We start from the raw sequence: 41,975 nt of genomic DNA on the forward strand, positions 1-41,975 counted from the left end.
CGGCATCGGCATCGGCATCGGCATCGGCATCGGCATCGGCATCGGCGTCGGCATCAGCGTCGGCATCCGCATCAGCATCAGCGTCCGCATCGGCATCGGCATCAGCATCAGCATCAGCATCAGCATCAGCATCAGCGTCCGCATCGGCATCAGCATCAGCGTCCGCATCGGCATCGGCGTCGGCATCCGCATCCGCATCCGCATCAGCGTCGGCATCCGCATCCGCATCCGCATCCGCATCCGCATCCGCATCAGCATCAGCATCGGCGTCGGCGTCGGCATCGGCATCGGAATCAGAGTCGGCATCCGCATCAGCATCTGAGTCAGCATCAGCATCTGAATCAGGAATAAAGAATCGATCCCCATTGTCATCATCATTATCACTAACCGCGATAGCGATAACGATAACGCCGAGGGCAATTAGTGCGGGAACCCACCAGGAATAGCCAGGATTGGCTGCTGCAGGTGCTGGATAAGCTGCTCCACCAGCAGCAAAGGCAGAGACTAAATCTCCATTGGCGGCCAACATCATGGGCTCTTCAGCCCCGGTAAGCGCCAACTCACTATGGTCACCATCATCATCTAACAGGTAAAAACCCGAGATAACGATAATTTGACCAGATTTTAAAACAATAACTAGGTCTACTCCGTCCTTGGAAAAAGACGCAATATCCTCCGGATCAGCGGGAATTTCGACTAGACCCGGAGCGGTCAATGCAAGACCCTCCAATGATCGTTCATCGATCGATCCCGTGAATTTGTCAAAGATTTTCGCAATCATGCTCTCACCAACTTCAAACGGTGCAAATTCTTAAATACACAGTTCATGGCCTGAGCTTAAAGACGGAAAATACCCCACTTTGAGCCCATCCGTGACTAGATTCACTAATACATTGCCTTACTAATTTTCCTCCATAAAAAAAACAATTACGCCAGTACGTTTTTACGCGCACTACTTTTGTATGGACGTAATTCAACAAGTTTTCAAGGGATTGTTAGGTTGCTGCAGGAAAAGAGTGGATTTAGCGTTAACTTCATTGAGATTAGGAAGTTATAAATGACTACAGACCCAGGAATTGGCCGGCACTTAAACATAAAACCCACACCGGTAATCGACTCGCCTGCGGGGCCAATTATTGGAACCACTGATGAAGAAACAGGTGTACAAAAATTCCTAGGAATTCCTTACGCTCACCCCCCAATTGGCAAATTACGGTGGCTTCCACCTCAAGCATTAGCTACCTGGAAAGTGCCTCTTCACGCAGATTGCTTTGGTTCTCCAGCCGCACAAAATTCATCAACTTTGATGGAAGTTCGCGATCAAGATGGGAATTTACCTGACACGGAGGAGTGCCTTTATCTAAATATATTTTCTCCTCCAATCTCACAAGAGAAAAAACTGCCCGTGATGTTTTGGATACATGGCGGATCATTCTATATGGGATCTGGCTGCCAAAATATATATAACGGTAGCCATCTAGCTGCTAGCGGACGCGTCATCGTAATTACCATCAATTATCGTTTGGGTGTCCTAGGTTTTCTTCGCCTAAAAGATATCAGTGATGTTCCATCAACAGGTAATGAAGGTCTTCTCGATCAAATAGCAGCTCTAAAGTGGGTCCAACAAAATATTTCAGCCTTTGGCGGAGACCCTAGTAATATCACTCTATTTGGGGAGTCGGCTGGTGCAATGAGTATTGCTTCCCTGCTAGAAGTACCACAATGCAGAGGTATAATTCGTCGAGCTATTGTCCAAAGTGGACATCCGAAGGCGATTCATTCCCAGCAACAAGCCAATCATGTTGCAAAAACTTTCCTCAAGCACTTTGCTGAAATCAGCAATGGATGCTCACTTAGAAACTGCTCACCCAAGCTCCTGCTTAAGGTTCAGCAAAAAATACTTTCCGATACTCTGATGGTGCCAAAGTGGGGACAGCTACCTTTCAAACCCGTAGCAGACGAAAACTTATCCCTTTCTGATGTGAAAATTAATGCCCCTTCAAATACACCCCTGCTTTTAGGTAACAATCTAGAAGAATGGAATCTGTTCAGCGCAATTAATCCAGAAAGCTTCTCTCTTGATTATCGACAAATATGCACCCATCTTGAGTGGCTTATCCCTGAATCTGATTTAAAGCCACTGCTGAGTCACTACTACCAACTGGCAAAAACAATGACCGGAAACCCTTGGCCTGAGTGGAGTCGAGCTTGGAACCTACTACTAACTGATATGGTGTTCACCTTACCCGGTCTACGTCACCTAAAGGATCATCGCGGAAATAACTTTCATTATCATTTCGCGCAACCCCTTGCAGCTCAACCATTGCTAGGGGCTTGCCATGCCGTTGAACTTGGCTATGTCTTTGGCACCCATGGTGATCAGTCTCTACAAGTTTTGTATGGAGGTGAAGAAAACCCTCACCTTTTGAGTGCCTCTATGCAGGAGGCGTGGTTGAGCTTTGCCGAATCGGGGAAGCCAAGTGGAGACTGGCCAGAGTTTTCAGGAAAGTACAGTAAGCGCTTTGGTGGTCATCCCTCCGCCCGTAAATTCAATACCCCAGAATTACTTAGCTTGTGGCAACATATACCCGACAATGCATTGAACGGTTATCTTTAGGTCAGAACACACATGGCAAAAATTTTTCTAGTTAGACACGGGGAGGCGGATAAAGGTGTGAACGTTCCCGATCCAGCGCTTACCGAACTGAGGCACAAACAATCGGAGAGTCTCGCCAACAAATTATCGACTCAGGAAAAAATACACCTAATCAGCAGCCCCAAACTACGCGCTCAGCAAACCGCAAAACCTTTGGCTGACCTGTGGGATGTCAAGGTGGTTATTGAAGATGCTGTCACAGAGATACCAGCCCCCCAAGGACTACCCTTGGGGCAGCGTTTAACTTGGATTCGTACTTTTCTAGATAGTGACTGGGATCAGATAGACCAACAACAATCTGCTTGGCGCAGACGTATCAACGACTTTCTAGCCACTATCTCTAAAGACACCATTGTTTTTTGTCACTTCATGGTGATAAATTCAGTAGTAGCTCACCTTCGAGGGCATCAAAAAGTTAAACAATTCCGACCTGACTACACCTCAATTACGGAACTTCATAACAATAGAATTGGCTTACATCTGGTGAGTTTGGGAGAAGAAAAAGGCAGTCAAATTTTATAGCTCTCGCAAAGGCATGCTTCGCATGCCCCGCACCAATCTATAGAGCCATTATCTAACCTAAGCTTTTACTGACCACTTCGAATAAGTCTTTAGAAAGCACATGACTATCGGCAACTTTTTGCAAAGCCATTTGCATTTCTTCAGCATGTGCTCCCGTATATTTCCTCCAGCGAGTAATCGGAATCACCATGCGTGCAGCAATCTGTGGATTCAGCTTATCCAGCGCTATAACTTGATCTGCAACAAACTCAAACCCACTACCATCATTTTTATGGAACTGTTTAAAGTTCCGATTTGCAAAACCACCAATGACAGATCTCACCTTATTTGGATTTGTCATCTCAAAGGCTGGATGCTCGATTAATGCTCGTATATTTTTTAATGTACCACGCTTGGGGCTACAACTCTGCTGACTTAGCCATAGTTCTATTACTTGTGCATCCTCTTGCCAGCGCGTGTAAAATTGAGCTATTGAATTTTCAGCTTGACTATCCCCAGCATAATTGATCAGCGCAGTCAGCGCAGCTGCACTATCCGTCATATTACTGGCAGAATCGAATTGATTTTGTGCCATGTCCAATGCTTCTTGTGTTTCTGTAGCGCAAAGGTAGGACAAGCAGATATTCTTTAACCGGCGCTCAGCAATATCTTTCGCATCAGGGCTATAGGATTTTTGTGAATTTAATTCACAATAACACCGGATGAATTCATCCGCCAGCTCTTCAGCAATGGCTTTTCGCGCAAATTCTAGAGCAACAACAGTAGCTTCAGAATCAATAAATACAGACTCTTCGGCAACAAATTGCTCACTGGGCAGCTGCAAAATTTCTGCACTTAATGCGGGGTCGAGTCCCCTATCTTTCAGCACGCCTCGATAGGCATCTATCAACTCTGACCGAAGCTGTAAAGGTTCACCCTTTCGATATGCTTCTTGTAACTCAGCTAAAGAATTCAGAGCCAATCTTTGACTGGCCTCCCACCGATTAAAGGTATCGGTGTCATTCCGTATAAGAAATAACAGTTGTTCATTACTATAACTGTAATGTACCTTCACAGGTGCAGAGAACCCACGCAAAAGAGAAGGTAAAGGCTTTTCTTTTAATCCGAAGAATTCAAATATCTGCTCGGTGCCATTTACATGCAATATAGTTTCGGTTAATCCCTGCTCATTTAAACTAATCTCTTTCCCAGTGGAATCCAGCATCCCCACTCTGAACGGGATATGAAGTGGAAGATTTTCTTCTTGTTTTTCTGACAAAGGGCAGGATTGGCGAACCGTCAACTGATAGACACCCTGAGTCTCATCAAAGTGATCCTTCACATCCAAAACAGGTGTACCTACTTGACTGTACCAGCGTCGGAATTGTGTCAGGCTAACTTGATTCGCATCTTCCATTGCCTTTACAAAATCCTCACAAGTTACTGCGCATCCATCATGGCGCTTGAAGTAAAGATCACTTCCTTTACGAAAGCCCTTTTCTCCTAAAAGGGTATGTATCATCCTCACAACTTCAGCACCCTTTTCATAGATTGTAAGCGTGTAGAAATTTGAGATCTCCATATAAGAATCCGGTCGAATAGAGTGTGCCATTGGCCCCGCATCTTCCGAAAACTGATTGGTACGTAAAAGTGACACATCTTCAATACGCTTTACGGCACGAGAGTTAAGATCTGCGGAGAATTCAGCATCGCGAAATACGGTAAATCCTTCCTTCAAACTAAGCTGAAACCAGTCACGACAGGTAACCCGATTACCGGACCAGTTATGAAAATATTCATGTCCAACAATAGATTCTATTCTTTGAAAAGCAGAATCCGTAGCTGTTTCCGGACTGGCCAAAACGCAGGCTGAGTTAAAGATATTCAGCCCCTTATTTTCCATGGCACCCATGTTGAAGTGATCTACTGCAACCACCATAAAAATGTCGAGGTCATATTCTCTACCATAAACCTCTTCATCCCAACGCATGGCACTCTTAAGAGAACGCATTGCGTGGTCACATTTTCCGACATTTTTTGTCTCGGTAAATATCTGGAGTTTTACCGTACGACCACTGACAGTCATAAAGCTGTCTTCGACTTGCTCAAGATCTCCCGCCACCAGCGCGAATAAATAAGCAGGCTTTGCAAAAGGGTCTTCCCAAGTGACAAACTGACGGTCAGCGCCATAGTTACCACGCTCTATTTCATTACCATTAGAGAGCAATACGGGGTGATCAGTTGGTGCCACTATGGTCGTAGTAAACTTAGACATAACATCAGGCCGGTCTGGATAGAAAGTGATCTTTCTGAACCCTTCAGCCTCACATTGGGTACAGTACATACCGTTGGAGAGGTATAACCCCTCTAGGGACGTATTGTCCTCCGGGTTAATACGATTTTGAATCTCCAACAGAAACTCAGCCCTATCGACAGGTATTGATAGGCCCTCAGGAAACTCCCTATAGCCTGCGGGAGAAAGCAAGATTCCATCTAAAGTAACCGACAAAAGCTCCAGCTCAACTCCGTCGAGTAACAGCGGCGGCAAACCCACGCCAGCCGCTTGATTTCTACGGACTTTGAGCCGGGACTTCACCAAGGTAGCTTTGGGATCCAGCTCAAACCATAAATCTGTGGTATCCACCAAATAGTCCGGTACTCGATAGTCCTTGAGGTAGATTGTCTTAGGCTGGGTATCTTGCATTATTGAAATGTCCTCGGTCACTATATGCCCACCAAAGTAGTAAGAATTAAGTAAATTGGGGTAAAAAACACCATTCCAAGCTAAGCACGGAAACAATACGCCGCGCAAACCCTTACGCCCCCCAACAGGACCAAGCCATTCTAGGCCACTTTCCTTGGCCGCTAGAAGCGCTCGACACTACCGCCCTACTGAGATCAAAGCGGCCGAAGCAAAAAGCTACCAACAACCCCCAAGACTACTGATTGTGAGGGAGTTGCCTTTTCATAGGGCATAAACTTATTCCACTAGTGTTTATCTTTGGTCTTCTACTGATCATTGGCTCACCCGTTCTGCAAATGAGCTGAATAGAGAGCTGCAGTCACGTATAGATGCACTCAAAATCGCCTTTATGAAGCGCGATGGAGATGCTATTGTAAGCATCATAACGAAGGACGACTTAATAGTTACACCCTATAACAAGAAACCTCTAAATACCCGCATACTAGCTGATAGCTTTAATACCTTGATAATCAAAAGTGCCCATCATTCAAAACAGTAGTGGCTCTGCTAGATCCCAATGCAGCCCTGATGACCATGCTCACCTCTTTTGAGGGCAGTATTGAAAGCACGCCAACTTTAACTTGGTTATTCACGTCAAACATCTGGGCTACAGGGAAAGGTGTATGGCGTTTGCAACTTCTGCAAGAGCCCAAATTGGATGCACCATAAGTAGCTGCCCTGCTACATACAGCTCAATTGCTGCCTGAACGTTATTATCGGTTAGCAATCCAACTAAAATATGCAGTAACTACCACTTGTTCTGATAAAATATTTCCCTTACGGGCGTTGAGAAATGCTGATTTCGATTCTGTCAACACTTCTTACCGCCAATGACAAACAATAGCTTAAATTGATCTCCTAGGAGCATTGAGGTTTAGTGTGAGAAAGTCCCGCATTCTTATCATTTCACTGACCCTTTTCTTAACCGTTTTCCTCATTGGCAGCTGGTGGAAAAAAGATATTATCGCTACTCAACTAGCCATTTTATTGACAGGGGAAGTGGTTGTTCAGCAACTATCCGGGCTCGAACTAGGCTTAAGAGAAGTCTCAATTAAAGAAGTTCGCCTGAAATCCAGTATCGGTAGTAGCCTGATCCTTGATAACGTTAGAATACACGATCCATTTCATATCATCTTTGACCGAGATAGCGCTCAAAAAGTAGAGCTATCTATCGAGAAGCTAACCCGAATCAAGGAAAAAGAATCGGTACTGACAAGACGCACCACACCTAGGAAAAACCCCAAAAAAGAATCCTCCTTGTCCCTGAAAACACTCACCCAGCAGTTCACTCGATATATACCCGGCAGAGTATTTGTAAAAAAACTAGTGATTGACGATATATTTGAGGCGGGTCCTCTAGAAATTATACGGCAGAATGGCGCTATTATCGCAGAATCCCCCTATCAACACCCTCAGCTTGGCCGGCTTATTATCTCACTCCAAGGCAATTTAAGTTCATCACCAATCGAGTTAAACTCCATTGTGTATTCTGAGAAAAATGGAATTTTGTCCCAAGCAAAAACAAGCCTTGCCAAAAAAGAAGATTATTGGATACTCAAGACCAAGGTAACTGCCGACCTACAAGCTCTATCTCCCATTCTGGCTATCGTCGAAACTCAGTCTTCCCCGGTTAATGAGGAAATCGAGACATCCGGCCAAGTCTTTATTAATGCCAGCGGCCAAATACCAGACAATATAGTGTCCCTATCAGACTATAAAAATATCATCGTACAGATTAACGGCAAGCAACTGGAAACCGCCCTAAACTCCAACCGTGTGAATGGCAGACTGAAAACCCTACTATCAATTGATTCTCCAATTGAACTTAAGCTTAAGTCACTTACCCCACTGATAGCTCATTCAGTCAGCGGCGTCGGCACACTCGATATCTCTATAGCAAGCGACGACTCGAAACTGTCCCATTTTTTAGATCTGAATTTTGAATCGTTTTCATCCGGGGCTGGCCCTGTGCTTTCAACACAAGGGACTATTCATCTCGGAAGTGCTGACTCCATAATTAACTCTCCATTATGGCTCAACCACCTTCCATATCTGCCAGCAAGCAAGCTGGATGGAGAATTAAAATTTACGGGGGATATTCAACTTAATCCTCTACAGGAAACATCGTCTAAGAAGAGCTGGCTTAGAGGTTCTCACCTCATAGTTCTCCCTGGGAGCCAACTAAACTTTAAGACTACCTTATCAAATCTGCCAAATAACTCGCCTCTATTCTCCGCCCTCTTTAATCAAGGCCGCACTCAACTGGAAGTCAAAAATAAAGTTGTAATTGAAGGCAAACCATCACCTTCAGGACCAATAGACATTCATATTACAGAGGGCGCTATTACCGCAGAATTACAAGCAATAAAAAACAACACTTCAATTCTCGCTAAATTCAAAGAACTCAACTGCAGCATTTCCCAAAACACAAAATGCGGATTTTGGATGACGGCAGCAACACCAAAAATGATTGACAAAGTCTCAGGTATATCTATTACTAATTTGGCATTAAGCACAAAGATAGATATAGAAAGGAGTCATACAGCAAAAAAAATAAGCCTGAAGAATATTAAAATTGAAACTGACAAAATAGACACCACCGAATTTCTGGCTGAAAATGTCATGGTAGCTACCGCTGCTTTAGACTGCGAATTTAGCGATAAAAAAAATAACTGTGAGAGCAAACAAATTCGCAGCCAATTCGACAGCCTCTCCACAGAATTATTTACAGTCGCAGGCGGCATTAACTTCAACAATACTGATTTGGAAGTGACCCCAGGAATCAGTAGACTTTGCAGTGATTTTCAGGCGTTAAAACTTAACGTCAAAACACCAGATAAATATTCTGCTACCACCTCTCTAACTGGGTCTCTCTCACTTCGAAATAACGAGCTTGCAGGAAATGGTCAGTTAGCCGCGGGTTCCGTCAAGATAGATTCGAACTGGAAATATAATCTTGATCATGCCTCCGGCGTCATCGATTTCACTGTGCCAGAGATAGCGTTTGATGATCAATACACTCTCAACCACAGTATCCATGGATTACCAGTAGACATCGTTTCTGGGAAGCTTTCTGCAAACGGGTCTTTATCATGGCCCCAAAAAACGGAAGATAACTTTAGAATCGGATTTACGGATACCGCCATAGTCTATGAGAACAGCTTTGCTACGGGACTTTCTGGAGAAGTCATAGTAAATAATAATGGGCATTGGACCACATCAAAACCGCAACCTTTAACGATACAATCTATCAACGCGGGTCTGCCGCTAGAAAAAATTAAACTCGCTCTATCTTTAAACAAACAAAAAGACCTTATCCTGAATAATTTTTCTGCTAAATTTCTCGACGGCAAATTACAGTCTGAGTCATTAATTTGGAACTTAGATAACAATGTGCGCGAAAGTACGCTATTTGCAAATGATATCTCCCTGCAAGCACTGGCCCATGAGACAGGTTCAGAGAGCTTTAAAGCCAGTGGATTTATCGACTTGACCATCCCTTTAGTAACCGGCCCCAATGGGATCACCGTGAAGGGAGGCCACTTGGAGGCGAAGGCACCTGGTGGCCGTCTCCGATACTATGGGGCATTCTCCCCACAAATGTTGTCGAACAACTCCCAGCTTAAAATGATTGCCAATGCACTAGAAGACTATGAATTTCGAACACTGGAAGGTAGCTTGGATTACCCCCCCAGCGGAGATTTGCAACTACATCTCAAGCTGGTAGGGCGCAGTGAAGCAATTGATTCAGGTAGAGATCTGGTTATTAATCTGAACCTTGAAAACAATATTCCTTCGATGCTGCGCTCACTCCAGGCCAGCAGGGACCTGACCAAGGCACTGGAAAAGCAGCTGGACCAATAGGTCTGGAGTGAAGTAGCCTCTCCATGCCGGGCATAATCCAAGTTGATTCACCGCTGGTTCAGGTTGACGCTATACAATGCACGGGTCTGCCTGTCTCCAATGTATTTGCTGAACTCGGCTGGAATATCAAGTTCAATATTGAAGGTATAAAAGTAAAAAGGTGCCAACAAGGTGCCGTGAGGAGTATCAGATGAAGGCCAGCCAAACGATTTCAATCGGGCTGCTATACGCTATGGTTGCTATGGGATGTACACCCACAGTAACTGTGCAGGCTCCCAGTGAGCCAATAACTGTGAACCTGAATGTTAAAATCGAACATGAAATCCGAGTCAAAGTCGATAAAGACCTGGACAGTTTGTTTGACGATAAAGAAGGTATTTTCTGAGGAGGCAAAGTATGAAGAGAATGATCAAAGCCCTTTGGATGTTGGGCCTGACAATCGCGCTGCCAGTCATGGCAATGTCCCTGGATGAAGCCAAAAGTAAGGGCCTCTTGGGTGAAGCCAATAGCGGCTATGTTGCGATAGTAGATTCCAGCTCACCAGAATTGGAGAAGCTTATCAAGGAAGTCAATAGTAAGCGAAAAGCAGCCTATGCCCGTATCGCTGAACGCAACAACATTGATATTGCGCAGGTTGCAACACGCGCTGCCGAAAAGCTTGAAGCCCGCCTTGGTCCCGGTGAGTACTACCAAGATAACCTGGGACGCTGGAAGAGAAAGTAGGCTATCCATCACCTACATCACTATCCTGCCCCTCAATAAATAGGAATAAAAAAGCCCCACGACCAACATTCGGTTGCGGGGCTTTTCTTGTAGGCAGCTGGAAAGCCGCTATAGATTACCAAACAGGGATTGTCCGTCGAGCCCCTGCTTCTCCATCACCTCTCTCAGACGCTTTAATGCATCAACCTGGATCTGCCTTACTCGCTCCCGGGTGAGCCCTATCTCACGACCGACCTCCTCCAGTGTGCTGGCCTCAAATCCACGTAAACCAAAACGTCGCGAAACCACTTCACACTGCTTGTCAGGAAGCTCGCCCAACCATCGGTTGATACTGTCGAAGAGATCACTATCTTGCAGTAACTCAGCAGGGTCCGATTCCTGCTGATCGGGGATAGTATCCACCAGGGTCTTCTCGGAAGATGGACCTATTGGCGTATCCACCGACGTTACACGCTCATTGAGCCCAAGCATCCGCTCAACATCTTCAACCGGTTTTTCTAATAGAGTGGCAATTTCTTCCGCAGACGGCTCGTGATCTAGCTTCTGCGCCAGCTCACGGGATGCCCGCAGATACACATTCAATTCTTTAACCACGTGAATTGGAAGGCGAATCGTGCGAGTCTGATTCATAATGGCTCGCTCTATCGTCTGCCGTATCCACCAGGTAGCGTAAGTGGAAAAGCGAAAACCGCGTTCTGGGTCGAACTTCTCCACGGCTCGAATAAGACCCAAATTTCCCTCTTCAATCAGATCAAGAAGTGCCAAACCGCGACTGACGTAACGACGGGCAATCTTCACCACGAGACGCAGGTTACTCTCGATCATCCGCTTTCTCGCCGCGGCATCTCCGCGCAAAGCCTTGCGCGCGTAATACACCTCTTCTTCCGCGGTCAAAAGGGGAGAAAATCCAATTTCATTGAGATAGAGCTGAGTAGCGTCAAGATTTTTCTGCAGATGGCCATCGCCATCTAATCTAGAAACCCTACTTTTCTCTGACGGGGAAGGTGAGGATCTCGTTTTAGCCGCAGGTTTCCGCGGGCGGCTAGTACTTGTTCCAGTAGAACTTAATTTCTGCTTACCATTTTCAACATCTAACTCAGGAGGAAAGTCTTCTGCCTGGCCAGTTACTGACTGGTCTTGCCGCTGTGCTTCCATTTCCCCTGCTCCTTGTACTTTGCCAATTTCAGCCGCACAACACGACCCGGCACTAACACCACAACTGTTAGCTACCGCGCACATGTGGCGACAGCCACTGAATCGGCTGACCCTGGGATGGTCACGAAACAGTGACTACCTCAAGTGGTACTAGTTAAAAGTCCATTTTTATCTGCACAGCTTAACTGCGGTCACGAACTTACGGCAAGTAAGCAAGAGGGTCCACTGGCTGACCGTTTTTGCGAATCTCAAAGTGGAGCTTGTTGCGGTCGGTACCACTCGAACCCAATTCCGCTATCCTTTGCCCCACTTTTACCCTGCTGCCCTCTTTCACGAGCAACCGGTGATTGTGCGCGTAAGCACTGAGGTAAACCTCATTGTGCTTGACGATCAGTAGCTTTCCATAACCTCTCAAAGCGTTTCCTGCGTAGATCACGGTGCCATCAGCCGCTGCCAGTACAGACTCTCCCTTTTCTCCCGCGATATCAACTCCCTTACGCAATGGGTCTCCAGAGCGGAAGCGACTAATCACTTTCCCCTTGGCGGGCCAGTGCCAGCGGACCGATCCAGTCCGAGTTGGTACGGATGTTTGGCGCTTTACCGTCTGTGTTAAAGATTTTTTAGCACTGGCACTAGCTATCTTTTTTGGTTTTGCTGTTACTGCTGGCGTATTTTGTTTCTTTTTATTGTTGATAGTTGGCCCGGATCGAGCCGAACCTGTGAGTTTGATTCTTTGTCCTGGGTAGATGTAATAGGGCGAGGGAATACCATTAGTTCGTGCCAGCTGGCGGAAATCCTTGCCATAACGCCAAGCTATAGAATAGAGGGTGTCGCCTTTGCTAACCGTATGGTGAGTAATCTTAATACTGGGTGGTTGTCGCAAAGCGCTTGAAGGGGCTTTGTGGTTGGAGCAGGAAGAAACAGCCTGCAATAAAAGCAACAAGCCTAATATTTTGAACACTCCCTGCAAACAACAAGCAGCATTAGGGAGCTTTATCCGCCACCAGCGGCTCTTAATAAGTTGCAAAAGATGACATTCCATTATTCTCTTTTTACATCAGACCACGGCATTTATGGAAAAAGTGTCTAAGGAAAAGCTCCAAAAATCATTAGAAAAGCTTGATAAAAAGCTGCCATACCGAGATTTTCCAGATCTTATTGCGGCGTGGCGCAAGACTTTTCTCTACGAGCCCCCCCAAAGAGGTCTACAGCAAGCACCAACAGAATCGCTGCTACAGCTGCAGCGATAGCTCCTCCCAAATGGGCACTATCACCTGTTTTCTCTGCAAAAGATAATGGAGAGGTGTTGGATAGTAGAGGAGCCAATTTACTAACGGTATCAATTTCTCCTGAAATTGGCAGTTTCCAGGGCCAAATTATTTTCAAGCTGCCCACTAATACTCCAGCAAGAAATGCCAAAGTCCCACCCATATATTTACGCATCAACCAAGAAAGCAACCTGCTGAAGAGCATCAATCCAATGGCGGCCCCCGCTGCAAAGCAAAGTAAGTTCGTTACCTGCAAATTGTGAACTGCGCTTAAAACTTTAGGGTAAATACCAATGAGTAGTAGCAAGAATGCACCGGAAATACCCGGCAGGGCCATAGCGCATATAGCAAGAACTCCAGAGAGAAATAAAGTGAGAGGCGTTGCCGGCATGTCCGCTGGCCGCAATTCACTGACAGTAATAGCCAGGGCAACACCCAGCACCATAAATATCAGTAAGAATGGAGACCGCTGGGGGATACTCCTCACAATTGGGACAACCGAAGCCAGCACCAAGCCAAAAAAGAAAGACCAGACAATAATCGGAAAATCTTGAAGTAAGCCACTAATAAGGTGGGCGAGACTGAAAACGCTGATTAGCACACCCAGGAAAAGTGATAACAGGAAATTCCCATTGATATAATGCCAAGCCGATAAGAGTCCCTCTTTCCGCAAGAGAGTGACACAGTGAGGGCCAATTCGACTTAAGGATTCCAACAACTCCTGATAGATACCCGTGATAAAGGCGATAGTTCCTCCAGAAACGCCAGGCACCACATCTGCTGCCCCCATGGCCATCCCTCGAAGTACCACTCCCGGGTAGCGACTTTTCAAAACCTCAGTAAATTTCATCGAACAACACCACTGAGCAAAGGTACAAAACGTACTGCTTCCAGCTTTTCCACATCAAACTGATCGCCATCCTGACGGCGGGTTACCATCGTCAAATATTGCTGCTCAGCACCTACCGGTATGACTAAAACTCCATTGGGCGCCAACTGCTGCTTCAATTCATCAGGGATCATTGCGGGCGCAGCCGCCGCCAAGATTGCATCGTAGGGGCCCTCTTCCTGCCAGCCGAAGCCCCCATTACTAAGTTTGAACGCAATATTGTGATGCCCTAGCTCCCCCAAGCGGTGACGAGCTGTCTCTAATAGCGGTTTGACACGCTCAACGGAATAAAGTTGTTTAACCAGACGAGCAAGTATTGCTGTTTGATAACCAGATCCGGTACCGACTTCCAAAACTCGCTGCAGAGACTTAGCTCGGCTTAGCAAGAGCTCTGTCATACGAGCAACAATATAAGGCTGGGAGATAGTCTGACCGAAGCCAATCGGTAAGGCAGTATCTTCATAGGCGCGAATCGCCAGAGCTTCATCCAAAAACAGGTGTCGTGGCGTAGACACCATTACATCCAGTACTTCCTCATTGGCAATCCCCTCCTCCCGCAAACGCTGAATCAAACGATTGCGGGTTCGCTGGGAGGTCATTCCCAGGCCTTCTTGTCTCAAGCGATCCATATTCTCATTTAGTCCATCGTTTGTAGAACTGCGCTAGCCACCCACCACAAATTTTATGTGCGTTGCCTCACATTGACCAGCTGAGCTATCTCCCGTAGCAAAGCCGTCGCAAAGGTACCCGGGGGCAAGGCAAATTCAAGCAATAGGTGATCACCTTCCCATTGATACTGAAAAGCCTCCGGACTTAAAACCAATGACCGGCGCTCCTGTTTGAGCCCACAATGCTCCAACCAATTGCACCACGAGTGCCAAGAGGAAAGTACTTGCTGCTCCAGTTCTCCAAGAGCTAAGGTAGACAATCCCCTGCCCCGCCCCCACAGTGGACCGCTAGGTTGGCCTTCAGGCTCTCCGTCAACGACACTCCGCCAGCTGCTCAAATTAACTCTTTCAGCTAAAACCTGATTAAACAGCCAACTTCGCGCTGCAGACATCGCAAACACTTTCTCACTTTTACGGCAGCGACCATCCTCCTCTGCCAAGCTTCGAACCAAGCTCAGGTTATTGCCATCGATACCAAAACGCTGTTCACCAAAATAATTGGGCACACCTTCTGGTATGCGCTTTAATACTTCCTCGGCCTGATCTCGATCTCCCTCTACATTGCGCAGGCGGATTTTGAAACGGTTGCCCATATGTTCGCCGCGACGCAACTTACGTGGCCCATGGAAGGCCTGCAGTACAGTAACTTCACCGCTATTCAGAGCCGACCAGTCCGCCGCCGGCTTCTGTCCCAACCAGACACTGAACCACTGTGTGGTGACTGCATGGCGATCTTTCAAACCATAAAAACTCACATCCCGACTCTGGACGCCAGCCAGTTTTGCAAGTTCCTTGGCGACCCAGGCCGTGTTTGCTCCGCGTTTTTTAACCAACAGATAGGCATGTTCGCCATTACTGTCTGCTGTGGGGGCTGCCAGTTCATCCACCAGGAAATCTTCTGGCTCAGTACGAAAATCACCGGAAATAACCGCACCACCAAGTGATCGGGGCCAATCCAGATTCCAAACTTCAGACATTATTCTGCTCTAGTAAAACAATTGCTTGGGCAGCGATACCTTCACCGCGACCCGTAAAACCAAGCTTTTCCGTGGTAGTAGCTTTCACACTGATAACTGCTTGGTCAACATGACAATCAGCGGCAATATTCGTCCGCATAGTATCGATATGTGGCGCCATTTTGGGTGCTTGGGCGATTAAAGTCATATCCGCATTCACCAGGCGGTAACCGTTAGTGTTTATCAATGTAATAACCTGCCGAAGTAAATTCCTGCTATCGGCTCCAGCATAACGCTGGTCGTTGTCAGGGAAATGCTGACCAATGTCTCCCAGCGCCAGCGCACCCAACAGGGCGTCGGCGAGCGCATGGAGTAAAACATCGCCATCAGAGTGAGCGACTAAACCGCGTCCGAAAGGAATATTTACTCCGCCGAGCACAACGTGATCACCAGAGCCAAATGCATGTACATCAAAGCCCTGACCTACTCGAAAACTCACTATCGTTTATCCTCAGTGGGGGAGTAGCGCAAACGTAAAATAGTCTCTGCAATAACGATATCCGCGGGGTGAGTTACTTTAATGTTATCGCTGTCACCCGTAACCAACTGCAGGGAATGTCCAAATAATTCCAGTGCGCTGGCTTCATCAGTCACAGCAACACCCTGCTCCATGGCCTTACCGAGACAGGAGTGCAGGGTATTTAAAGGAGCCCGTTGTGGGGTTTGCGCAAGCCAAATATTTTCACGGCTTACAGTTTTTTCCACATAGGTTTCACCACCAACTCGATGACTTTGCTTTATCGTGTCACACGCCGGTCGCGCTAAAAGAGCCATTGATGAAACGTTATCACTCAGCAAGGCGTAAATATCACGCTCAGAGACACAAGGGCGCGCAGCATCATGGACTAAAACCGGTGTATCACCACTCACACGTTGCGCCAGAAAATCCAACGCCGATAGCACGGAATCGGCCCTTTCAGCGCCACCAATTACCCTGTGGACCAGGGGGTGATTCGCTTCTTTTAGGTGGGAGAAATAAGTATCCTGTTCCGACAGGGAGACAACCACACCCGCCAGCCCTGACCAACCCAGGATATTCCTTAATGTCAGAGACAGCAGCGGTCGGCCAAGTAAAGGCAGATACTGTTTGGGGCGATCAGCCCCCATACGCCTGCCAATTCCAGCAGCAGGTACAATGACCCAATAATCCTTAATCACTTTCAGCCTCTTCCGTATCCAGGAAGATAAACAGTGTTTCCCCTTCCTTGATGAGTCCCAGATCATAACGGGCCTTGGCCTCTACACCATCAGAACCCACCTTCAAACTGCGCACTTCCCTGAACAACTGGCGATTCTCCCGCTCCAGCGCGGTATTTTTTTCCTGCTGTTGGGTTAATTGCCGCTTTAGACGGGTAACTTCGGCGAGACTTCCATCACCCACCCAAAATCGATACTGGGTAGCGAGAAGCATAATGGTGAGTATTGCCAGCAGCCATTTCATACGAGATTACGATATTTCGCTTGTTCGTATTATCCGTGCCGCATAGAGGGATTGATCCCCCCATGCAGCATCGGTGCGCTTTTCTGTCAGACGGTTACTTGAACTCAGCACGACCGCGGTAAGGTGCGGTACCGTTTAGCTCAGCTTCGATACGCAGCAGACGGTTATACTTGGCTACGCGATCTGAACGACACAGTGAACCGGTTTTGATCTGGCCTGCAGCGGTAGCTACCGCCAGGTCGGCAATAGTCGTGTCCTCAGTCTCACCAGAGCGGTGAGAGATCACTGCGGTGTAGCCAGCATCTTTGGCCATTTTGATCGCGTCCAGGGTTTCGGACAGGGAACCGATTTGATTGAATTTGATCAGGATGGAGTTACCCACACCTTTCTCGATGCCTTCTTTGAGGATCTTGGTGTTGGTTACAAACAGGTCATCGCCGACCAGCTGTACTTTGTCACCGATCTTATCAGTCAGTACTTTCCAACCGTCCCAGTCGCTCTCATCCATACCGTCTTCGATAGACAGGATAGGATAATTGGCAGACAGCTCAGCCAGGTAACTGGCAAAGCCTTCGCTATCAAATTGTTTGCCTTCACCAGCCAGGTCGTATTTACCTTCTTTATAGAACTCGGAAGAAGCACAGTCCAGAGCCAAAGTGATATCGTCGCCCAGGGTGTAACCAGCTTTTTCTACGGCCTCAGCGATGACTTTCAGCGCGGCTTCATTGGAGGGTAAATTGGGAGCAAAGCCACCCTCATCACCTACTGCAGTGTTGAGGCTATTGCCGGACAGTACTTTTTTCAGGGCATGGAAAATCTCAGCACCCTGGCGCAAGGCTTCGGCAAAAGACTCAGCCTTCACCGGTTGTATCATAAATTCCTGAATATCCACATTGTTGTCGGCGTGCTCGCCACCGTTGATGATATTCATCATCGGAACCGGCATGGAGTACTCGCCAGGAGTGCCGTTAACTTCGGAAATGTGCTGATACAGAGGAATGTTTTTGGAGGTCGCTGCCGCTTTTGCCGCAGCCAAGGATACCGCCAGGATTGCATTGGCGCCGAGGGTGGCTTTGTTTTCGGTACCATCCACATCAATCATCGCTTTGTCTAAAGCGCGCTGATCCGTTGCATCCATACCTTTCAACAAATCGGCAATAGTGGTGTTGATATTATCAACCGCTTTCAGGACTCCTTTGCCCAGGTAACGGCTTTTATCGCCATCGCGAAGTTCCAGCGCTTCACGGGAGCCAGTAGACGCACCAGAAGGGGCGCAGGCGGAACCAATAGAACCGTCTTCCAGGATTACATCGGCTTCAACGGTAGGGTTACCACGAGAATCCAGCACTTCAAAGGCTTTAACAGCGACAATCTTGCTCATTTACAATGGGCTCCGTATTGGTACTTACTGAAAGTAGATAATTTGCAAATCAGGAATTACTGACTTTTACGCGATATAACGCAGCACTTGATCTAAAACCCATATCCACTTGATAGAGTTTATTCTCTTCCTGAAAACACACTGGGAAAAGTGCTGTGCACCTACCTAAATAAGACGCACGCAAAAGTACAGTTTGTTTTATTTTGTATCCAGCGGTGTAAAGCCCTTAATCAGGTCATCCACCGCTTTCATTTGCGCCAGGAAAGGTTCGAGCTTTTCCAGAGGCAGTGCACTGGGACCATCGCACAGCGCTTTATTCGGGTTCGGGTGTGCCTCCAGAAACAGTCCGGCAATACCGATAGCGAGGCCGGCACGGCCCAGCTCAGTAACTTGCGCACGGCGACCACCGGAAGCTGCGCCCGAGGGGTCACGCATCTGCAGGGAATGAGTTACATCGAAGATCAGCGGAGCACCGCCAGAGGCATCAATCATAGTACGGAAACCCAGCATATCGACAACCAGGTTATCGTAGCCAAAACAGGCACCGCGCTCACACAGAATAATGTTGTCGTTGCCACACTCAGCAAACTTGTCCACCATATTTTTAACTTGAGGCGGACTCATAAACTGAGGTTTTTTTACATTGATTACCGCTCCGGTGGCAGCCATGGCAGCAACCAAATCGGTCTGACGGGCCAGGAAAGCCGGCAACTGGATAATATCCACTACTTCGGCAACTGGCGCCGCCTGGTGTATTTCGTGGACATCGGTAATCAGGGGAACATTAAAGGTTTCTTTGATTTCCTGAAAAATTTTCAGGCCTTCTTCCATTCCCGGTCCACGATAGGAATGGATGGAGGAGCGATTAGCCTTGTCAAAAGACGCCTTGAAAACATAGGGGATACCCAGCTTTTCAGTGACTTTCACATAGTGCTCAGCCACCTGCATGGCCAGATCGCGGGACTCCAGCACATTCATACCGCCAAACAGGACAAATGGCCTGTCGTTGGCAACCTGGATATTTCCGACTTCAATGGTTTTCATTTTCAGTTCCCTGTCTTTTCACCCCCAGCCACTAAGGCCAGGGATGGAATTTCTATTTTAGCCCTGGTTTTCATGCTGCTTCATTGCCGCAGCAACGAAGCTTTCAAACAGCGGATGACCATCACGGGGCGTTGAAGTAAATTCCGGGTGGAACTGACAGGCGACGAACCAGGGGTGATCCGGCAATTCAACCATTTCTACCAGAGTATCATCGGCAGACCAACCACCAATCTTCAAGCCGGCCTGCTGCAAGCGGTCAACGTAGTTGTTATTCACTTCGTAGCGGTGGCGATGGCGCTCCACAATCACATCAGCACCGTAAATGTCCCGGGCTTTAGCGTCTTTGGCCAGACGGCATTCCTGTCCACCCAAGCGCATGGTACCGCCAAGATCAGACTGTTCGTCACGCTTCTCGATTTTGCCTTCGCTATCGATCCACTCAGTAATCAGGCCGATAACCGGGTGCGGGGTCTTGGTATTGAATTCAGTGCTGTTGGCACCTTCAAGGCCGAGTACATTGCGCGCGAATTCGATAACCACAGATTGCAGGCCGAGACAGATCCCCAGATAAGGGATATTGTTCTCACGGGCGTAACGCACAGATTCCAGTTTGCCCTCAAGGCCGCGCTCACCAAAGCCACCGGGAACCAGAATTGCATCGGCATCTTTAATCAGATCGATACCATTCTCTCCCTCAACGTCTTCGGCATTGATAAAATCGATATCCACTTTGCAGCGGTGCTTGATACCCGCGTGGGTCAAAGATTCGATCAGGGACTTATAGGCATCCAGCAGTTCCATGTACTTGCCAACCATGGCAATTTTCACTTCATGCTGAGGATTAAGTTTTCCGTCGACGACCTGATCCCACTCGGAAAGATCAGGGGCCTGGCATTCCAGCTGCAGCTTTTCAACCACAATATCGTCAAGACCGTAGCCGTGCAGCATACGCGGCACGCCGTAGATGGTTTTAGCATCTGGCAGCGGTACTACCGCGCGCTCCTCAACATTAGTAAACAGCGCAATCTTGCGGCGGGAATCCTCGTCGATCTCACGCTCAGAACGACATAGCAGAATATCTGGCTGCAGACCGATGGAACGCAGTTCTTTTACAGAGTGCTGAGTCGGCTTGGTCTTGGTTTCGCCCGCAGTGGCGAGATAGGGGACATAGCTGAGATGGATCAGCAGGGCGCGATTTGTCCCCATTTCCACGCGCAGCTGGCGTACGGATTCCAGGAACGGCTGGGATTCAATATCACCCACGGTGCCACCGATTTCAACAATGGCCACATCCACGTCACGACCGCCTTCCACTACACGACGCTTGATCTCATCAGTAATGTGGGGAATCACCTGCACGGTACCGCCCAGATAATCACCGCGGCGCTCTTTGCGCAGCACGGTTTCGTAAACACGGCCAGTGGTGAAATTATTGCGCTTGGACATCCGGGTGCGGATAAAGCGTTCATAGTGACCCAGATCCAGGTCAGTCTCGGCACCATCCTCGGTGACATACACTTCACCGTGCTGGAAGGGGCTCATGGTGCCCGGATCTACGTTGATGTAGGGGTCCAGCTTGAGGATGGTAACCTTGAGGCCGCGAGCCTCAAGAATGGCGGCCAGAGAGGCGGAGGCGATACCTTTCCCCAATGAGGAAACCACGCCACCAGTTACAAAAATATAGCGCGTCATGCAAAACCTTGGTCAGTTGAGCGCTCGATGAATGTCGAGCTTACAGGGCTGGCCCGGGGCGGATAATCCAGCTACTCCCGGTGCCTTTTAGACGGGGCGCCAGGGTAGCAGAAAAGCCCTCCCCACTCAATCGAAAAACCGCCAGCCCGGCGGCGGATCGGGGGTGGCGCGGTTAGCCTTACAGGAGAAGAGTCCGGCTACGGCCACTAGCTCCCCTTTCAAAAACACCAGCGGAACACGGTCTCGCAGCCAAGGCTCCAAGCCCCGCTCCTGCAAAAGTTTCTTTAAGGTTTGGGAGCGATCACGATCGGCCGGGTGCGCCCGCTCGCCGCCCCGCCGATAACTCACTTGGTACTCGGCTGAAGACCAGCCAACCGCCGGCTCGAGCACCCCCCCCGCTGACAGTGAAAGCCTGGAAACGCCATCCCAGCTCACACCTTTCTCCCCATCCGCCGGGACCGTTTTCAGTCGTGAGGTGAGATAGAGCCGCCCTTTAAAGCGCCTCACCACCCGCCTGCCCAACTGCACTTCCAGCTGGGCGTCCAGCGCCGCACTGTCCACCTGGGAAATTGCCTCTTGCAGCACAGTCGACTCTGGCGCCAGACCGCCCTGCTGGAGAATCCAGTGGCGCAACAGGTTCTTGCGCCGAGTCATGCTCAGAGCGGAAAAAAGTGAAAGGTCCAGACTTTCACCGAATCGCTCTGCACGTAAACCACAGGACTCGAGGTCAGTGAGCGCCAACTCCCGCAACAATTCTGCGGACTCCCGAAGATTATCTACCGCCCGGGAAATCCGTTGCCTCACCGACCATTGCACAGAAAGTAGAGGCAGGATACGGCGCCTTAAAAAATTTCGATCCAGGGACTCATCCGTGTTGCTTTCATCATCAATCCAACTCAACCCATGATCTCTGGCCCAGATTTCCAGGTCAGCCCGACCGACTTTCAGCAAAGGCCGCAGCAGGGATTTACCCCCGCCTATCGAGCGCCATTCGGCCATTCCCGCAAGCCCCAGGACACCGGCCCCGCGCAATAGTCGCAGTAGAAAAGTCTCCGCCTGATCATCACCGTGGTGTCCGAGTAAAATTTGATCACCCGAACTCAGGACCTGATCAAATGCCAGGTAACGAGCAAGGCGGGCCCCCTGCTCCAGCCCCCCGTCTCGCTTATCAACCACAACCCTCTTCAAGGTAAAGGGCACTTCCAGTTCTTGCGCAAATGCCCGGCAATGATCCACCCAACGATCAGCGCTTTCACTCAAGCCATGGTGTATATGTAATGCCCGCACGGGAACTCGGCATGTGGCCAGTAAGTGAAGTAAAACCGTGGAATCCAGTCCGCCAGAAAACCCCACCCAGAGATTACCTTGGACGGGATGCGCCAAGAGTGCATTCCGCAAAATTTTTGGGAGCCTCTCAGAGACAGGAAGACTTGCCACAGATGAATATACTCAGAAAGAAAGCTCACCAAAGTATAACCGGAAAGCATAAACGTGACCGAATGAGCTTCGCCACCCTAGCGTTGAGGACCACCATAATTGATTGCCGCCAAGCTCACCGCTAACCATGGGGGCTGAATTTACCCCATCCACTACCGATTATCTCACTGGGTAAAAATCACTATTTGTTCAAGTCATAGTTACTCCGGTTTCGGAGAAGCAAAATTAAAATCCCATAGCCATGACAGGCCCAAGGCCCATCACAGCCACGAAAAACCCATCACTTACCAGAAAATTTGGCGACTATCAGGCTGTTTGAGCAAGAGGCTTGGTTAAACCCAAAAGATATTCTGAAAGGAGACCATGGAATTCGTCCGGCTTTTCCAGCATAGGGCTGTGACCGCAGTCACACACTTCGCTGTATTCCAACTTCATCTCCCTGGATGCCAGTGATCGCCAGGATTCTGCCGGTGTTATCCGATCGAAATCACCCCAAATCAACTTGACCGGGCATTGCACTTTTCCCAAGCTCTCGTGGACATTATATTTTCTGCTCAGATTCAGCCACTTTACTACTGATTTAAATGTTTCATTCGTTGAAAATATCGTATTAATATCACTTACCCCTCGATCATAATCCGGCTTTGATAGACGATTTATATCGCGAAAAACTCTTTCGCATAATGCACTGGCAGCACCAGGTACCGACCCCCTCAAGTCAACGAGCGAAACCCCTGCGTCCAGTTCCTCAAGCCCCGGAGCACCACTGATCACGACGCCTTTCACCAACTCAGGAAAGTTTGCCGCAAAGTCCAAGGTGATTAGTCCGCTCATCGAATTGCCGACCAATACCGCAGGACCGGCTTCCGTATTTAAGTTGAGGCACTCACCGATCATTTGATGGGCTGACTCCAATCTACCCATAAACACTTCAGGAATTGACGGCTCAATAACGGTAATTTTGTGCCCCTGCAGACGACATGCCTCCGCAACCCGATTCCAAATCCACCCACGAGCAAACAGCCCTGGTAGAAAAATGATATGACAAGGTGACATTAGTTCCTCCGATTCCATTTCAGATAGATGTGCGCACACCAATTTCTGATACCGCCACACTAACCGTTTCAACTTTCACATAGGGAGCCAACCTACCAAAATCACTGCTACATAATGGAAGGTTAGGATTTTAAAAAACTCACAAACCATTTATCGCTCAGCAATAAAGATGCCAACCAGCAAAAACCCTTCCAACACAAGGGGAAACCATATTAACCAACAAGAAGTGGCATCTTTATTTCAGGTTCATGACCCTTCCGCTCATTCAAATCAAATTAAATCTGCACTTCCACACCCCAAAAGAACAAACTAATGAAAAGCGAATTAAAAAATTAATCTCACTGAAATACTTCTTACTGAACTGCACCGTTCCAGTGCCAAACTTAACCAGCCAGCACCATTAGCGGAGATATTATTACGACAGGACTAATAACCTGATAGATATTAAAGCGCAGTAGATAACGGAGGGATGCAGGGAGGAATGGAGAAGCTCTGGATTTAGAAAATCCAGTCAAACTACTTCTAGCCAAAATTAGACGCCGATTATGAGCGACTTAATAGGAATCACTTGAGTAACACCACAAATAAGAATGGGTTAACCCGATAGAGAACAAGACACCAACGTAGAAAACTCTTCGTTGGCGCTCTTTCTATAAAAGCAGATCGTTTAAATGGCTAGCTGACGCTATTCTATTTAGCGCCAGCTAGAGTCCCCATGCAGAAACAGAGTGCGTTAACCCTTACACTGAATATCGGCAGAAACTGCGGCTTCCGGGGTCAGCTTAACATTGGCGACGGCAATAGCCATTGGGCCTTCACTCTCCAAGCCAAATGCACTAAACACTTTGCCGAAGTCAGCACCCGCGTTTACGAAACACTGGAGATCTACAGAAATTCTGGTCCAATCTTTCTGCGGCATAGACTGCAGCGCTGACTGCAGCTGTACTTTAGCAACACAGTCGTCACCACAAGTCATCGCCACCATCACAGGGTTATCAACCGGCTGATCGACACGGATATTCATGGTCAGGGCAGATTTCTCTTCCAGGTACACGTTCAGATCCTGCATATATTCTGCAGACAACTGAACAGCACCAGGGCGCAACCCTTTCCAGGTAATCAGGCGGGCATCTTCCTGAGAAGACATATCGATAGAGCTGACTACGATATTTTCATCACCTCCACTGGCCGCGTAATTGCCGTGCATCGGAACTGCCTTTGCCCCGGCTTCAGCAATATTCAGTACCCAGGGCGCACGTGGGCGGGACACCAGCAACCATGCTTCTTCCAGACCGCCGCCGGCGTGTAATTCACTGGTCTCCGGCAGGTCATTGGCAACCAGGGATTCCTGATCGGCCGCCAAACCATAACCCAGCTCAAACAGGGGCTCGTAGTTATCGTGATAAGGATTCAGTACATTCTGATAAGTATGCATCGGCCAGCTAAACGGCAGCTTGCCGGTAAAATCATAACGCACCTGCCCATCCCTATCCCGGAACATAACATCGGCAACGCCAGCACCCTCGGAACCTGGTAACCAAGCAGCCACAAAAGCGTCCGAAGCATTCAGCTCGCTATTGATCCAAAGCGGGCGTCCAGACAGGAAGACACTGACTACCGGGATTCCCTGCTTGCGCAGCTTCTGCAGTAATGCCAGGTCTTTTTTATTGCCTCTCTGGTACTCAAGATGAGTAATATCGCCATGCCACTCTGCATAGGGTTCTTCACCAAAAACCACAATCGCAACTTTTGGCGCCTTGCCGTTTACAAATGAAGTGTCAGAGTAGCCACCGTCGACGCTCAGTACCGCTTCACCACCAGCAGCACTTACTGCAGTCGCGACACCTTCAAATATTGAAGTGGCTCCCGGGAAGTCCGCGCGGGTATTACCCGTGCCCTGCCAGGAGATAGTCCAGCCACCACTTTGCTTGGATAGATTATCCGCACCATCACCGGCAACCAATACATTCTGATTTGCGGCAAGTGGCAATAACTGGCCATTATTTTTCAATAATACCAGGGACTTGCGCACAGCTTCACGAGCGATAGCGCGATGCTCCGGATTGCCGAGGACTCCGCTCTTACCCGCCAAAGGCATATTGCGATTAAACAATCCCGCACGTATTTTTACTCTCAAAATACGACGTACTGCATCATCAATACGCTCAGCACTAATCTCTCCACTCACAGCCTGAGCCAATGTGTTTACGTATAGTGCTTTCCAATCTGCGGGCACCATAAACATATCGAGGCCGGCATTAATCGCCGCAGCACAGCTCTCCACAGTGCAACCCGGTACAAAGCCGTGGCCGTTCCAGTCACCGACAACAAAACCGTCAAAACCCAAACGCTCCTTCAGAACAGTGGTTAGCAGGTATTCGTGTCCGTGAAGCTTCTTCCCATCCCAACTGTTGAATGAAGCCATCACCGTCTGCACACCGGCCGGCAGGGCGGTCAGGTAACCCGCCGCATGCACTTCCGCCAATTCCTTTTCAGAAACGGCGTTATCACCCCGGTCGATGCCACGAGTTGTGCCACCATCACCGACAAAGTGCTTGGCAGTGGCCACCAGGTTCTCGCCACGCAGGAAATCAGCACCGGTTTTCTCACCCTGGAGCCCTTTAACCATAGCCTCAGCGTAATCGGCTACTATCTTGGGATCTTCAGAATAGCTTTCATAGGTTCGACCCCAGCGGTCATCGCGAACTACCGCCACCGTGGGGGCAAAAGTCCAGTCGATTCCCGTCACCGCCACTTCGCGGGCAGTCGCGCGACCGATACGTTCAATCAGGTCGGAATCGTGGGCGGCACCGAGACCGATGTTGTGGGGAAACAGGGTTGCTCCGATCACATTGTTGTGACCATGGACCGCGTCAGAGCCCCAAATCAACGGAATCGCCACACCGCCATCAGAGGTATCCATGGAGGCCTTAAAAAAGGCATCGGAGAGCGCCAACCAGTCTTTTGGTGTGGCAAACTTATCATTGCCGGGAAAGGCACCACCGCCATTTAGCACAGAGCCCAAATGATACTTTTTAACATCTTCAGGCGTGACGTGGCGGATTTCTGCCTGAATCATCTGCCCCACTTTCTCCTCCAGAGACATGCGGGACAGGACTTCACTAATTTCAGTTTCCAGCTTTTCATCACGCTGTAGCGCGGGCTTTAATTTTGGCCAGTTCCCAACACCTTCAACAACGCTGGAACCTTTATTGGCCTGGGCTTTACCGGTCTCTGGCTGAGTTTCCTGGTTCTCAGGCTGGCAACCAGCGAGCACGGAGGCACAGAGTAAAAAGCCCAGCGAAAATCGCTTACTAAAATTCACGAATAACTCCCAAAATCATTCCACGCTTTACTGACTCGCTAGGCCTACAGTTCTCGGCAAGCTTGAAGGGTACACCCAAGGTATTATCCCCTGTACAGCTGTCCATTACCGTTTGCTTTCGCCCTATTTATTATTTCGACGACCAACTTCAATGCCAATCGATACAGACTTTCTCCGTCGTGCTCAGCGCCCGATGCCCCCCCCTGGAAGGAAAGCCGATACCGTAAAATCATCAATCGCCAGGCAAATCTTCCAGCACCACGAGACGCAGGCCGCACTGGAAACAAAGTGCAATACTTGCCTCTACACGCCAATAGAAATCCGATGGACTGGTCCAAATCACCGATAAGGCGGAAGGGTAAATGGCAGCTTTATTCTGCAGCGTTTCCGCGTAAAGTTCGCGAAAACGCGCCGTAATAAATGATGTAGCAGTAACAGATCAGGGGTACCAGAAATGAATACTGGATACCGGCACTGTCGGCAAGCATGCCCTGGAAAAGAGGAATGACGGCACCCCCGACAATAGCCATACAGAGAATGCCGCTGCCCTGGCTGGTATATCTGCCCAGACCACGCAAAGCCAGGCTGAATATTGTTGGAAACATAATTGAATTACACAGACCCACGGCGACAATCGACCAAACTGCCATTGCCCCCGACGACATCATCGCCACCGCGATAAGTACCACTGATCCCAGTCCGCAGACCGCAAGCACCTTTCCCGCCGAGACAAAGCGCAGTAAAAACGCCCCGGCAAAACGTCCTATCATCGCACCGCCCCAGTAATAGGAAACGTACTTGGACGCTTCAAACGGTGTCATCCTGGCAACTGAAGGTTCGCCAAAGAAACTCACCAGGAAACTTCCTATCGCCACTTCTGCACCCACATAGGCAAAAATACCCACGGCCCCCAGAGTCAGCCTAGGGAAGCGCCAGAGTGAAAACACATCGCCTTCGACACTACTCCTCTGCTGGTGTTCGGGAATTGCTGGCAAGCGTATCCAAGAGAAAAAAGCCACCATCACCAAAAGAAGAACCGCCAGCCAAAAGTACGGCGTTTCTACCAGTGCCGCCTCCCGAGCCCTGAATTCAAAGAGGCTCGCTGCGGTATCAGGATCGACAGAGAGGGTGAGGCCCGCAAAGAAAACTGCGCCGCCGATCACTGGCGCCAAAGTGGTGCCTAGGGAGTTGAAGGCCTGAGTCAAATTCAAGCGGCTGGGCGCCGTACGGGCACTACCCAACGCGATCACATAGGGGTTTGCCGATACCTGCAATAGCGTAATTCCCGAAGCGAGAACAAAAAGGCCAAGCAAGAACACTTCATAAATCTGCAAGCGCGCTGCGGGAATAAAAACCAAGCATCCCGCGCAGGCCACCAGGAGACCAAGCACTAGCCCAAGCTGGTAGCCTACTCGTCTGAGCAGCATCCCCGCTGGCACAGACACCAGAAAGTATGCGGCAAAAAAGTAAAACTGCACCAAGACTGCCTTGGTGTAGCTCAATTCAAAGACATTTTTCAGGTGCGGGACCAGGACGTCATTCAGGCCGGTAATAAATCCCCAAATCAAAAACAGGGACGTCAGTGCAATTAGGTTGATATAACGAGGGACTGTACCTACAGACATCTGATCCTGGGCACCCGTATTATATTTAGCCATCTCGCTCGAGGAAAACCCCGATTCGGGCAACATCTGGCTCATCGACAACCGATCCCCAAATCTAAATTTCTTGCTGACCAGCGGCGGTTCTCTTTACTCAGAACTTTTTCCCGCCACCACATATTTCTAAGAAGAAGCCTACTTCACCCAGCTGCTGGGGAATACTTTAAAGATGCACATTTTTAACACAATTCCCAAAAACTACCTACCGACCCCGCCAAATAGTCAATTACTGCTCGTGACCAGACAGACAATCTCACCGTTGTACAAGCAGGGCAGGCAGAGCTACAGCGCCAACCTCTCTCTCCCTGCAAATTAAATCGCACTAAAAATATAAAGAAGAGTTGTCTTATCCATCAAGATTGCCGAAAATTACTCGACTATTCACCCCAGGATCAGACAAGAGGGACTTTAACGAGGTCAAGCCGGAAGTGTGGCGCACACACCTCTAGCGGGTCACGCTTCTGCAAGGTAATATTTCGCGGATAATAATGAACGCGATCATTAGCGTCTATCCCGTCCTTTCCACAATACTAAATATACGGGACATCATGCAGTACTCGACCCGTCTAAACACGACACCAATTGCTGAGATCCAGTCGACTCGTTGGTTCTGGAAACTTCAGCTGGTTAGCTGGATCGGTATATTGTTGGTCACGTTTCTCTCCTTAACCCTGTGGCATTCCCCGGCCGAGTGGCCTCACTTCGAACCGATCAATACAATATTCCAATGCGCTATCGCCTTTGTCCTATCGATTTTTCTAAAGCCCATTTTTGATGTTGCCTGGGAGTCAGAACTCTCTTTTCGCACGGTTATCTACCTATTGGCGGTAGGCGTTATTTCCGGGATATGGACACTGATTCGCATGGAGGCCTACATACGTCTCAGTGGTGAACACTCCATTTGGTCTGAGTTCGGTGGCTGGTATTACGCTTCTCTTTTCGTGTTTCTGTTCTGGAGTGCCCTTTACTGCGGGGTGAAATATCACTTCTTATTGAACGAAGAACACAAAAAAATGCTGGAAGTCGCGGCAGTACATGAAAGGGAACAGCTGCGCAGACTACAAGCTGAAGCCATCGCCAATGAAGCGCAGCTGAAAATGCTACGCTACCAGCTAAATCCACATTTTCTATTTAATACACTCAACTCTATCAACGCCCTAATTCGCTTTCAGCAAGCCGATGAAGCCCGGGAGATGGTCGTGCGGCTCAGCGATTTCCTGCGGCTATCGTTAAAGGAAGACCCCATGCAGAAGGTCGAGTTGGAGCGAGAAATAGAAGCTGTATTACTCTATCTGGAAATTGAGAAAACCCGATTTGCCGACCGACTGAGCGTAGACCTTTCGATTGATGAGTCGGTTCGCCGCGCTCGAGTGCCGAGTATGCTGCTTCAGCCCCTGGTAGAAAATTCAGTGAAATATGCTATCGCCCCCAATGAAACCGGGGGCACTATTGGCATACTCGCACGCAGCGCAGGGGACCGCTTGGTCTTGGAAGTCCACGACAGCGGCTGCCCCAATCAATTTAACGGTGAGCGGAACCCTGAGGCCTCCTCTACCGGCGTAGGTCTTAAAAATGTACGAGAACGATTAAACACCCTTTACCCTCTAGACTTCGACATAAAACAAAATCAAAAAGCCGATGGCGGTATGCAAGTACTCATCAATATCCCCCTGCAATCTACCACCCACCCCACCAACCTCACACAGGGAGAAGTCCAATGAACAAACTCACTGTCGTACTGGTGGATGACGAACCCCTAGCCTTGCGACTGCTGCAGAGCATGCTCGAGGAACATCAGGATCTCGACATTCTCGCTTGCTGCCGTAATGGCAGGGAAGCCGTACAAGCCGTCTCTGAGCACAGCCCCGACCTGTTGATTCTCGATGTACAGATGCCGGGAATCAACGGCTTTGACGTTGTGCGCAGCTTGCAGGCTGACACCATGCCCCTTGTCATTTTTGCAACAGCCTTTGATCAATATGCCCTCAAGGCATTTGAGGTCCACGCTGTCGATTATGTGCTTAAACCCCTGGACCCGCGCCGACTGGAAACTGCGCTGGAGCGGGCCCGGCAACGACTCGTACAAATGCGCTCCGAGGGAGAGGAGGGGAATCAAGAGGAAAAGAAACGTTTGATGCGCTCTTTCGAAGAAAGAGGCAATAATAGTAACCCATCCGCAGAAAGCGCAGCTGCCCATACCGCCAGTCAGCGCCTGGCCATCAAGGACAGGGGCAGTATCACCATGGTCACCCAGCAAGATATCGAGTGGATTGATGCTGCCGGAGACTATATGTGCGTACACGCAAAAGGGGAAACCCACGTGATGCGCAGCACTATTAAAGATCTGCAAAAGCAGCTTTGCCCGAATCTCTTTAAGCGCATTCACCGCTCCACTCTGGTCAACCTGAATTTTATTGTGCATATCAAGGTTCTGACTAAAGGTGAATATTTCCTCACGTTGAGCAGCGGCGCCAAATTAAAAGTGAGCCGAAACTACCGCCTACCAATCAAGGAATTTCTCGACTTCAACAAACAAGCCAGCCTGACCACCCCTCAAACCTCTTAATACAAAAGCATTCAAAATACTGGCAGGGATCGCCGCCCCCCCCCAAAAAAAATCCCCCCCCTTTTTTACAAAACTTTATTCCAGACACAAAAAAGCCGGCATAAAAATGCCGGCAAACGAGCTCAGAAGAGAAGAAAATAAAACTTAAGCGCGCTTATCTGGACGGTGCCCAGAAATTCCATAGTAAAGAATATAAAGGTAACAGAAGATCGGCAGAACAAACGCTAACTGAATACCAATTTGGTCTGCCAGAAAGCCTTGTAACATCGGCACAATTGCGCCGCCGACAATAGCCAGGCACAGGATCCCGGAGCCCTGACTGGTTGATGGGCCCAATTTGGCCAACGCCAAACTAAAAATGGTTGGGAACATAATAGAGTTGCACAAGCCTACAGCGAGTACCGCCCACATCGCCAGATAACCGCTACCGGTGATGGTAATGAGCAGCAGTACACAAGAGCCAATAGAGCATATTGCAAGCACTTTACCGGCCGAAATAAATCGCATGACTAATGCACCGGCAAAGCGGCCGACCATTGCACCGCCCCAGTATAGGGAGATATAAAAAGCAGCTTCGGACTCCTCCAGGCCAGCAATGGAGTCTTCTGCAATAAAGTTGACCAGGAAGCTGCCTATAGAAACTTCAGCGCCCACATAAACAAAGATGGCAATTGCACCCAATACCAGATGGCGATAACTCCACGCGGATGCGGCTCCGCTACTGTGAGTAGAGGCTGCTGCAGCGCTGCTGACTATCCCCGGCAAATTAAGGAATGCAAAAAGCAGGGCCAGAATTGCCAATGCAGCGGCCAGGATCAGATAAGGTACCTCGATAACAGAGGCACTGGCAGCACCTGCCACAACACCCGCTGCGGGCAAAATTAGCAGTGCACCAAACTGGGGGGCAATCGTCGTACCCAGGGAGTTGAATCCTTGGGTCAGGGTCAATCGGCTGGGCGCTGTGCGCTCATCTCCCAATGCGGTGACATAGGGGTTAGCGGAAACCTGCAAAATTGTAATGCCGGAAGCCAGAATAAATAGAGCCCCCAGGAACAGTGCATATACCTCCATTCTTTCGGCGGGAATAAATAGCAGGCAGCCAATTACCGCAATACTGAGGCCGGTTACAATTCCTTTTTGGTAGCCGATTTTGCTAACCAGAGCACCGGCAGGCAAAGAGACAAGAAAGTAAGCCCCAAAAAAGCAGAACTGCACCAGCATTGCCTGGGCGTAGTTCAGGTCGAAGATTCCCTTCAGGTAGGGAATCAAAATATCATTCAGACAGGTGATAAAACCCCATATAAAAAACAGTGAGGTTAGCGCCACCAGCGCAAATCGCTGCCCCGATTGATCACCTGTCGGTATCTGTGCAGCATCCGTTGCTGTATTACTCTGCATTATTGCCATAATTATTAATCCTGAGACTTCAGCTCACAGGCCTCCGCAGGTTGATATTCAACCGGAAAAACCTATGCCTATTGCACCAATCTTTATTGTGGGTACTTTCTATCACGGAGGATGGCTCCGGTCGGAGTGCTTTTCGACAAGGGGGTTCAAAATGGAGGTAGCGTGGACCTGTAGCAGCCTGCAAACGCAAGACTGCCTGCTACCAGGGCAGCTGACCTAACAGATCACTTTCTCTCTTCAGCAAGTCTCTCCCACCACAATGTAGGGTTCATTATTTCTTTCAGGCACCGAATAAGAGTCGAAGAATCTAATTTTTTAGACAACCCTATAGGTTGAGCGGCCTGGACATTTATGTATTTTCCACAAGTTGTAAAAAAGAAGGGCAGAAGGATAGGAAAGATACTTAAAAGCAGAAAAGGAGATATAACACTGGAGGCTCCAACCGCACCAAACAGAACAAAAACTCAAAAATTTGGCGCGGCAGGGGAAATCGGTACTTTTTTAGTGCGGCTTAGGAAACGATATTACCGTAGCTCATCAGGCGCTGGTAGCGCTTCTCCAGCAGCTCATCAATAGGAATACCACTCAATTGATCCAGCTGCTCACTGAGGCGCTCCCTCAAACTGAGTGCCATAGCATCTGGATCGCGATGGGCGCCACCGAGGGGTTCTGCAATAGTCTCGTCCACAATACCCAACTCCTCCAGCACACTGGAAGTCACCCCCATCGCCTCAGCAGCCAGCGGCGCTTTTTCGACGGTTTTCCAGATAATGTTGGCGCAGCCCTCTGGAGAAATCACAAAATAGGTAGAGTACTGCAGCATATTCAGCTGATCGCCAACACCGATAGCCAAAGCGCCCCCAGAAGAACCCTCTCCAATCACGGTGCAAATAATGGGTGTGCGCAGTCGGGACATCACGGCCAGATTCTGGGCAATAGCTTCACTGATGCCGCGCTCTTCACTGTCGATACCCGGATAGGCCCCAGGTGTGTCGATCAGAGTGAGAACCGGCATTTTAAAGCGTTCGGCCATTTCCATAACACGCAGGGCCTTGCGGTACCCTTCGGGCTTGGGCATACCGAAATTACGCGCGACTTTTTCGTTGACGGAGCGTCCCTTTTCCTCACCGATAACCGCCACCGGTTTACCATTGAGACGGGCGATACCAGCGATAATCGCTCTATCGTCACCAAAATGGCGGTCGCCGTGCAGTTCGTCCCAGTCGGTGAACAGGCGCTCGATATAGTCCTTGGAGTAGGGGCGCTGCGGATGGCGCGCCACCTGAACCACCTGCCAGGGACTCAGGTCGGAGTAGATGGACTCAGTCAGAGTTCTGCTCTTCTCCCGTAACCGGGTCACTTCATCGGCGATATTCAGCTCGTTGTCGTCACCCACAAGCTGCAGCTCTTTTATCTTGCCTTCCAGCTCTGCAATTGGCTGCTCAAACTCGAGAAAATTGAAATTCATGAAATCTGCGCCTTTAACTCTTTTCAATACCACCGGGCAATCATAGCGGCATAGCTTAACTGTACAGAACCAACCAGTCGAGTCCAGTGGACTTTAACGCCTTTCTGCGTACTGAAGCGTCACCTGCTCACGCCCCAACAGTTCCCTGAGAGACTGGACCATCTGATCGTTTGGTTCCACATTCCACTGCAACGGCAATCGGTACAAGCCCCGGGCATCGTGGCGGGAAACCTCCAGGCTCACCCCACACTGACCACCGGTATAGGGCTGTAGGCAAGCCGCCAATCGCTTGGCCAGGCCTGGCGCCACACTGCCACTGTCCAATCGTAAGCGCACCCCGGTCACCCGGCTCTGGCGCAACTCATCGAGAGTGGACACACCGTTTACTGTCATTTTCAGGCCGCCACTGTAATCATCGGTAGCGACCGGTCCCTCCAATACCAACAAAGCATCTTTAGCCAGCTTGTCTCTGTGCTCACCCAAGGCCTCGCTGAATATGGCTGCTTCAATACGGCCACTGCGATCATCCAAAGTAACAATAGCCATGGAATCACCGCGCTTGGTTTTCATAACACGCATGGCAACCACCAAGCCTGCTACTTTTTGGGATTCGCGACCGGGCTTCAAATCGGCGATCCGCGCTTTAACCAAATGTTTTAACTCACCGGCGTACTCATCAATAGGGTGCCCAGTCAGATAAAGTCCCAAGGTGTTTTTTTCCCCCTCCAAGCGCTCGCGAATACTCCAGCATCGGGTGCGGCGGAAATCCTCGTAAACATCACCCTCGGAGGCCTGAGGTACCACTTCGCCAAATAAGTCCATCATGCCCGCATTGGCGTTGGCTTTTTGCTGATCCGCCGCCTTCACCGCTTCATCTAGCGTGTTAAACAGCACCGCGCGCGAATAATCCAGGCCATCAGCGCTGTGGGTATCCGGCCCAATACTATCGAAGGCACCAGAGCGCACCAGCGCCTCCAGTGCGCGCTTGTTCACCTTGCGCGGGTCAATACGCGAGCAGAAATCGAACAGGTCGACAAAAGGCCCGCCCTCTTCCCGCGCCGCAATAATATTCTCAATGGGCCCTTCACCCAGCCCCTTGATGGCTCCGAGACCATAAATAATACGCTTGTCGATATCCACCGAAAACTGGAAGCTGCCCAGGTTCACATCCGGCGGCACCAGCACCAGCTCCATGGCCCGGCACTCTTCGATAAAGGTTACGACTTTATCGGTCTTATCCATATCCGAAGACATGGTGGCCGCCATAAACTGAGATGGATAATGCGCCTTCAACCAAGCAGTCTGATATGACACCAGTGCGTAGGCCGCAGAGTGAGACTTGTTAAAGCCGTAACCTGCAAACTTCTCTACCAGGTCGAAGATCTTAATCGCAAGTTCGGGGTTAATGCCTTGCTCTTTTGCCCCATTTTCAAAAGTGGCCCTCTGTTTGGCCATTTCCTCCGGTTTCTTCTTACCCATGGCCCGGCGCAACAGGTCAGCGCCGCCCAGGGTATAGCCAGCCAATTCCTGGGCGATCTGCATTACCTGTTCCTGGTAGACAATGACCCCGTAAGTGGGCTCCAGGATCGGCTGCAGTTTCTCATGTTGGTATTTGGCATCCGGGTAGGCCACCTGCGCTCGGCCGTGCTTACGGTTAATAAAGTCATCAACCATGCCCGACTGTAGCGGGCCCGGGCGGAACAGGGCCACCAGGGCGATCATATCTTCCAGGTTGTCCGGTTGCAGACGCTTGATCAGATCCTTCATACCACGGGATTCCAACTGGAATACCGCAGTGGTTTCGGCCCGTTTGAGCATTTTGAAGGTTTCTGCATCATCCAGCGGCAGTGCGGCGATATCCAGGGGTTCCAGCCCTTCGCGCTCGCGCTGCACATCCACCATGCGCTTGGCCCAATCGATAATGGTCAGGGTACGCAGGCCGAGGAAGTCAAACTTCACCAGGCCGGCATCTTCCACATCATTTTTATCGAACTGAGTGACCAGACCGGCGCCGGTCTCATCACAGTAAAGCGGGGCGAAGTCGGTAAGCTTGGTTGGAGCAATGACCACACCACCGGCGTGTTTGCCCACATTGCGCGAGACCCCTTCGAGCTGCAGGGCCATCTCCCAGATTTCCTGGCCTTCATCATCCGTGTCGAGGAACTCCCGCAAGATCTCCTCCTGATCGAAGGCCTTCTGCAGCGTCATGCCCACATCAAGGGGAATCATCTTCGACAACTTGTCCGCGAGGCCGTAGGACTTGCCCTGCACTCGCGCCACATCGCGCACCACCGCTTTCGCAGCCATGGTGCCGAAAGTAATAATCTGGCTCACTGCCTGGCGGCCGTAATTATCCGCAACATAGCCGATGACCCGATCCCGCTTCTCCATACAGAAGTCGATATCGAAGTCAGGCATGGAAACCCGCTCTGGATTGAGGAATCGCTCGAACAGCAGGTCGTATTGCAGTGGGTCCAGGTCGGTAATATCCAGCGAGTAGGCCACCAAAGAACCGGCACCGGAGCCTCGCCCCGGCCCCACCGGAATATCCTGGTCCTTGGCCCACTGGATAAAGTCCATCACGATCAAAAAGTAACCGGGGAACCCCATCTGTACAATAATATCCAGCTCAAAGCGCAGGCGTTCCTCGTACAGCTTGCGGCGCTCGGCATAGTCCGCTGCGGATGTGTCGAGAATCGCTTCCAAACGCCTTTCCATGCCCTCATAGGAAACCTTTTCGAAGAACTGGTCTTCGGTCATTCCCTCAGGGATCGGGTATTCCGGCAGGAAATATTTGCCCAGCTGAATCGGTGCCGAGCAGCGCTTGGCAATCTCTACAGTATTTTCTAGCGCCTCGGGAATATCGCTGAATAGCTCCCACATTTCCTCGGGGCTGCGGAAATACTGTTCGGCAGAATAGCGACGTTCGCGACGGGGGTCATCGAGAGCCCGGCCCTCATGGATGCATACTCGCACCTCATGGGCCTCGAATTCGCTCTCCTCCATAAAGCGTACATCGTTAGTGGCCACTACCGGCAGGTTCAATAATTGCGCCAGCTCCACCGCCGCATGTAAATAATCCTCATCACCCGCGCGGCCCGTACGCTGCAATTCCAGATAATAGCGGCCAGGGAACAGCTCCGCCCACTCGCTGGCCAGCTCCTGCGCCTGAGCCCGGCGCCCGGCTATCAGGGCGCGGCCGACATCACCATATTTGGCCCCGGACAACATCAACACGCCTTCGCTGTATTCTTTTATCCACTCGCGCTTGATGTAGGCATTGCCGTGGTACTGCCCCTCCATCCAGGCGCGAGAAATCAACTCGGTAATATTGCGATAACCATCGCCATTCAGAGCGTAGAGGGTAATCAGGGTGGGCTTGCCCTCGCCGCCCTCACTGAGCCAGAAATCCGCAGCGGTAATGGGTTTAATACCGGCGCCAAGGCAGGCCCGGTAGAACTTGATCTGGCCGAAGAGGTTGCACTGATCGGTAATGGCCAGCGCCGGTATTTGTAGCTCCTGCGCACGGGCGATGGCGGGCTTAATACGCACCAGGCCATCGATCAGGGAAAATTCGGAGTGAATTCTTAAGTGGACAAAGGGTTGGGTCATAGTCGCGTTTAATTCCGGGCCCTGCGAGGCTCGGCCCCAACAAAGCGCTATCGATTGTTTACCAGAGTCGGCCCATCTGCCGAGCACGCTCGGTGCAGAGCTTCAAAATTGAGCGACGCTCTTCATTAGTTATCGAGCCCCAGCGGCTAATTTCCATACCGCTGCGAAAACAGCCCTCACACACATCCTCTTCGTTGAGGGCGCACACGGACATACAAGGGGATTTCACCGGGCGCTCGTCGGGCACTGCAGTTTCTACCGGTTGTTCAGACATCTTCAATCTCGAGCGGGACCAATTCCTCGGCAAAGTGTTTGCCATTGGCCACGTAGTGATCACTGCTCGCCTTGAGTAGTTCGTAGGTGGCAGGATCGAGGGTTTTAACCACCTTACCGGGGGTGCCCATCACCATGGAATAGTCGGGGATTTCGGCTCCCTCCGTCACCAGTGCATTGGCGCCGATGATACAACATTTGCCAATCTTGGCCCGGTTCAGGATCACGGCGTTGATACCAATCAGGCTGTAATCGCCAATCTCACAGCCGTGCAGCATCACTTTATGGCCTACGGTGACACCCGTGCCGATGGTTAGTGGAGTACCCGGATCGGCATGCAACACCGAGCCATCCTGGACATTACTGTACTCACCGATTGTGATCCGGGCACAATCTCCACGCACTACCGCGTTAAACCAGATGGAGCTGTGCCCGAGCATACGCACATCGCCAATGATCTGGGCGCCAGGTGCGATATAGTGACCCCCACCCTCCAGTTGCGGCTGTTTATTCCCCAATCTGTATAGCATTTGGCCTCCGGCGAGATCTGGTTAAGAACCGCGTATTATCCCGTGCCGGAGACGCTGTGGCTAGCGGATGAATCTTGCGCTTTTCATTTCCTACACTTCAGAGCAACTCACCCTGGCTGATAAAATTGGCACCTTCGAGCGTGAGTAACTGGGCTTTCAATGCCAAACCACCGGCGTAGCCAGTGAGACTGCCATTGGCTCCAATAACCCGGTGACAAGGAATCATCACTGCGAGCGGATTGGCGCCGTTGGCCCGCGCCACCGCGCGGATAGCACGTGGCTGCCCCAAAAATTGGGCCTGCTGGCTGTAGCTTCGGGTCTCGCCAAAAGGAATTTGTACCAGCGCATCCCATACTCGGCGCTGAAACTCGGTACCCCGCGGGGCCAGCGAAAGATTGAAGCTTCGGCGCTGTCCGGCCATATATTCACGCAACTGTTGAGCTGCCATATCAGTGAGCTCTGAGCCCCCCCTTTGCCAGTCGGCGCCTAGGCGCAGCGGGCGTTCGACATCGTAAAACTGCAGCGCAACGATACCGTTATCCACCCCCTCATCCCCAACTTCACAGGCGGCGATAGCAACATCACCCAACTCCGTGGAGTAACACTCATAAGTAATCATCTCTATTCTCCTGATTTCAGCGACTGCCACAGCAAAATAGCGCCATAAGCCCGCCAGGGCCGCCACTGTTCTGCCCGTGCCAGGGCCTCCTTGGGTTTTGCTTTTTCGCCATCACTGCCAAGCGCCTGCAGAATACCCAAGTCTGAAGCCGGAAATGCATCTGGCATCGACAGCCCACGCATAGCAATATAATGCGCCGTCCAATCACCGATACCCGGCAATGCTGTGGCCTGGGTGCACCAATCCTCCAGGGACTGATCGGCAAAACTCACACGCCCATCCAGCGTTGCGGCAACGAACTCCCGTAGGGTTTTCATGCGAGCGCGGGTCAACCCTATGTCGGCAAAGTCTGCCTCGGCGAGATGCTCCGCCGTTGGAAACAGGAACCGCTCTTTGCCGGAATCGTCCACAAACGACTCCCCGTAGCGGGCCACAATACGTCCGGCAATAGTGGTCGCCGCCGCCACACTGATCTGCTGACCGAGAATCGCCCGCAGCGCATATTCGAATGGGTCCCAAGCACCGGGCAAGCGCAGGCCCGGGTTCTTCGCCAATTGATCCGCCAGTAGTGGATCTTCATTTAATACCGTCTGGATCTCCTCAATATCCGCATCCAGATCAAACAGCCGCCGCAGGCGCTGGTTGAGCAGGTATAAACCTGTGCCACCTTCCTGCCCAAAGATCTCCACCACCAGGCGGTTTCGCTCCGGATCGTGGGAGACTTGCATCACGCCGCGACAAGCATCCAGCTCGAAACTGCGTGAATAGACCTCCCCCTCCACCTGCTCCACCCCTGCCAAAGCGCGAGCTCCCAGGAAAGCCAAGAGTTGCTGCCAATCCAACGGCGGGCGGTAATCGAGGTACAAACGAACCCGCGTGGTACTCGTCGTCTCCGCCCGTACAGAATGCCCCTCCCTACGCACCTCAGAGGGTGTACGTTGGTAGATCTGTTTGAAAACACCATTAAAACGCCTCAAGCTGTTAAAGCCGGATTCGTAGGCGATTTCAGCAATGGGCAAATCCGTATCCCGCAATAACCGAAAGGCAAACAGCGCTCGCTCTGTTTGCCAAACCGCCAAGGGGCTTACCCCAAGGTGCTCAGAGAACAAACGGCGTAAATAACGGCTGCTGACCCCGAGACGCTCCGCCAACCGCTCTACCGATTGGGGCTCCCGTTCACTGCGCATCAACTTTAGAGCACGCTGCACCGTGGTCGACACCAACCCCCAAGCAGGGCTACCCGGCGCAGAATCGGGGCGACAGCGCAGGCAGGGCCGAAAACCCGCATTGGCCGCCTCCGCCGCTGTCTCAAAATAAGTGACATTGCGCTCCAGCGGTGGCCGAGCCGGACAGATCGGGCGGCAGAAAATGCCAGTGGTTTTCACTGCGGTATAAAATCGCCCATCAAAACGACGGTCGCGGGCCAATCGCGCACTGGAGCATACTGCTGCATCAATCTTCATAGGTCTCTCTCGTTTCTGGCTATCAGTGTATGGCTTGGTCGCATCCGGAACTAGTCAAAAACGGAACTGACCATTTTGACCCCTAGACTTATAAGTCAGGAAGGTGAGGCCCGAAGGGAAAGAGGCCAATTAGGCTTACTTTAAATATCTCACTCAAAGAACGTCTCGGCCGACAAGTCACACCCAATAATTATTTTCAAATAAATCTATAAAAATCGAGAATTTTATAAATTGCAGAGAGGTATTCCTTAAGCGGAATAAACAGCCCAGAGATAGACTTACTGCTTGGCAAGAAAATTATTAGTTAAATACTCGACAATTTATCGCACAAATATTATTTCATCGAAGCTTGAAAAATGTACATAAAAGACGCAGCTCCCCGCAAATGGCCATAATCCTTTGCTACAGCTGCAACGCAGTAGCTATGGCTTTCAAGCCCCCAGCCAGCAAAACAGGCACACTTTTGATCATCTTGACTATTATTTTTCCAGAACGGCTTTAACAGGTAAAAACTTGCTGAAATACAACAACTTACAAAGTTGACCCTTATTTGGGATAGTAGCCAAAGTGATCGTTTTTGTATTTGGCACTATTGATCTAAAATCAAGCAGCCCTTTGATTTGAACAGTATTTTTTAATCTCGGCGCAAGATTGATTCCAAGATAGCAATCAGGATAATAGTGGTCAGAATGAACACTATATAAATGTTAGGTGCGTAATATCGACGACCTCTTTGAGACATGATAATGAAGAAACTCAAAAATGAAAAAGAGTTAGTGAAAAAGGCTATAGCGCTCGGTACTGCATATGGCACCAAGCGAGGAGTTGTCGAATTCGAAGCTACCGATTCAGCTCACGAAAAACTCGAATATATTTATCGTCTTTTAGTTCACGATAAAGTAATTCAACCGCTTCAAGAAGACAAAATATCACAGAAGGCTATCATGCATAGGTTGGCAATTTGGGCCTCAAAGCAATAAGCGCTCTAATAAGGTTTTCACCATAATCGGGTAGCCGGTAGTTCTAACTACCGGCCCCCACACCACCCATCGTTCGGCTCCGCAATGGGCGGCTCTCTATCCATAATGAATTTCTACCCAGCCATCACGTAACGTGATCAAACCCATCTTTTCGAAACTGCATTATTGAGTGCAATGTGAGTGCCCTCAGTTATTGCGCTTCGCCAGTAACTTTTACTGGGCGAACCGCAAGCTACAGCCAGCGATTCACTCACACCCATGCGCAGTAAACTCCAGAATTTTGTTCTAACCCTATGCCAATTCTTCCAATAGCTCATTCTTAATCATCACCGTATCCAGCAATCAAGCTCAATACATTGTTGACGCCCTTGCGCATACCAAAGAGCAATCTTGGACCCCCATAGATTGGAACCCTAATGACATATCAATAGGTGGGCCCAATACGTATCCAGTGGTTCCATCCAGGGCTGTCCCATATAAACCGGTGTAAAAACGAACAGAATAGACCTAAAATAGCCATCTTTTTTGAAGCATAGA

The 41,975-nt window shown here is 49.8% G+C and carries 32 protein-coding genes; 8 read left to right on the plus strand and 24 right to left on the minus strand.

The window, feature by feature from the left end; genetic code table 11:
• On the minus strand, positions 1-781 hold a 781-nt coding region (locus MO867_RS09530), incomplete at its 3' end, for a BapA/Bap/LapF family prefix-like domain-containing protein (protein WP_252466155.1).
• Positions 782-1,057: 276 nt separating this feature from the next.
• On the opposite strand from MO867_RS09530, the gene MO867_RS09535 reads away from it, so the two are divergent.
• Together MO867_RS09535 and MO867_RS09540 are read left to right on the plus strand one after the other, a co-directional pair.
• A complete protein-coding gene (locus MO867_RS09535) occupies positions 1,058-2,617 on the plus strand; it encodes a carboxylesterase/lipase family protein (protein ID WP_252466156.1) in 1,560 nt (519 codons plus the stop codon).
• 12 nt (positions 2,618-2,629) lie between these two features.
• A complete protein-coding gene (locus MO867_RS09540) occupies positions 2,630-3,178 on the plus strand; it encodes a histidine phosphatase family protein (protein WP_252466157.1) in 549 nt (182 codons plus the stop codon).
• Between the two features lie 52 nt (positions 3,179-3,230).
• On the opposite strand, the gene pepN is transcribed toward MO867_RS09540, so the two are convergent.
• On the minus strand, positions 3,231-5,861 hold the full coding sequence (gene pepN, locus MO867_RS09545; RefSeq protein WP_252466158.1) for an aminopeptidase N: 2,631 nt from the start codon (positions 5,859-5,861) through the stop codon (positions 3,231-3,233).
• A 918-nt stretch (positions 5,862-6,779) separates the two neighbouring features.
• On the opposite strand from pepN, the gene MO867_RS23800 reads away from it, so the two are divergent.
• From MO867_RS23800 to MO867_RS09560, 3 genes are all read left to right on the plus strand, one after another.
• Positions 6,780-9,764 carry an intermembrane phospholipid transport protein YdbH family protein gene (locus tag MO867_RS23800; protein WP_252466159.1) on the plus strand — a complete coding sequence of 995 codons (2,985 nt, stop codon included), beginning with the start codon at positions 6,780-6,782 and terminating at the stop codon, positions 9,762-9,764.
• Positions 9,765-9,954: 190 nt separating this feature from the next.
• Positions 9,955-10,149 (plus strand): YnbE family lipoprotein, encoded by a 195-nt coding sequence (locus MO867_RS09555; protein WP_252466160.1) that lies wholly within the window; start codon positions 9,955-9,957, stop codon positions 10,147-10,149.
• 11 nt (positions 10,150-10,160) lie between these two features.
• Entirely contained in the window at positions 10,161-10,487 is a 327-nt protein-coding gene (locus tag MO867_RS09560; RefSeq protein WP_252466161.1) for a YdbL family probable chaperone protein, read from the plus strand.
• Positions 10,488-10,595: 108 nt separating this feature from the next.
• Here MO867_RS09560 and rpoS read toward each other — a convergent pair whose 3' ends face one another.
• The 15 genes from rpoS to MO867_RS09635 all read right to left on the minus strand — a co-directional run bounded on the left by rpoS (position 10,596) and on the right by MO867_RS09635 (position 28,517).
• Positions 10,596-11,642 carry an RNA polymerase sigma factor RpoS gene (rpoS, locus tag MO867_RS09565; protein ID WP_252466162.1) on the minus strand — a complete coding sequence of 349 codons (1,047 nt, stop codon included), beginning with the start codon at positions 11,640-11,642 and terminating at the stop codon, positions 10,596-10,598.
• A gap of 199 nt (positions 11,643-11,841) precedes the next feature.
• On the minus strand, positions 11,842-12,669 hold the full coding sequence (locus MO867_RS09570) for a peptidoglycan DD-metalloendopeptidase family protein (protein ID WP_256473917.1): 828 nt from the start codon (positions 12,667-12,669) through the stop codon (positions 11,842-11,844).
• A gap of 128 nt (positions 12,670-12,797) precedes the next feature.
• A complete protein-coding gene (locus MO867_RS09575) occupies positions 12,798-13,760 on the minus strand; it encodes a DUF368 domain-containing protein (RefSeq protein ID WP_252466163.1) in 963 nt (320 codons plus the stop codon).
• On the minus strand, positions 13,757-14,428 hold the full coding sequence (locus MO867_RS09580) for a protein-L-isoaspartate(D-aspartate) O-methyltransferase (RefSeq protein ID WP_252466165.1): 672 nt from the start codon (positions 14,426-14,428) through the stop codon (positions 13,757-13,759). Before MO867_RS09580 ends, MO867_RS09575 begins: the two co-directional genes overlap by 4 nt.
• Positions 14,429-14,481: 53 nt before the next feature.
• Complete coding sequence (gene truD / locus MO867_RS09585; protein ID WP_252466166.1) at positions 14,482-15,444, minus strand: tRNA pseudouridine(13) synthase TruD; 963 nt, start codon at positions 15,442-15,444, stop codon at positions 14,482-14,484.
• A complete protein-coding gene (ispF, locus tag MO867_RS09590; protein ID WP_252466167.1) occupies positions 15,437-15,922 on the minus strand; it encodes a 2-C-methyl-D-erythritol 2,4-cyclodiphosphate synthase in 486 nt (161 codons plus the stop codon). Before ispF ends, truD begins: the two co-directional genes overlap by 8 nt.
• Complete coding sequence (ispD, locus tag MO867_RS09595) at positions 15,922-16,641, minus strand: 2-C-methyl-D-erythritol 4-phosphate cytidylyltransferase (protein ID WP_252466169.1); 720 nt, start codon at positions 16,639-16,641, stop codon at positions 15,922-15,924. The genes ispF and ispD overlap by 1 nt, the downstream gene beginning before the upstream one ends.
• Positions 16,634-16,924, minus strand: a complete 291-nt coding sequence (locus MO867_RS09600; RefSeq protein ID WP_252466170.1) for a septum formation initiator family protein — start codon at positions 16,922-16,924, stop codon at positions 16,634-16,636. Before MO867_RS09600 ends, ispD begins: the two co-directional genes overlap by 8 nt.
• Positions 16,925-17,018: 94 nt before the next feature.
• Entirely contained in the window at positions 17,019-18,305 is a 1,287-nt protein-coding gene (gene eno, locus MO867_RS09605; protein WP_252466171.1) for a phosphopyruvate hydratase, read from the minus strand.
• 198 nt (positions 18,306-18,503) lie between these two features.
• Complete coding sequence (gene kdsA, locus MO867_RS09610) at positions 18,504-19,349, minus strand: 3-deoxy-8-phosphooctulonate synthase (protein ID WP_373565878.1); 846 nt, start codon at positions 19,347-19,349, stop codon at positions 18,504-18,506.
• A gap of 57 nt (positions 19,350-19,406) precedes the next feature.
• On the minus strand, positions 19,407-21,041 hold the full coding sequence (gene pyrG, locus MO867_RS09615; protein WP_252466172.1) for a CTP synthase: 1,635 nt from the start codon (positions 21,039-21,041) through the stop codon (positions 19,407-19,409).
• 126 nt (positions 21,042-21,167) lie between these two features.
• Positions 21,168-22,424, minus strand: a complete 1,257-nt coding sequence (gene tilS, locus MO867_RS09620; protein WP_252466173.1) for a tRNA lysidine(34) synthetase TilS — start codon at positions 22,422-22,424, stop codon at positions 21,168-21,170.
• Between the two features lie 360 nt (positions 22,425-22,784).
• Positions 22,785-23,534 carry an alpha/beta fold hydrolase gene (locus MO867_RS09625; RefSeq protein WP_252466174.1) on the minus strand — a complete coding sequence of 250 codons (750 nt, stop codon included), beginning with the start codon at positions 23,532-23,534 and terminating at the stop codon, positions 22,785-22,787.
• Between the two features lie 733 nt (positions 23,535-24,267).
• Positions 24,268-26,859 carry a glycoside hydrolase family 3 protein gene (locus MO867_RS09630; protein ID WP_252466175.1) on the minus strand — a complete coding sequence of 864 codons (2,592 nt, stop codon included), beginning with the start codon at positions 26,857-26,859 and terminating at the stop codon, positions 24,268-24,270.
• A 371-nt stretch (positions 26,860-27,230) separates the two neighbouring features.
• Positions 27,231-28,517 (minus strand): sugar MFS transporter, encoded by a 1,287-nt coding sequence (locus MO867_RS09635; RefSeq protein WP_252466176.1) that lies wholly within the window; start codon positions 28,515-28,517, stop codon positions 27,231-27,233.
• A 491-nt stretch (positions 28,518-29,008) separates the two neighbouring features.
• Between MO867_RS09635 and MO867_RS09640 the strand changes: the two genes are divergently transcribed.
• Both MO867_RS09640 and MO867_RS09645 read left to right on the plus strand, forming a co-directional pair.
• On the plus strand, positions 29,009-30,241 hold the full coding sequence (locus MO867_RS09640; RefSeq protein WP_252466177.1) for a sensor histidine kinase: 1,233 nt from the start codon (positions 29,009-29,011) through the stop codon (positions 30,239-30,241).
• Positions 30,238-31,086, plus strand: coding sequence for a LytR/AlgR family response regulator transcription factor (locus tag MO867_RS09645; RefSeq protein WP_252466179.1), 849 nt, complete (start codon positions 30,238-30,240; stop codon positions 31,084-31,086). Before MO867_RS09640 ends, MO867_RS09645 begins: the two co-directional genes overlap by 4 nt.
• A gap of 144 nt (positions 31,087-31,230) precedes the next feature.
• Here MO867_RS09645 and MO867_RS09650 read toward each other — a convergent pair whose 3' ends face one another.
• The 7 genes from MO867_RS09650 to MO867_RS09680 form a co-directional block, all read right to left on the minus strand.
• Positions 31,231-32,493: a sugar MFS transporter gene (locus tag MO867_RS09650; protein WP_252466181.1), complete on the minus strand. Its 1,263-nt coding sequence runs from the start codon at positions 32,491-32,493 to the stop codon at positions 31,231-31,233.
• 511 nt (positions 32,494-33,004) lie between these two features.
• The gene (locus MO867_RS09655) at positions 33,005-33,961 is read right to left on the minus strand and encodes an acetyl-CoA carboxylase carboxyltransferase subunit alpha (RefSeq protein WP_252466183.1); all 957 of its coding nucleotides are present in this window, start codon (positions 33,959-33,961) and stop codon (positions 33,005-33,007) included.
• Positions 33,962-34,054: 93 nt separating this feature from the next.
• A complete protein-coding gene (gene dnaE, locus MO867_RS09660; RefSeq protein ID WP_252466184.1) occupies positions 34,055-37,573 on the minus strand; it encodes a DNA polymerase III subunit alpha in 3,519 nt (1,172 codons plus the stop codon).
• Between the two features lie 58 nt (positions 37,574-37,631).
• Positions 37,632-37,847 carry a DUF1289 domain-containing protein gene (locus MO867_RS09665; RefSeq protein ID WP_252466185.1) on the minus strand — a complete coding sequence of 72 codons (216 nt, stop codon included), beginning with the start codon at positions 37,845-37,847 and terminating at the stop codon, positions 37,632-37,634.
• Positions 37,840-38,376 (minus strand): gamma carbonic anhydrase family protein, encoded by a 537-nt coding sequence (locus tag MO867_RS09670; RefSeq protein WP_252466186.1) that lies wholly within the window; start codon positions 38,374-38,376, stop codon positions 37,840-37,842. The genes MO867_RS09665 and MO867_RS09670 overlap by 8 nt, the downstream gene beginning before the upstream one ends.
• Before the next feature lie 97 nt (positions 38,377-38,473).
• On the minus strand, positions 38,474-38,995 hold the full coding sequence (locus MO867_RS09675; protein ID WP_252466187.1) for a methylated-DNA--[protein]-cysteine S-methyltransferase: 522 nt from the start codon (positions 38,993-38,995) through the stop codon (positions 38,474-38,476).
• A gap of 2 nt (positions 38,996-38,997) precedes the next feature.
• On the minus strand, positions 38,998-40,458 hold the full coding sequence (locus MO867_RS09680) for a DNA-3-methyladenine glycosylase 2 (RefSeq protein WP_252466188.1): 1,461 nt from the start codon (positions 40,456-40,458) through the stop codon (positions 38,998-39,000).
• A gap of 746 nt (positions 40,459-41,204) precedes the next feature.
• Here MO867_RS09680 and MO867_RS09685 point away from each other — a divergent pair.
• A complete protein-coding gene (locus MO867_RS09685; RefSeq protein ID WP_152452014.1) occupies positions 41,205-41,438 on the plus strand; it encodes a DUF5062 family protein in 234 nt (77 codons plus the stop codon).
• Positions 41,439-41,975: the final 537 nt, after the last annotated feature.

This window comes from Microbulbifer okhotskensis (assembly GCF_023895975.1).
GTDB lineage: Bacteria > Pseudomonadota > Gammaproteobacteria > Pseudomonadales > Cellvibrionaceae > Microbulbifer > Microbulbifer okhotskensis.

Excerpts from the sequence above, each read along its gene's own strand:
- MO867_RS09645 (WP_252466179.1), top strand. The coding sequence starts at position 30,238 with ATGAACAAACTCACTGTCGTACTGGTGGATGACGAACCCCTAGCCTTG.
- MO867_RS09540 (WP_252466157.1), top strand. The coding sequence starts at position 2,630 with ATGGCAAAAATTTTTCTAGTTAGACACGGGGAGGCGGATAAAGGTGTG.
- rpoS (WP_252466162.1), bottom strand. The coding sequence starts at position 11,642 with ATGGAAGCACAGCGGCAAGACCAGTCAGTAACTGGCCAGGCAGAAGAC.
- MO867_RS09650 (WP_252466181.1), bottom strand. The coding sequence starts at position 32,493 with ATGGCAATAATGCAGAGTAATACAGCAACGGATGCTGCACAGATACCG.
- MO867_RS09575 (WP_252466163.1), bottom strand. The coding sequence starts at position 13,760 with ATGAAATTTACTGAGGTTTTGAAAAGTCGCTACCCGGGAGTGGTACTT.
- pyrG (WP_252466172.1), bottom strand. The coding sequence starts at position 21,041 with ATGACGCGCTATATTTTTGTAACTGGTGGCGTGGTTTCCTCATTGGGG.
- MO867_RS09670 (WP_252466186.1), bottom strand. The coding sequence starts at position 38,376 with ATGCTATACAGATTGGGGAATAAACAGCCGCAACTGGAGGGTGGGGGT.
- dnaE (WP_252466184.1), bottom strand. The coding sequence starts at position 37,573 with ATGACCCAACCCTTTGTCCACTTAAGAATTCACTCCGAATTTTCCCTG.
- MO867_RS09685 (WP_152452014.1), top strand. The coding sequence starts at position 41,205 with ATGAAGAAACTCAAAAATGAAAAAGAGTTAGTGAAAAAGGCTATAGCG.
- MO867_RS09680 (WP_252466188.1), bottom strand. The coding sequence starts at position 40,458 with ATGAAGATTGATGCAGCAGTATGCTCCAGTGCGCGATTGGCCCGCGAC.
- pepN (WP_252466158.1), bottom strand. The coding sequence starts at position 5,861 with ATGCAAGATACCCAGCCTAAGACAATCTACCTCAAGGACTATCGAGTA.
- MO867_RS09665 (WP_252466185.1), bottom strand. The coding sequence starts at position 37,847 with ATGTCTGAACAACCGGTAGAAACTGCAGTGCCCGACGAGCGCCCGGTG.
- truD (WP_252466166.1), bottom strand. The coding sequence starts at position 15,444 with ATGTCTGAAGTTTGGAATCTGGATTGGCCCCGATCACTTGGTGGTGCG.
- MO867_RS09640 (WP_252466177.1), top strand. The coding sequence starts at position 29,009 with ATGAACGCGATCATTAGCGTCTATCCCGTCCTTTCCACAATACTAAAT.
- MO867_RS09675 (WP_252466187.1), bottom strand. The coding sequence starts at position 38,995 with ATGATTACTTATGAGTGTTACTCCACGGAGTTGGGTGATGTTGCTATC.
- kdsA (WP_373565878.1), bottom strand. The coding sequence starts at position 19,349 with ATGAAAACCATTGAAGTCGGAAATATCCAGGTTGCCAACGACAGGCCA.
- MO867_RS09555 (WP_252466160.1), top strand. The coding sequence starts at position 9,955 with ATGAAGGCCAGCCAAACGATTTCAATCGGGCTGCTATACGCTATGGTT.
- MO867_RS09535 (WP_252466156.1), top strand. The coding sequence starts at position 1,058 with ATGACTACAGACCCAGGAATTGGCCGGCACTTAAACATAAAACCCACA.
- MO867_RS09580 (WP_252466165.1), bottom strand. The coding sequence starts at position 14,428 with ATGGATCGCTTGAGACAAGAAGGCCTGGGAATGACCTCCCAGCGAACC.
- MO867_RS09560 (WP_252466161.1), top strand. The coding sequence starts at position 10,161 with ATGAAGAGAATGATCAAAGCCCTTTGGATGTTGGGCCTGACAATCGCG.
- MO867_RS09655 (WP_252466183.1), bottom strand. The coding sequence starts at position 33,961 with ATGAATTTCAATTTTCTCGAGTTTGAGCAGCCAATTGCAGAGCTGGAA.
- MO867_RS09625 (WP_252466174.1), bottom strand. The coding sequence starts at position 23,534 with ATGTCACCTTGTCATATCATTTTTCTACCAGGGCTGTTTGCTCGTGGG.
- MO867_RS09600 (WP_252466170.1), bottom strand. The coding sequence starts at position 16,924 with ATGAAATGGCTGCTGGCAATACTCACCATTATGCTTCTCGCTACCCAG.
- MO867_RS09635 (WP_252466176.1), bottom strand. The coding sequence starts at position 28,517 with ATGGCTAAATATAATACGGGTGCCCAGGATCAGATGTCTGTAGGTACA.
- eno (WP_252466171.1), bottom strand. The coding sequence starts at position 18,305 with ATGAGCAAGATTGTCGCTGTTAAAGCCTTTGAAGTGCTGGATTCTCGT.